The 56216-nt window shown below is 72.5% G+C and carries 54 protein-coding genes and 1 tRNA gene (1 of these 55 running past the window's edge); 33 read left to right on the top strand and 22 right to left on the bottom strand.

The window, feature by feature from the left end; translation table 11 throughout:
- The 4 genes from ASF78_RS21265 to ASF78_RS21250 all read left to right on the top strand — a co-directional run.
- Positions 1-665: the 3' portion of a hypothetical protein gene (locus tag ASF78_RS21265; RefSeq protein WP_056594513.1), read on the top strand. The gene continues 226 nt to the left of window position 1, outside the view; 665 of the gene's 891 nt are visible here — the last part of the coding sequence; the start codon falls outside the window, past its left edge; the stop codon is at positions 663-665.
- On the top strand, positions 662-2341 hold the full coding sequence (gene murJ / locus ASF78_RS21260) for a murein biosynthesis integral membrane protein MurJ (RefSeq protein ID WP_056594510.1): 1680 nt from the start codon (positions 662-664) through the stop codon (positions 2339-2341). The genes ASF78_RS21265 and murJ overlap by 4 nt, the downstream gene beginning before the upstream one ends.
- A 71-nt stretch (positions 2342-2412) precedes the next feature.
- Positions 2413-4083, top strand: a complete 1671-nt coding sequence (locus ASF78_RS21255; RefSeq protein WP_056594507.1) for a CTP synthase — start codon at positions 2413-2415, stop codon at positions 4081-4083.
- Positions 4083-4670 (top strand): NUDIX domain-containing protein, encoded by a 588-nt coding sequence (locus ASF78_RS21250; RefSeq protein WP_056594505.1) that lies wholly within the window; start codon positions 4083-4085, stop codon positions 4668-4670. The genes ASF78_RS21255 and ASF78_RS21250 overlap by 1 nt, the downstream gene beginning before the upstream one ends.
- Positions 4671-4710: 40 nt before the next feature.
- On the opposite strand, the gene ASF78_RS21245 is transcribed toward ASF78_RS21250, so the two are convergent.
- Genes ASF78_RS21245 through ASF78_RS21220 form a run of 6 tightly spaced genes read right to left on the bottom strand, consistent with a single transcriptional unit; the run spans position 4711 to position 9814 of the window.
- Positions 4711-5523 carry an ABC transporter permease gene (locus tag ASF78_RS21245; protein WP_056594500.1) on the bottom strand — a complete coding sequence of 271 codons (813 nt, stop codon included), beginning with the start codon at positions 5521-5523 and terminating at the stop codon, positions 4711-4713.
- Complete coding sequence (locus tag ASF78_RS21240; protein ID WP_056594498.1) at positions 5523-6554, bottom strand: ATP-binding cassette domain-containing protein; 1032 nt, start codon at positions 6552-6554, stop codon at positions 5523-5525. Before ASF78_RS21240 ends, ASF78_RS21245 begins: the two co-directional genes overlap by 1 nt.
- A gap of 56 nt (positions 6555-6610) precedes the next feature.
- Positions 6611-7540, bottom strand: a complete 930-nt coding sequence (locus tag ASF78_RS21235) for a heme A synthase (RefSeq protein ID WP_056594497.1) — start codon at positions 7538-7540, stop codon at positions 6611-6613.
- 57 nt (positions 7541-7597) lie between these two features.
- A complete protein-coding gene (locus tag ASF78_RS21230) occupies positions 7598-8137 on the bottom strand; it encodes a hypothetical protein (protein WP_056594496.1) in 540 nt (179 codons plus the stop codon).
- 16 nt (positions 8138-8153) lie between these two features.
- Entirely contained in the window at positions 8154-8903 is a 750-nt protein-coding gene (locus tag ASF78_RS21225) for an ABC transporter permease (RefSeq protein ID WP_056594493.1), read from the bottom strand.
- Positions 8900-9814: an ABC transporter ATP-binding protein gene (locus tag ASF78_RS21220; protein ID WP_056594492.1), complete on the bottom strand. Its 915-nt coding sequence runs from the start codon at positions 9812-9814 to the stop codon at positions 8900-8902. Before ASF78_RS21220 ends, ASF78_RS21225 begins: the two co-directional genes overlap by 4 nt.
- 185 nt (positions 9815-9999) lie before the next feature.
- Between ASF78_RS21220 and ASF78_RS21215 the strand changes: the two genes are divergently transcribed.
- From ASF78_RS21215 to ASF78_RS21180, 8 genes are read left to right on the top strand one after another with little or no spacing between them, the layout of a single operon-like run.
- Positions 10000-10755, top strand: a complete 756-nt coding sequence (locus ASF78_RS21215; RefSeq protein ID WP_056594489.1) for a metalloregulator ArsR/SmtB family transcription factor — start codon at positions 10000-10002, stop codon at positions 10753-10755.
- Positions 10752-12200, top strand: a complete 1449-nt coding sequence (sufB, locus tag ASF78_RS21210) for a Fe-S cluster assembly protein SufB (protein WP_056594486.1) — start codon at positions 10752-10754, stop codon at positions 12198-12200. The genes ASF78_RS21215 and sufB overlap by 4 nt, the downstream gene beginning before the upstream one ends.
- Positions 12200-13495: a Fe-S cluster assembly protein SufD gene (sufD, locus tag ASF78_RS21205; protein WP_056594482.1), complete on the top strand. Its 1296-nt coding sequence runs from the start codon at positions 12200-12202 to the stop codon at positions 13493-13495. Before sufB ends, sufD begins: the two co-directional genes overlap by 1 nt.
- Positions 13492-13824: a non-heme iron oxygenase ferredoxin subunit gene (locus tag ASF78_RS21200; RefSeq protein WP_056594479.1), complete on the top strand. Its 333-nt coding sequence runs from the start codon at positions 13492-13494 to the stop codon at positions 13822-13824. The genes sufD and ASF78_RS21200 overlap by 4 nt, the downstream gene beginning before the upstream one ends.
- Positions 13825-13844: 20 nt before the next feature.
- The gene (gene sufC, locus ASF78_RS21195; protein ID WP_056594476.1) at positions 13845-14612 is read left to right on the top strand and encodes a Fe-S cluster assembly ATPase SufC; all 768 of its coding nucleotides are present in this window, start codon (positions 13845-13847) and stop codon (positions 14610-14612) included.
- Positions 14613-14629: 17 nt separating this feature from the next.
- Positions 14630-15940 (top strand): SufS family cysteine desulfurase, encoded by a 1311-nt coding sequence (locus ASF78_RS21190; RefSeq protein WP_056594470.1) that lies wholly within the window; start codon positions 14630-14632, stop codon positions 15938-15940.
- Positions 15937-16428: a Fe-S cluster assembly sulfur transfer protein SufU gene (gene sufU / locus ASF78_RS21185; protein WP_056594469.1), complete on the top strand. Its 492-nt coding sequence runs from the start codon at positions 15937-15939 to the stop codon at positions 16426-16428. The genes ASF78_RS21190 and sufU overlap by 4 nt, the downstream gene beginning before the upstream one ends.
- Complete coding sequence (locus ASF78_RS21180; RefSeq protein ID WP_056594466.1) at positions 16425-16754, top strand: metal-sulfur cluster assembly factor; 330 nt, start codon at positions 16425-16427, stop codon at positions 16752-16754. The genes sufU and ASF78_RS21180 overlap by 4 nt, the downstream gene beginning before the upstream one ends.
- A gap of 51 nt (positions 16755-16805) precedes the next feature.
- Here ASF78_RS21180 and ASF78_RS21175 read toward each other — a convergent pair whose 3' ends face one another.
- The 4 genes from ASF78_RS21175 to ASF78_RS21160 are packed head-to-tail and all read right to left on the bottom strand — an operon-like array spanning position 16806 to position 19770.
- On the bottom strand, positions 16806-17672 hold the full coding sequence (locus ASF78_RS21175) for a neutral zinc metallopeptidase (RefSeq protein ID WP_056594463.1): 867 nt from the start codon (positions 17670-17672) through the stop codon (positions 16806-16808).
- A gap of 43 nt (positions 17673-17715) precedes the next feature.
- The gene (locus tag ASF78_RS21170) at positions 17716-18348 is read right to left on the bottom strand and encodes an energy-coupling factor transporter transmembrane protein EcfT (protein WP_056594460.1); all 633 of its coding nucleotides are present in this window, start codon (positions 18346-18348) and stop codon (positions 17716-17718) included.
- The gene (locus tag ASF78_RS21165) at positions 18345-19058 is read right to left on the bottom strand and encodes an energy-coupling factor ABC transporter ATP-binding protein (RefSeq protein ID WP_056594456.1); all 714 of its coding nucleotides are present in this window, start codon (positions 19056-19058) and stop codon (positions 18345-18347) included. Before ASF78_RS21165 ends, ASF78_RS21170 begins: the two co-directional genes overlap by 4 nt.
- A 10-nt stretch (positions 19059-19068) precedes the next feature.
- On the bottom strand, positions 19069-19770 hold the full coding sequence (locus ASF78_RS21160) for a biotin transporter BioY (RefSeq protein ID WP_056594454.1): 702 nt from the start codon (positions 19768-19770) through the stop codon (positions 19069-19071).
- A gap of 157 nt (positions 19771-19927) precedes the next feature.
- Between ASF78_RS21160 and abc-f the strand changes: the two genes are divergently transcribed.
- Complete coding sequence (gene abc-f / locus ASF78_RS21155) at positions 19928-21526, top strand: ribosomal protection-like ABC-F family protein (protein ID WP_056594452.1); 1599 nt, start codon at positions 19928-19930, stop codon at positions 21524-21526.
- A gap of 70 nt (positions 21527-21596) precedes the next feature.
- The gene (locus ASF78_RS21150) at positions 21597-22913 is read left to right on the top strand and encodes a hypothetical protein (protein WP_056594448.1); all 1317 of its coding nucleotides are present in this window, start codon (positions 21597-21599) and stop codon (positions 22911-22913) included.
- Here the strand turns inward: ASF78_RS21150 and ASF78_RS21145 are convergent.
- Genes ASF78_RS21145 through ASF78_RS21135 form a run of 3 tightly spaced genes read right to left on the bottom strand, consistent with a single transcriptional unit; the run spans position 22910 to position 24470 of the window.
- Positions 22910-23875, bottom strand: a complete 966-nt coding sequence (locus tag ASF78_RS21145) for an SURF1 family protein (protein WP_056594445.1) — start codon at positions 23873-23875, stop codon at positions 22910-22912. The two genes, ASF78_RS21150 and ASF78_RS21145, sit on opposite strands and share 4 nt — an antisense overlap.
- The gene (locus tag ASF78_RS21140) at positions 23872-24114 is read right to left on the bottom strand and encodes a hypothetical protein (RefSeq protein WP_056594442.1); all 243 of its coding nucleotides are present in this window, start codon (positions 24112-24114) and stop codon (positions 23872-23874) included. Before ASF78_RS21140 ends, ASF78_RS21145 begins: the two co-directional genes overlap by 4 nt.
- Positions 24111-24470, bottom strand: coding sequence for a DUF3099 domain-containing protein (locus ASF78_RS21135; protein WP_235518755.1), 360 nt, complete (start codon positions 24468-24470; stop codon positions 24111-24113). The genes ASF78_RS21140 and ASF78_RS21135 overlap by 4 nt, the downstream gene beginning before the upstream one ends.
- 133 nt (positions 24471-24603) lie before the next feature.
- Between ASF78_RS21135 and fabG the strand changes: the two genes are divergently transcribed.
- Genes fabG through ASF78_RS21120 form a run of 3 tightly spaced genes read left to right on the top strand, consistent with a single transcriptional unit; the run spans position 24604 to position 26711 of the window.
- The gene (fabG, locus tag ASF78_RS21130; protein WP_056594440.1) at positions 24604-25335 is read left to right on the top strand and encodes a 3-oxoacyl-ACP reductase FabG; all 732 of its coding nucleotides are present in this window, start codon (positions 24604-24606) and stop codon (positions 25333-25335) included.
- A gap of 43 nt (positions 25336-25378) precedes the next feature.
- Positions 25379-26149 carry an enoyl-ACP reductase FabI gene (gene fabI, locus ASF78_RS21125; RefSeq protein ID WP_056594438.1) on the top strand — a complete coding sequence of 257 codons (771 nt, stop codon included), beginning with the start codon at positions 25379-25381 and terminating at the stop codon, positions 26147-26149.
- 46 nt (positions 26150-26195) lie between these two features.
- Positions 26196-26711, top strand: a complete 516-nt coding sequence (locus tag ASF78_RS21120) for a histidine phosphatase family protein (protein WP_056594435.1) — start codon at positions 26196-26198, stop codon at positions 26709-26711.
- Here the strand turns inward: ASF78_RS21120 and ASF78_RS21115 are convergent.
- Genes ASF78_RS21115 through glgC form a run of 3 tightly spaced genes read right to left on the bottom strand, consistent with a single transcriptional unit; the run spans position 26705 to position 29709 of the window.
- Entirely contained in the window at positions 26705-27781 is a 1077-nt protein-coding gene (locus ASF78_RS21115; protein ID WP_056594432.1) for a DUF4037 domain-containing protein, read from the bottom strand. The genes ASF78_RS21120 and ASF78_RS21115 overlap by 7 nt on opposite strands.
- On the bottom strand, positions 27778-28422 hold the full coding sequence (serB, locus tag ASF78_RS21110) for a phosphoserine phosphatase SerB (RefSeq protein ID WP_255354846.1): 645 nt from the start codon (positions 28420-28422) through the stop codon (positions 27778-27780). The genes ASF78_RS21115 and serB overlap by 4 nt, the downstream gene beginning before the upstream one ends.
- 45 nt (positions 28423-28467) lie before the next feature.
- On the bottom strand, positions 28468-29709 hold the full coding sequence (gene glgC, locus ASF78_RS21105; protein ID WP_056594430.1) for a glucose-1-phosphate adenylyltransferase: 1242 nt from the start codon (positions 29707-29709) through the stop codon (positions 28468-28470).
- Between the two features lie 111 nt (positions 29710-29820).
- Here glgC and glgA point away from each other — a divergent pair, with 111 nt between their 5' ends.
- Complete coding sequence (gene glgA, locus ASF78_RS21100; protein WP_056594540.1) at positions 29821-31047, top strand: glycogen synthase; 1227 nt, start codon at positions 29821-29823, stop codon at positions 31045-31047.
- A 3-nt stretch (positions 31048-31050) separates the two neighbouring features.
- On the opposite strand, the gene ASF78_RS21095 is transcribed toward glgA, so the two are convergent.
- Complete coding sequence (locus ASF78_RS21095; RefSeq protein ID WP_056594537.1) at positions 31051-31839, bottom strand: hypothetical protein; 789 nt, start codon at positions 31837-31839, stop codon at positions 31051-31053.
- A gap of 77 nt (positions 31840-31916) precedes the next feature.
- Between ASF78_RS21095 and ASF78_RS21090 the strand changes: the two genes are divergently transcribed.
- The 9 genes from ASF78_RS21090 (at position 31917) to ASF78_RS21050 (ending at position 42325) form a co-directional block, all read left to right on the top strand.
- A complete protein-coding gene (locus ASF78_RS21090) occupies positions 31917-32711 on the top strand; it encodes an ABC transporter ATP-binding protein (protein WP_056594534.1) in 795 nt (264 codons plus the stop codon).
- Positions 32712-32803: 92 nt separating this feature from the next.
- On the top strand, positions 32804-33238 hold the full coding sequence (locus ASF78_RS21085) for an NfeD family protein (RefSeq protein ID WP_056594427.1): 435 nt from the start codon (positions 32804-32806) through the stop codon (positions 33236-33238).
- 54 nt (positions 33239-33292) lie between these two features.
- Complete coding sequence (locus ASF78_RS21080; RefSeq protein ID WP_056594425.1) at positions 33293-34453, top strand: SPFH domain-containing protein; 1161 nt, start codon at positions 33293-33295, stop codon at positions 34451-34453.
- Between the two features lie 102 nt (positions 34454-34555).
- On the top strand, positions 34556-35230 hold the full coding sequence (locus ASF78_RS21075; RefSeq protein WP_235518754.1) for a TetR/AcrR family transcriptional regulator: 675 nt from the start codon (positions 34556-34558) through the stop codon (positions 35228-35230).
- Positions 35230-36975 carry an ABC transporter ATP-binding protein gene (locus ASF78_RS21070; protein WP_056594423.1) on the top strand — a complete coding sequence of 582 codons (1746 nt, stop codon included), beginning with the start codon at positions 35230-35232 and terminating at the stop codon, positions 36973-36975. Before ASF78_RS21075 ends, ASF78_RS21070 begins: the two co-directional genes overlap by 1 nt.
- Positions 36972-38945: an ABC transporter ATP-binding protein gene (locus ASF78_RS21065; RefSeq protein WP_056594421.1), complete on the top strand. Its 1974-nt coding sequence runs from the start codon at positions 36972-36974 to the stop codon at positions 38943-38945. Before ASF78_RS21070 ends, ASF78_RS21065 begins: the two co-directional genes overlap by 4 nt.
- Before the next feature lie 55 nt (positions 38946-39000).
- Positions 39001-40239, top strand: coding sequence for a sugar MFS transporter (locus ASF78_RS21060; RefSeq protein ID WP_056594419.1), 1239 nt, complete (start codon positions 39001-39003; stop codon positions 40237-40239).
- 18 nt (positions 40240-40257) lie between these two features.
- Positions 40258-41499: an endo-1,4-beta-xylanase gene (locus ASF78_RS21055; protein WP_056594415.1), complete on the top strand. Its 1242-nt coding sequence runs from the start codon at positions 40258-40260 to the stop codon at positions 41497-41499.
- Between the two features lie 4 nt (positions 41500-41503).
- Complete coding sequence (locus ASF78_RS21050; RefSeq protein ID WP_056594412.1) at positions 41504-42325, top strand: RNA methyltransferase; 822 nt, start codon at positions 41504-41506, stop codon at positions 42323-42325.
- Positions 42326-42557: 232 nt separating this feature from the next.
- On the opposite strand, the gene ASF78_RS21045 is transcribed toward ASF78_RS21050, so the two are convergent.
- Genes ASF78_RS21045 through ASF78_RS21030 form a run of 4 tightly spaced genes read right to left on the bottom strand, consistent with a single transcriptional unit; the run spans position 42558 to position 45291 of the window.
- Positions 42558-43496 carry an acyl-CoA thioester hydrolase/BAAT C-terminal domain-containing protein gene (locus ASF78_RS21045; RefSeq protein ID WP_056594409.1) on the bottom strand — a complete coding sequence of 313 codons (939 nt, stop codon included), beginning with the start codon at positions 43494-43496 and terminating at the stop codon, positions 42558-42560.
- Positions 43497-43527: 31 nt separating this feature from the next.
- Entirely contained in the window at positions 43528-44094 is a 567-nt protein-coding gene (locus ASF78_RS21040; protein ID WP_056594407.1) for a YbaK/EbsC family protein, read from the bottom strand.
- Complete coding sequence (locus ASF78_RS21035) at positions 44091-44615, bottom strand: YbhB/YbcL family Raf kinase inhibitor-like protein (protein ID WP_056594405.1); 525 nt, start codon at positions 44613-44615, stop codon at positions 44091-44093. The genes ASF78_RS21040 and ASF78_RS21035 overlap by 4 nt, the downstream gene beginning before the upstream one ends.
- A 7-nt stretch (positions 44616-44622) precedes the next feature.
- Positions 44623-45291, bottom strand: a complete 669-nt coding sequence (locus tag ASF78_RS21030) for a Pr6Pr family membrane protein (RefSeq protein ID WP_056594402.1) — start codon at positions 45289-45291, stop codon at positions 44623-44625.
- A 215-nt stretch (positions 45292-45506) separates the two neighbouring features.
- Here ASF78_RS21030 and ASF78_RS21025 point away from each other — a divergent pair, with 215 nt between their 5' ends.
- From ASF78_RS21025 to ASF78_RS21015, 3 genes are read left to right on the top strand one after another with little or no spacing between them, the layout of a single operon-like run.
- Positions 45507-46373 carry a hypothetical protein gene (locus tag ASF78_RS21025; protein WP_056594399.1) on the top strand — a complete coding sequence of 289 codons (867 nt, stop codon included), beginning with the start codon at positions 45507-45509 and terminating at the stop codon, positions 46371-46373.
- Positions 46370-48241 carry a DNA polymerase Y family protein gene (locus ASF78_RS21020; protein WP_056594396.1) on the top strand — a complete coding sequence of 624 codons (1872 nt, stop codon included), beginning with the start codon at positions 46370-46372 and terminating at the stop codon, positions 48239-48241. Before ASF78_RS21025 ends, ASF78_RS21020 begins: the two co-directional genes overlap by 4 nt.
- Entirely contained in the window at positions 48234-51830 is a 3597-nt protein-coding gene (locus ASF78_RS21015; RefSeq protein WP_056594393.1) for an error-prone DNA polymerase, read from the top strand. The genes ASF78_RS21020 and ASF78_RS21015 overlap by 8 nt, the downstream gene beginning before the upstream one ends.
- Positions 51831-51833: 3 nt before the next feature.
- On the opposite strand, the gene ASF78_RS21010 is transcribed toward ASF78_RS21015, so the two are convergent.
- Complete coding sequence (locus ASF78_RS21010; RefSeq protein WP_056594390.1) at positions 51834-53060, bottom strand: AI-2E family transporter; 1227 nt, start codon at positions 53058-53060, stop codon at positions 51834-51836.
- Between the two features lie 146 nt (positions 53061-53206).
- Here ASF78_RS21010 and ASF78_RS21005 point away from each other — a divergent pair.
- The 3 genes from ASF78_RS21005 to ASF78_RS20995 all read left to right on the top strand — a co-directional run bounded on the left by ASF78_RS21005 (position 53207) and on the right by ASF78_RS20995 (position 56121).
- A tRNA-Leu gene (locus ASF78_RS21005) sits at positions 53207-53289 on the top strand.
- Between the two features lie 160 nt (positions 53290-53449).
- Entirely contained in the window at positions 53450-55384 is a 1935-nt protein-coding gene (locus ASF78_RS21000; protein WP_082495288.1) for a glycosyltransferase, read from the top strand.
- Entirely contained in the window at positions 55381-56121 is a 741-nt protein-coding gene (locus ASF78_RS20995) for an SDR family NAD(P)-dependent oxidoreductase (RefSeq protein ID WP_056594388.1), read from the top strand. The genes ASF78_RS21000 and ASF78_RS20995 overlap by 4 nt, the downstream gene beginning before the upstream one ends.
- Positions 56122-56216: the final 95 nt, after the last annotated feature.

Genomic DNA, 56216 nt, shown 5'->3' with positions numbered 1-56216 from the left:
TCAGCGTCGCGACCGCGTCGGGTGCTGCCTTCGGTCTGGTGGACGACCTCGGCGAGGACACCACGACGCGACGCAAGGGGCTGCGCGGTCACCTCGGCGCGCTCGCGCGCGGGGAGCTCACCACGGGTGGCCTGAAGGTGCTGGGCATAGGTGCCGGCGCGCTCGTCGCCGCCGCCGCCGCGACGCCCCTGCACCGGGCCGACGGCACCCGTCGTCCGACGGTCGGTTGGCTGGCCGACGTCGCCGCGTCGGGTGCGCTCGTCGCGTCGAGCGCCAACCTGCTGAACCTCCTCGACCTGCGGCCCGGTCGCGCCCTCAAGGCAGCGACGCTCGTCGCGGCCCCGCTCGGTCTGGGCGCGGGTGACGGTGCCGGTGCCGGAGCTGCCGTGCTCGGCGTCGTGGGTGCCGCGATGGACCAGGACCTGGCGGAGGCCGACATGCTCGGCGACGGCGGCGCCAACGCGCTCGGCGCGACCCTGGGCGCGGCGGTGGTGCTGAGCGCCCCCCGACCCGTCCGGCTGGCAGCGCTCGGCGTGGTCGTCGCGCTGACCGTCGCGAGCGAGAAGGTCAGCTTCACGCGCGTGATCGAGCGCACCCCCGTGCTGCGCGAGGTCGACAGCTGGGGTCGGCGGCCCGTCGACGCGCCGGTGGACCGGTCCGCGTGAGCCCCGCAGCACGGCGCCTGCTCGCCGGGCTCGGTGGCGCCGCGGTCATGATCGCGGCCGTGACGGTCCTGAGCCGCGTCCTCGGGTTCGGCCGGTACCTCGTCCAGGCGCTCGCGTTCGGCGAGGGGAGCATCGGCGGGGTCTACAACGCCGCGAACACGCTGCCCAACGTCCTGTTCGAGGTCGCGGCCGGCGGCGCGCTCGCCGGTGCGCTCATCCCGGTGCTGGCGCTGCCGGTGTCCCGTGCACTGCGCAAGGACGTCGACGCGATCACGTCGGCGACGTTCGGCTGGACGCTGCTGGTCCTGGTCCCGCTCGGCGCGGCGCTCGCGGCCGCCAGCGGGCTGATCGCGTCGGTGTGGCCGAAGCTCGACGACGCCGAGCGCGGGCTCCTGCAGTTCTTCATCGCCGTGTTCGCCGTCCAGGTCCCGATGTACGGCGTCGCGGTGCTGCTGTACGCGGTGCTGCAGGCGCACAAGAAGTTCTTCTGGCCGGCGTTCGCCCCCGTGCTCTCGTCGGTGGTCGTGATCACCACGTACCTGGTCTACGCGGTGCTGTCCGACGGTGAGCTCGACGATCCCGCCGCCGTCACGGACGGTGCGCTCGCCGTCCTGGGGTGGGGGACCACGCTCGGCGTCGCGGCGATGTGCTTCCCGATGTTCGTGCCGGTCCACCGGCTCGGCGTGCGGATCCGGCCGACGCTGCGGTTCCCGCCCGGGGTGGGCAGGCGGCTGGCTGCGCTGGCGTTCGCCGGCGTCGGCTCGCTCGTGGCGCAGCAGCTCTCGGTGCTGGTCGCGCTGTGGGTGGCCAGCGAACGCGGCAGCGTCGGCACGTGGTCGGTCTACCTCTGGTCGCAGCAGGTGTACCTCCTGCCGTACGCCGTGCTCGTCGTCCCGCTGGCCACGTCGACGTTCCCCCGCCTCGCCCAGCGGGCTGCGTCCGGGGAGCACGACGCGTTCGCCCGGATGGCGTCCGGCACCCTGCGTGCCGTCCTGGCGGCGGCGGCTCTGGGTGCGGCCGTGCTGGTGGCGGTCGCACCGGCCGTCACCGACATCTTCGCCGTCCTCACGGGCGGTGGTCCGGCCCTGGACGCGATGACCACCGCGATCACCTGGATGGCCCCCGGGCTGCTGGGGTTCGCGCTGATGTTCCACGCGTCCCGCGCGCTGTACGCGCTCGAGCGCGGACGGTCGGCGATCACCGCCAACGTCGTGGGCTGGGGCTCCGTCGTCGTCGCGACGCCGGTGCTCGCGGCCGTGCTCGCACCGGCGGGCGACGACCCCGCAGCAACCCTCCTGGCGCTCGCGCAGGCAGGCTCCCTCGGCATGCTCCTCGGCGGCCTCCTCGCCGTGGTCCTGCTGCGTCGCGCCGCGGGGCGTCCCGCCACCCGAGGCCTCGTCCGCTCGGCGGTCGTGCTCGTCCTCGGCGCCGGCGTGGCCGCGCTCGCCGGACGGTGGGTCGTCGACGCCGTCGCGGAGCTCGCCGGTCACGGCCCGGTCACCGCGGTCGGCGCAGCAGCGGGTGGCGCCGTCATCGCGGCGTTCGTCGTCGCGGGCGCGGTGCTCGCCGGTGACCGCGCCACGGTGCGGGACTTCCGGACCATCGAGGCGCAGCCGCGGCCTCCGGAGCAGGTGCCCGTCACGGATCCTGCGAACCCCGGTGCGCCGCTGTCCTGACGGGCGACGTGTCCGGACTCACCCCGTCCGGCACTCCGGCTTCCGGCGTTCGTCGGGTAGGTTGGAATCCCGTGACAGAGCGCGCGCATCGACTCTCCGGGCGGTCGGAATCCACGACCCGGCACATCTTCGTCACCGGGGGTGTCGCCTCCTCCCTCGGCAAGGGTCTGACGGCGAGCAGCCTCGGCCGACTCCTTCGCTCCCGTGGCCTCCGCGTCACGATGCAGAAGCTCGACCCGTACCTGAACGTGGACCCGGGCACCATGAACCCGTTCCAGCACGGTGAGGTCTTCGTCACCGAGGACGGTGCCGAGACGGACCTGGACGTCGGCCACTACGAGCGATTCCTCGACGTGGACCTCGTGGGCTCGGCCAACGTGACGACCGGTCAGGTCTACTCGCAGGTCATCGCGAAGGAACGTCGCGGCGAGTACCTGGGCGACACCGTCCAGGTGATCCCGCACATCACCGACGAGATCAAGACCCGCATGCGCCAGCAGGCGCACGAGGACATCGACGTGATCATCACGGAGATCGGCGGGACGGTCGGTGACATCGAGTCGCTGCCGTTCCTCGAGGCTGCCCGCCAGGTGCGGCACGACCTCGGGCGGGACAACTGCTTCTTCCTGCACGTCTCCCTGGTGCCGTACATCGGCCCGTCGGGCGAGCTCAAGACGAAGCCGACGCAGCACTCCGTCGCCGCCCTGCGCAGCATCGGCATCCAGCCGGACGCGATCGTCCTGCGCGCCGACCGCGACGTCCCCGAGGCCACCAAGCGCAAGATCGCGCTGATGTGCGACGTGGACGTCGAGGGCGTCGTCACCGCCAAGGACGCCCCGAGCATCTACGACATCCCGCGCGTGCTGCACTCCGAGGGTCTGGACGCGTACGTCGTCCAGCGGCTCAGCCTCCCGTTCCGCGACGTCGTCTGGAAGGGCTGGGACGAGCTGCTGCACCGCGTGCACCAGCCCGCCCACCGCGTCGAGGTCGCACTCGTCGGCAAGTACATCGACCTGCCCGACGCGTATTTGTCCGTCACAGAAGCACTGCGCGCCGGCGGGTTCCACCACGACACCAAGGTCGTCATCCGCTGGGTGACCTCCGACGACTGCCAGACCCCCGAGGGTGCGCGGCTCGCGCTCGAGGGTGTGGACGCCGTGCTGGTGCCCGGTGGCTTCGGTGTCCGCGGCATCGAGGGCAAGCTCGGTGCGCTGCGGTGGGCCCGCGAGAACCTGGTCCCGACTCTCGGCATCTGCCTCGGGCTGCAGTGCATGGTGATCGAGTACTCGCGCACGCTCCTCGGCCTCGACGGTGCGTCGTCGTCCGAGTTCGACGCCGACCCCGCGCACCCGGTCATCGCCACGATGGCCGAGCAGCTCGCGATCGTGGGCGGCGACGGCGACCTCGGCGGCACCATGCGGCTGGGTGCCTACGAGGCGGTCCTGACGCCCGGGTCGGTCGTCGCCGAGGCGTACGGCGCGACCCGCGTCTCCGAGCGCCACCGGCACCGCTACGAGGTGAACAACGCCTACCGGGACAAGCTCGAGGAGGCCGGCCTGGTCATCTCGGGCGTCTCGCCCGACACGTCGCTCGTGGAGTTCGTCGAGCTGCCGCGCGACGTGCACCCGTACTACGTGGCCACGCAGGCGCACCCCGAGTTCAAGTCGCGTCCCACGCGTGCGCACCCGCTGTTCGCCGGCCTGATCGAGGCCGCGCTGGCCCAGCGGGGCGACGAGTCCTGATGCTGCGCGACGTCGAGGCGGTCCGTCCGGTCGTCTCGCACGAGGTGATCCACGCGGGCAGGATCTTCGACCTCATCGGGGACGTGGTGGATCTCGGCGACACGCAGGTGCTCCGCGAGTACGTCGCGCACCCGGGTGCCGTCGCGGTCATCGCGCTCGACGACGACGACCGCGTGCTGCTGCTCTCGCAGTACCGGCACCCGGTGCGCTCCGTCCTGTGGGAGCCACCCGCCGGCCTGCGGGACGTGCCGGACGAGGAGCTGGTCCTGGCGGCCGCGCGCGAGCTCGCCGAGGAGGCCGACCTCGTCGCCGGCTCCTGGTGGCGCCTCGTGGACTTCTACACGACGCCGGGCGGCTCGGACGAGCGGATCCGCGTCTTCCTGGCGCGTGACCTGCGGCCCGTCGCCGATGCCGACCGCTTCACGCGGACGGACGAGGAAGCGACCATGGTGCCGCGGTGGGTGCCGCTCGACGACGCCGTCGACGCGGTGCTGGCCGGACACCTGCACAGTCCGAGCGCGGTCACCGGCGTGCTCGCCGCCGCGGCGGCGCGTGCCCGAGGCTGGTCGACGCTGGAGCCCATCTGACGGAACCGCCCTCTCCGACGGGAGAGGGCGGCACCCGTCGTCAGCGGCTCGTCGAGCGGCGGTACTGGTAGTTCGCCAGCGGGACGAACACGATGATGAAGATCGCCGACCAGATCAGCGTGTAGAGCACGGGGTTCTGCAGCGGCCACACGTCCGGGGCGGGCACCCCCTCGGGGATGTTGCCGAACAGCTCGCGGGACGCCTGGGTCACGGCGGAGACCGGGTTCCATTCGGCGAACGTCTGCAATGCCGGCGGGAGCGTCTCCAGAGGGACGAAGGTGTTGGCCACGAACGTCAGCGGAAAGATCACGATGAACGTGGCGTTGTTGAACACCTCGACGCTGGGCACCAGCATGCCGAGCCACGCCATGATCCACGAGACCGAGTAGGCGAAGATCAGCAGCAGGAGGAAGCCGAGAGCTGCCTCGGCCGGCGAGCTGTGGATGGCCCAGCCGACCAGGAGCCCGGTCAGCGACATGACGATGAGCACCAGGATGTTGTTTGCCACGTCGGAGACCGTCCGGCCGGTCAGGACCGCCGACGGGGCCATCGGCAGTGACCGGAACCGGTCGATGATCCCCTTCTTGATGTCCTCGGCCAGGCCGGCGCCGGTGATCGTGGCGCCGAAGATGACGGTCTGCGCGAAGATCCCCGCCATGAGGAACTCGCGGTAGGCGTCGGGGTCGGTCCCGCCCGGCACCGCGATCGCGCCGCCGAAGACGAACGCGAACAGCAGGACGAACATGATCGGCGACAGCGTGGTGAACACCAGCAGGTCGGGGACGCGCTTGATCTTGATGATGTTCCGCTTGGCGACGACGTAGGAGTCCGAGAAGACGGTGGGCGCGGCCATCAGGCACCTCCGGTCGAGGAGCTGTCGGCGGCGGCGTGCCGACCGGGATGGGGTGGCTCCCCGGTGGGAGCGTCCGGCGGCACGGGCTCCTCCTCGCTCGCGTGCCCGGTCAACGACAGGAACACGTCGTCGAGGGTCGGCCGGCGCAGCCCGACGTCGTCGATGCCGATCTGCGCGTCGTCGAGGACGCGCAGCGCCTCGGTGAGCACCTGCGCGCCCCCGCTGATCGGCATGAGCAGCGTCCGTCGCCCTTCGTCCAGCGCCGGCTTGCCGACCCCGAGCGGTTCGAGCAGGTCGCGGGCGGCGAGAAGCGTGCCCGGGTCCCGGACGGTGAGCTCCAGACGCTCCCCGCCGACCTGCGTCTTGAGCTGGTCAGCGGTGCCCTGGGCGATGATCTTGCCGTGGTCGATGACCACGATGTCGTCGGCCAGCAGGTCGGCCTCCTCCAGGTACTGGGTGGTCAGCAGGAGGGTGGTGCCGCCGGCGACGAGACCCTGGATCACCTCCCACATCTCGGTGCGCCCCCGCGGGTCCAGGCCGGTGGTGGGCTCGTCGAGGAAGATGATCGGCGGGTCCGCCACGAGTGCGCCCGCGAGGTCGAGGCGGCGGCGCATCCCGCCGGAGTAGGTCTTGGACGGCCGGTCCGCGGCGTCCTCGAGCCGGAACGACGCGAGCAGCTCACGTGCCCGCTCCCGGGACCGCTTGACCCCCAGGTGGTACAGCCGACCGATCATGTCGAGGTTCTCGAAGCCGGTGAGGTACTCGTCGACAGCGGCGTACTGCCCGGACAGGCCGATGCGCCGGCGCACGTCCCGCGGCTTGGCCAGGACGTCGACCCCGGCGACGGTCGCGGAGCCCTCGTCGGGTTTCAGGAGGGTGGTGAGGATGCGGACGATGGTCGTCTTGCCGGCGCCGTTGGGTCCGAGCAGGCCCAGCACGGAGCCGGTCGGGACGGCCAGGTCGACCCCGTCCAGGGCCGTGACGGTCTTGTATCGCTTGACGAGTCCCGTTGCGGTGATCGCGTCTGCCATGGGTCGAGGCTAGGAGAGACCTCTGACACTCGACCAGGTCATACCCGGAGGATTCGCTACACCACGGCTCGTGTGCGCAGGCTCCCGACGAAGAACGTGACCGTGGACGCGAGGACCGCAGCGCCGAGCATGTGCAGGTTGACCAGGCCGATCGGCAGGCCGGTGAACAGCTGTAGGTACCCGATGGCGCCCTGGGCGAGCGTGACGGCGAGCAGCGTGTACCCCATCGCCTCGGGGCGACCTGCGACGCCGCGACGGCGCAGGAGGGCGAGGACGGCGACGAGCACGGCGGTGAAGGCCCAGACCGAGGCCGCGTGCAGCTTCGACATGGCCCACGGGTCGACGGCGAACCGGTAGCCGACCTCCTCGTCGCCCGAGTGGGGTCCAGCGCCCGTGACGACGACCCCGAGCACCAGGACCACGACGGTGAGTGCGGTGAGCACGCGGACGAGGGACCGGGTGGTCCGATCCACGAGCAGCACCGCAGGGCCGTCGCCCTCGCTCGTGCGGACGACCAGCCACGTGGAGAACGCGACGAGGGCCATCGAGATGAGCAGGTGGCCGCCGACGATCGCGGGGTGCAGGTCCACGAGGACCGTGATCCCGCCGATGACGGCCTGGATCAGGACACCCACCACGGGGACGAGCCCCAGGCGGCGGTACGACCACGGACGGCGGCGGTCGAGGACCACCAGCACCGCGACGACCGTGGCGACGGCGACGAGCAGGCCGCTGACGGTCCGGTTGCCGAACTCGATGAAGGGGTGGATCGACGTCGCGTCGTGGAAGCGGGGAGTGAACTCGCCCGGCTCGCACTCGGGCCACGTCGAGCACCCCAGGCCGGAGCCCGTGAGCCGCACGGCGCCGCCGGTGACGATGATGAGGACCTGCCCGACGAGGTTCGCGACGACGGCGGTCCAGGTCCACCGGTCGCGGAACCGGTCCAGGGTCGACGGGGCGGCGTCGAGGGCGGGGGTCGAGCTCACGTCGTCCAGCCTACGGTCCGGTCCGTCGGCGTCCGACCGGTCCGCGCGCGAGGCTCGTCACAGCGGGAGGTCGAGGACCCCGGTCGCCGCGAGCACCGTGAGGACCAGCCCCAGGACGACGGCGAACGCGCTCGGCATGAAGACGTGGGGGAGCCACGCGACCTGCCGGCGCATCCGGCGGATCTCGCGACTGTCCATCTCCCGTGGCGGTGCGGCGAGAGCGGCCGCAGGATCGGCCCGCCCGGCGGCGGTCCACGCGGCGTCGATGCGGGGCGCCGAGACCGGGACGTCCCCGAGCCGCAGGTCGCTCCAGGCGGCGGACCAGGCTTCGATCTGGCGCATCCGGGGGTAGTACCGCACCTGGTGGCGCTTCGTCATGGCCTCGATCAGCCAGAACGCCGCACCGGTCACGGCGGCGAGCGCGAAGAGCGCGTAGTGCTGCTGTTGGAAGCCGAGACCGATGCCCGCCAGGCTCAACGTCACCGACCAGCTCTTGACGGTGAGCAGGCGGCCGTCGAACTCGGCGACGGTGCGCACGAGCGCGGCGTACTCGGCGGTCAGCGCCGCCTGGAACGTGGCGTCCTGCGCGGCGTCCATCGGCCCACGGTAGCGGTCAGTGCCAGCGGAACAGGCGGCTCGCGCCCCACCCGAGCGCGGCGGCCCACGCGACGAGGACCACGACGGACCAGGCGGGCAGGACGCCGTGCAGCAGGGTCTCGCGCATCGCCTCGCCGAGCGCGCCCGACGGCAGCAGCAACGCGACGTGGGCCATCGGCCCAGGCAGCTGGCTCGCCGGGATGACGACTCCTCCGGCGACGGCCAGGACGAGCAGCAGCAGGTTGGCGACGGCGAGCACCGCCTCGGCGCGCAGCGTCCCCGCGACGAGCAGCGCGAGCGAGGTGAACGCGGCGGTGCCGAGCACGATCGCGAGGACGGCCAGCGGGATCCCCGCCGGATCCGGCCGCCACCCGAGGAGCACGGCGACGAGACCGATGACGACCACCTGGACGAGCTCGACGACGAGCACGCCCAGCACCTTGCCCGCAAGCAGCCCGCCGCGACCCAGCGGGGTGGTCGACAGGAGCCGCAGGACGCCGTTGCGCCGGTCGAACGACGACGCGATCGCCTGCGACGTGAACGACGTCGTCATGACGGCCAGGGCGAGGATCCCCGGGGTCAGGAAGTCGATCCGGCTGGCGCCGCCGGTGTCGAGGTCGATCCCGGTGACCTTCGTCAGCCCGACGAGGACCAGCACCGGGACGATGATCGTGACCAGCAGCTGCTCGCCGTTGCGCAGGATCGCGCGAGCCTCGAACGAGGTCTGCGCGACGACACGCTGCAGGGTGGGGGCCGCCGTGCTCATCGCAGGTTCCGTCCGGTCAGGTCGAGGAAGACGTCCTCGAGGGTGCGGCGACCGACGGTCAGCCGCGTGGCCAGGGCGCCGTTCGTCGCCAGCCAGGCGGTGACCGCGGCGACCGCGTCGGGGTCGACGGCGCCCGTGACGGTGTAGGACCCGTCGCGCGGCTCGCTGACGACGAAGTCGGCGCCGAGCGCGGCGTGCAGGTCGAGGCCCGGCTCGGTCTCGAGCCGCAGCGTGCGGTCCTCGGCCTCCGAGACGAGCGACGGCACGGAGCCCTGCGCGATGACGCGGCCGTGGTCGACGACGACGACCTGGTCGGCGAGGTCCTCGGCCTCGTCCATGAGGTGCGTCGTGAGCACGACGGCGACGCCCTCGTCGCGCAGCTCGCGGACCAGGTCCCAGACCGCGTGCCGCGTCTGCGGGTCCATCCCGGCGCTGGGCTCGTCGAGGAAGACGACCTCCGGCCGACCGACGACCGCCGCCGCGAGCGCGAGCCGCTGCCGCTGGCCACCGGAGAGCCGTCGGACCGTGGTGCGGGCGAACGAGCCCAGCCCGAGGCGCTCCGTGAGCTCGCCGAGGTCCCGCGGGTCGGCGTACATCCTGGCCACGTGCGCGAGCATCTCGTGCGCCCTGACGCCCGTCGGCAGCCCGCCGTCCTGGAGCATGACGCCGACGCGGGGACGCAGGTCGCGGGCCTGCGTCACGGGGTCGAGGCCGAGCACGCGCACGCTGCCACCGTCGGGCTCCCGCAGGCCCTCGCAGCACTCGATCGTCGTCGTCTTGCCCGCGCCGTTCGGTCCGAGCACCGCGGTGACCTGGCCGTGGTGGGCGACGAGGTCGAGCCCGTCGACGACGGCTCGGCCGCTGTAGCGCTTGACGAGCCCGGAGATCTCGAGCGCGGGGGAGTCGGGCACGAGAGGGAAGTCTAGGGCGCCCACGACGGTCGCCCGTGTGAGGGACGTGACGCTGAGCGAAGGCTCTCCTTGCTTGCAGGGATGGATATTGGCAACAAGGATGTTGTCAATATCGCGGCCCCGTTCCTCGCACTTCCCGTGCGCCTGCCGCTGATCATCCGGACCCAGACCCGACGGAGGTGTGCATGAACGCGACGCTGCCTGCGGTCGAGCACACCCTCGCGGACACCACGACGTCGGACTCCGACGCCGGGACGCGCCAGCGTCTGCTGCAGATCGTCGCGGCCGCCGGTCCGGTGTCGGCCGCCGAGCTCGCCGCGCAGCTCGACCTCGCACCCGCCGGCATCCGTCGTCACCTCGGGGTGCTCGAGGCCACGGACCAGATCGCCGTGCACGACGGGCTCAGCGCTCCGAAGGGGCGCGGACGTCCCGCCCGGCGGTACGTCGTGACGAGCCGCGGTCAGGCCGCGCTGTCCCACCGCTACTCCGAGCTCGCCAGCCAGGCGCTGCGCTTCCTCGCGGAGACCGCCGGCCCGCAGGCCGTGCAGGGCTTCGCGGAGCAGCGCGTCCGTGACCTGGAGGAGCGGCACTCGGCAGCGGTCGCCGCGGCGGGGGACGACGTCGCCGAGCGCGTGCGTGTCCTGGCCGACGGGCTCACCGCGGACGGGTACGCCGCGTCCGCGCGGCCGGTCCCCGGCGGCCTGGCCATGCAGCTCTGCCAGGGCCACTGCCCGGTCCAGGACGTCGCGCACGAGTTCCCGCAGCTGTGCGAGGCCGAGGCGCGCGCATTCTCGCGGCTCCTCGGCGTGCACGTGCAGCGCCTCGCGACGCTGGCCGGTGGCGGCCACGTGTGTACCACCAGCATCCCGCTCACCACCTCACAGACCACCTCGTCGCACGCCCCCCACCCCGTGCTCTCCGTGGAAGGACATTCAGCATGAGCGCACAGACCGACAGCACTGCGGCCGCGACGCCGCAGATGACCCAGGACGAGGCCATCGCCTCCATCGGGAACTACAACTACGGCTGGCACGACGCCGACACCGCCGGGTCCGTCGCGACCCGTGGGCTGTCGGAGGCGAAGGTCCGCGAGATCTCCGCGCTCAAGAACGAGCCCGAGTGGATGCTCAAGACGCGCCTGAAGTCGCTGCGCCTGTTCGACAAGAAGCCCATGCCCTGGTGGGGCTCGGACCTGTCGGGCATCGACTTCGACAACATCAAGTACTTCGTGCGGTCGACGGAGAAGCAGGCCACGAGCTGGGAGGACCTGCCCGACGACATCAAGAACACGTACGACCGGCTCGGCATCCCGGAGGCGGAGAAGCAGCGCCTCGTCGCGGGCGTCGCCGCGCAGTACGAGTCCGAGGTGGTCTACCACCAGATCCAGGAGTCGCTCGAGGAGCAGGGCGTCATCTTCCTCGACACCGACACCGCACTGCGTGAGCACCCGGAGATCTTCGAGCAGTACTTCGGCTCGGTGATCCCGCCCGGGGACAACAAGTTCGCGTCGCTCAACACGGCCGTCTGGTCGGGCGGCTCGTTCGTCTACGTCCCGCCGGGCGTGCACGTCGAGATCCCGCTGCAGGCCTACTTCCGGATCAACACCGAGAACATGGGTCAGTTCGAGCGGACGCTGATCATCGCCGACGAGGGTTCGTACGTGCACTACGTCGAGGGTTGTACAGCTCCGGTGTACTCGAGCGACTCGCTGCACTCCGCGGTCGTCGAGATCATCGTCAAGAAGAACGCGCGCGTCCGGTACACGACCATCCAGAACTGGTCGAACAACGTGTACAACCTCGTCACCAAGCGGGCGACCGCGGCCGAGGGCGCCACCATGGAGTGGGTCGACGGCAACATCGGCTCCAAGGTGACCATGAAGTACCCGGCCATCTACCTGCTGGGCGAGCACGCGCGCGGCGAGACGCTGTCCATCGCGTTCGCCGGTGCGGGCCAGCACCAGGACGCCGGCGCCAAGATGGTGCACGCCGCGCCGCACACCTCCAGCTCGATCGTCTCGAAGTCGGTCGCGCGCGGTGGTGGGCGCACGTCCTACCGCGGGCTGGTGCAGGTGCTCGAGGGCGCCCACCACTCCGCCTCGAACGTGCTCTGCGACGCCCTCCTGGTCGACCAGATCTCCCGCTCCGACACGTACCCGTACGTGGACGTCCGCGAGGACGACGTGTCGATGGGCCACGAGGCGACCGTGTCGCGCGTGAGCGAGGACCAGCTGTTCTACCTGATGTCCCGAGGCATGGCCGAGACCGAGGCCATGGCGATGATCGTGCGCGGGTTCGTCGAGCCCATCGCGCGTGAGCTGCCCATGGAGTACGCCCTCGAGCTCAACCGCCTCATCGAGCTCCAGATGGAAGGTTCCGTCGGCTGATGACGACCACTGACACCCTGTCGACCGACCACTCGCGGGCGACTGCCGACGGCAGCCACTCGCACGGTGTCGGGCCGCTCCCCGAGGCCTCGCGTGGATCGCGCCCCACGTCGTTCGACGTCGCCGACTTCCCTGTGCCGAACGGGCGCGAGGAGGAGTGGCGCTTCGCGCCGGTCGCCCGGCTCGCGCCTCTGTTCGCCGCGGACACCGACGGTGTCCTGAGCGGCCACGGCGTGCTGACGACCGTGGTCGAGGCGCCCGAGGTCCAGGTCGAGATCGTCGACCGCGACGACGCGCGGCTGGGACGGGCAGGTGAGCCTGGTGACCGGGCCGCCGCCGTGGCGTGGGCGTCGTTCCCGCGCGCCACGATCGTCACGATCCCGAAGGAGGCCGTCGCCTCCGCGGTGACGTCCATCCGCATCGAGGGCGTCGAGGGCGCCGGCACGCACGAGGCGTCGCTCGAGCCGAGCGCCACGCACCTGCTCGTGCACGCCGAGGCGCTGTCGCAGGCCGTCGTCGTCATCGACCACCTCGGTCACGCCGCGCTCACCGAGACGGTCGAGATCGTCGCCGACGAGGGTGCGCACCTGACCGTCGTCACGGTGCACGACTGGGCCGACGGCTCGGTGCACGCCTCGTCGCACCGGCTCCGCATCGGGCGCGACGCCACGGTCAAGCACATCGCGGTGACGCTCGGCGGCGACGTCGTCCGGATCACGCCCGACGCCGAGTTCGTCGGCGAGGGTGCGACCGTGAAGATGCTCGGGCTGTACTTCGCGGACGCGGGCCAGCACCAGGAGCAGCGCCTCTTCGTCGACCACGCGGTGCCCAACTGCATCTCGCGCGTCACGTACAAGGGCGCCCTGCAGGGCGAGGGTGCGCACACGGTGTGGGTCGGTGACGTGCTCATCCGCGCGGCAGCCGAGGGCACCGACACGTACGAGCTCAACCGCAACCTGGTCCTGTCCGACGGCGCCCGCGCCGACTCGGTGCCGAACCTCGAGATCGAGACCGGCCTCATCGAGGGCGCCGGGCACGCCAGCGCGACCGGCCGGTTCGACGACGAGCAGCTCTTCTACCTGCGCGCCCGCGGCATCCCGGAGTCCGACGCCCGTCGGCTCGTGGTGCGCGGCTTCTTCGCGGAGCTCATCCACGAGATCGGCGTGCCGGACATCGAGGAGCGCCTCATCGGGGCCATCGAGCGCGAGCTCGAGAAGTCGATGAGCGTGCTGGACTCCCTGTCCGAGGGCCACGTCGACGGTTCCGAGGTGTCCCTCACGACGGAGCGTGCATGACCGCCCAGCTGGCCTGCTACGACGAGGACGTGCCCGTCGAGGGCACGCTCCGCGTCGAGCTGGAGGCCGAGCACGGCACGGTCGAGGTCGCGCTGGTGCGCGACTCCGCCGGTGAGCTGCACGCCATCAGCGACATCTGCTCGCACGGCGCCGTCTCCCTGTCGGACGGCGAGGTGGAGGACTGCACGATCGAGTGCTGGCTCCACGGCTCGCGGTTCGACCTGCGCACCGGCAAGCCCACCGGCCCGCCCGCCGTCCAGCCCGTCCCCGTCTACCCCGTGACCGTCGACGGCCAGCGCGTGCTGGTCGACGTCGACGCCCCGCTCTGAGAAGTCTGGAAGGAACACGTATGTCCACCCTGGAGATCCGCGACCTGCACGTCAGCGTCGAGACGAAGGAGGGCGCCAAGCCCATCCTGCGCGGCGTCGACCTGACCGTCGCCAGCGGCGAGACCCACGCCATCATGGGCCCGAACGGCTCCGGCAAGTCGACGCTGGCGTACTCGCTGGCCGGCCACCCGAAGTACCAGATCACGTCGGGCACCGTGACGCTCGACGGCGAGGACGTCCTGGCGCTGTCGGTCGACGAGCGCGCCCGCGCCGGGCTGTTCCTCGCCATGCAGTACCCCGTCGAGGTCCCCGGCGTCAGCGTGTCGAACTTCCTGCGCACCGCCAAGACGGCGATCGACGGCACCGCGCCGCCGCTGCGCTCGTGGGTCAAGGACGTCCGCACGGCGATGGACAACCTGCGCATGGACCCGACGTTCGCCGAGCGCTCGGTCAACGAGGGCTTCTCCGGCGGTGAGAAGAAGCGCCACGAGATCCTCCAGATGGAGCTGCTCAAGCCGCGCTTCGCGATCCTCGACGAGACCGACTCCGGCCTGGACGTCGACGCGCTGCGCGTCGTGTCCGAGGGCGTGAACCGCGTCAAGGCCGGTGGCGACGTGGGCGTCCTGCTCATCACGCACTACACGCGGATCCTGCGCTACATCACGCCGGACTTCGTGCACGTCTTCGTCGACGGCAAGGTCGCCGAGGAGGGCGGGCCCGAGCTGGCCGAGCGCCTCGAGAACGAGGGCTACGACCGCTTCCTGACGACGAGCACGTCTGTTCTCTGAGAACCTCTGAGGCCACGATGACCAGCACCCTCGACGACGCAGCCCGGACGCTCGACGCGACCGAGCTCGCGGCCGTGCGCGCGGACTTCCCGCTGCTGTCGCGGACCCTGCGCGGCGGGCGGCCCCTGGTGTACCTCGACTCGGGGGCCACCTCGCAGAAGCCCGAGGTCGTCCTCGACGCCGAGCAGGACTTCTACGCACAGCGGAACGCCGCCGTGCACCGGGGGGCGCACCAGCTCGCCGAGGAGGCCACCGAGGCGTTCGAGGATGCCCGGGACCGGGTCGCGTCGTTCGTCGGGGTGTCGCCGGGGTCGCTGGTCTGGACGTCGAACGCGACGGCCGGGATCAACCTCGTCGCGTACGCGATGTCGAACGCGTCGCTGGGTCGCGGGGGAGCGGCCGCACGGCAACTCGCCCTCGGCCCCGGTGACGAGATCGTCGTCACGGAGGCCGAGCACCACGCGAACCTGGTGCCGTGGCAGGAGCTCGCGATCCGGACGGGTGCCTCGTTGCGGTGGCTCGGGGTCGACGACGACGGGCGCATCCGCGTCGACGAGCTCGACACCGTGGTCACCGACCGCACCAAGGTGCTGGCGTTCACGCACGCGTCGAACGTCACCGGTGCGATCACGCCGGTCGGGGCGTTCGTCGAGCGTGCCCGCGCAGTGGGCGCTCTGACGGTGCTGGACGCCTGCCAGTCGGTCCCGCACCTGCCGGTGGACCTCACGGCCCTGGGGGTCGACTTCGCGGCGTTCTCGGGCCACAAGATGCTCGGTCCCACCGGTGTCGGCGCGTTGTACGGGCGGCGTGAGCTGCTCGAGGCCATGCCTCCCGTGAACACAGGCGGGTCGATGGTCGAGGTCGTCACCATGGAGTCGACGACGTACGCGCCGCCGCCGCAGCGGTTCGAGGCCGGCACGCAGATGGTGTCGCAGGCCGTCGGGATGGGCGCCGCCGCGTCGTACCTGCACGAGCTGGGCATGGACGCCGTCGCCGCGCACGAGGCGCACCTGGCCGGGCTGCTGCTCGACGCAGTCGCCACCGTGCCCGGAGTGCGGGTGATCGGCCCGACCGACACGCGCGGCCGCCTGGCGACCGTCTCGTTCGTCGTCGACGGCGTGCACGCGCACGACGTCGGCCAGGTGCTCGACGACGCCGGGGTGGCCGTGCGGGTGGGCCACCACTGCGCGCAGCCCCTGCACCGCCGGTTCGGCGTAGCGTCGACCACGCGCGCGAGCGCCGCGGTCTACACGACCGACGAGGAGATCGAGGTCTTCCGGGAAGCACTGACGGGGGTCCGCGCGTTCTTCGGTCTGGAGGTGTCATGAGCACGGGATCGATGGAACAGCTGTACCAGCAGGTCATCCTCGACCACGCGAAGTTCCCGCACGGCAAGGGACTGGGCGCGGCGGGGGACCTGCACCTGCACACGGGCGAGTCGCACCAGGTGAACCCGACGTGCGGTGACGAGGTCACCTTGCAGGTGGACGTTGACAGCACAGCCGAGGGCGGTGTCATCATTCGCGACGTGCGCTGGGACGGGCAGGGCTGCAGCATCTCGCAGGCCTCCGTCTCCGTGCTGCACGACCTGGTGGTCGGCAACGACCTCGCCACGGTCGACCAGATCGGCGGCACCTTCCGCGCGCTCATGCAGACACGCGGCGCGGGTCTCGACGACGACGCCGAGGAGACCCTCGGCGACGCGACCGCCTTCACGGGCGTCGCCAAGTACCCCGCGCGGATCAAGTGCGCCCTGCTCGGCTGGGCGGCGCTGACCGACGCACTCATCAAGACCGGCGCACGGGAGAGCTCATGAGCACGGACACCCCCACCCCGACCACGGTGGCCGACGTCGAGGAGGCCCTCCGCGACGTCATCGACCCCGAGCTCGGCATCAACGTCGTCGACCTCGGCCTGATCTACGGCGTGGTCATCGACCAGACGAACACCGCCGTCATCGACATGACGCTCACGTCGGCGGCCTGCCCGCTCACGGACGTCATCGAGGACCAGTCGGCCTCCGCCCTCGACGGCATCGTCGACGGCTTCCGCATCAACTGGGTGTGGATGCCGCCGTGGGGCCCCGAGAAGATCACGCCCGACGGCCGCGAGCAGATGCGGGCCCTCGGCTTCAACATCTGAGCACGGTCGGGACGACGGCCCTCGGGGGATCCCCGAGGGCCGTCGCCCGTCTCAGAGCTGGTCGGTCGCGAACGTGTCGCAGGCCTCGAGGGTGCCCTGCTCGTAGCCGGTGGTGAACCAGCGCTCGCGCTGTTCGCTGGAGCCGTGCGTCCAGGCCTCGGGGTTCACGTCGCCGCCGGACTGCTCCTGGATGTTGTCGTCGCCGACGGCAGCGGCCGCGCCGAGCGCGTTCTGGAGCTGCTGCTGGGTGATCGGCTCGAGGTAGGCCACACCCGTGTCCGGGTCGACCGTGCTCGCGGCCACGCCGGCCCACAGGCCCGCGTAGCAGTCGGCCTGCAGCTCGACGCGCACCGAGTCGGACTCGGCGCCTGCGCCCTGCCGGTCCGCCTGGTCCATGACGCCGGTGATGTTCTGGATGTGGTGGCCGTACTCGTGGGCGATGACGTACTGCTCGGCCAGAGGGCCGTCCTCGGCACCGAGCTGTTCGAGCTGGTCGAAGAACGAGACGTCGACGTAGATCGTGGCGTCGGGCGGGCAGTAGAACGGACCGGTCGAGCTCGACGCGTTGCCGCAGCCGGTGGCGACGGCGGACGTGAACGTCACGGCGTCCGGCTGGCTGAACTGACCGCCCGCGGCGGCGAGGGTTGAGCTCCAGACCGTGTCGAGCGAGTCGAGGGTCGCGCTGTAGAGGCAGTTGCGATCGGTGTTCGCCTGCTCCGCGGAGCACTCGTCGACGAACTCGGTCGACTGGGGTCCGGGGTCCTGCGCGGCACCCGTGATGCCCGAGAGGTCGGCCCCGGTGAACAGGTAGATCACGAGGACCAGAAGTCCGACCGCGCCACCGCCGGCCACCGCCTTGCCGCCGCCGCCCTTGCGGACGCGGCCGCCACCGAAGCTGCCACCCTCCTGGAATGTCACCGGGGAACCGTAGCCGCGCGACGGCGTGCGCGCGCGTCGAACGTCAGCTTTCGCCCAGCCCGCGGGCCGCGAGCGCATCACCGGTGGCGCGGGCATGCGCGACCATCCGTACGGCGGCGGGCACGAGGATCGCGCGGGGCTCGCGGTCGAGGCCGCGGGCGCGGGCGGCGTCGCGGGTCTCGAGCGACATCCGCGCGAGGACCGGGATGGTGCGCAGGAACAGGCCGACCGACAGCGCGAACACCTCGGGGGAGAGGCCGACGTGCCGCAGCGGCCGGGCCAGCCGGGCGAGGACGTCGAGCAGGGTGTCCGCGCGCGTCGTGGCCGTCACGACGGCGCCGAGCAGGACGAGGGCGACGAGGTCGACGGACACCTCGACGGCGGTCGCCCAGCCGCGCGCCCACCACTGGTAGGCGCCGATCAGCGCCGCGGTGACCAGGGCGGGGACCAGGCCGCGCGTGGTGCGGTGCCACGGGATGCGCGCGACGAGCTGCGCCAGCAGGGCCACGGCCAGGAACCCGAGCGCGGAGAGAGGGCCGCGGACGGCGACCACGGCGACCGCGAACACCGCCAGGAACGCGAGCTTGAGGCCGGCCGGTGCGCGGTGGATGACGGTCGTGCCGGGGTGGTAGAGGCCGAGCGGTCCCGCCCACGGCGGTCGGATCGGGCCGCTCACGCGCCCACCTGCATCAGGGCGCGGTAGTGGGCGACGGCTTCGACGGGGTCACCGTCGAACACGACCGTCCCGTCGTCGACGACGAGCACGCGGTCGGCCTGCAGGGCGGCGTCGAGGTCGTGCGTGACGACGACGACCTGCTGGGGCAGCTCGGCAAGGAGCGCGTCGACGACGCCGCGCCAGCGCAGGTCGAGGAGCGTCGTCGGCTCGTCGCACACGAGGACGGCGGGCTCGGTGGCCAGCACCGACGCGAGCGCGAGCAGCTGCCGCTGCCCCCCGGACAGGGCGTGCACGGGGACCTCGGCGCGGTCGGCGAGACCGAACCGGGCGAGCGCGGTGCGTGCGGCGACGTCCCGCTCCGTCGTCGACATCGGCAGGCGGCGCAGCGACAGCGCGACGTCCTCGACGGGCGTCGGCATGACCAACTGCGCATCGGGGTCGGTGAACATGAACCCGACCTTGCGCCGCACCGCGGCCCCGTCCCGCGCGGTGTCCAGCCCGTCCACGCGGACGGTGCCGGACGACGGCAGGACGAGGCCATTGAGCAGCCGGGCGAGCGTCGACTTGCCCGACCCGTTGGCGCCGACGATCGCGACCCGGTGCTCGACGAGCTCGAGGGTCACCGGCCCGAGCAGCCGGACGACGCGGTCGGCACCGCCGGCCGGGTCAGGGCTGTAGGCGGTGACGAGGACGTCGTCGAGCGCGATCATCGGGTGGGGCTCAGCGGCGCGAGCGCAGCATGTCGGGGAAGGCCTTGAAGATCGCGACGGCGACCGCGGCGGCGGCGAGGTTCTTCAGGACGTCGCCCGTCCAGTACACGACGTCGATGGCGAAGGCCTCGGGCAGGGTGATGCCGAGCCGCACCATGAGCCCGACGATGCCGGCCGGGTGGATCGTCAGGAAGCTGGCACCCAGTCCGGCCACGACGAGCAGCGGGTACCGCCAGGCCGACGGGGCGCGACCGACCCCGTCGCCGAACCGGGCAGCGAGCCTGTCGGCGAGCGACGACGACCGCAGGCGCTCGGCGGCACGCAGGGCCCATCCGGCCAGGACCCCGGCGAGCGCGGCGGCGAACGGGAACGCGAGGAGGTAGCCGACCGACGGCCCGGCGAGCACGGCGACCCCGCCGACGCCGCCGGAGAAGATCGGGAGCCCGGCCAGGCCGACGACCACGTAGAGCAGTGCGGCCAGGCCGCCGCGGCGCCAGCCGAGGACCAGGCCGGCCAGGATCACGGCGAACGTCTGCAGGGTGATCGGCACGCCCGACGGCGTCGGGATGCCGGGCAGGATCGCGCACACCGCAATGAACGCGGAGAACGTCGAGATCAGCGCGACGTCGGTGCTGACCGACGAGCGGGCGATCGGTGCGGGCAGTGCGACGACGGGTGCTGCGGCGGTCTCGTTCTCAGGTGCACTGGTCATGGCTACCCCTTGATCGTCAGGCGAGTGCGGGCGATCGCTCGTGTAGGGGTGCGTCGTCGGACCCTTGCGACCGGACGCCACGCTAGCCGGAAGTAGACTTGCTGGCGTTTGTGCCCCTGGCCAACGCCAGCGCGGCGAACTCGGAGGAAACCGTCAAGTGATCACTGCCCAGGCTGTCGAGCTGCGCATCGGCGCACGCGTGCTGCTCGAGGAGTCGTCGTTCCGCATCGCGGCCGGCGACCGTATCGGTCTGGTCGGTCGCAACGGCGCCGGCAAGACCACCCTCACCAAGACCCTGTCGGGGGAGACGCAGCCCACGGGCGGTCAGATCGTCCGCTCGGGAGACGTCGGCTACCTGCCGCAGGACCCACGCACGGGTGACCTGGAGCAGCTCGCCATGGACCGGGTGCTGTCGGCCCGTGGCCTCGACGAGGTCGTGCGTGCGATGCGCGCCACCGAGACGGCGATGGCCAGCGAGGACGACGCCGTCCGCGAGAAGGCGATGGACCGCTACTCCCGGCTCGACTCCCGGTTCAACGCCGCCGGCGGGTACGCCGCCGAGAGCGAGGCGCACCGCATCGCATCGAACCTCGGCCTCGACGAGCGCGTCCTCGGCCAGACGATCGGGACGCTCTCCGGTGGCCAGCGCCGTCGCGTCGAGCTGGCCCGCATCCTGTTCTCCGGTGTGGAGACCCTGCTGCTCGACGAGCCCACCAACCACCTCGACGCCGACTCGATCATGTGGCTGCGCGACTACCTGAAGACGTACTCGGGCGGTCTGATCGTGATCTCGCACGACGCCGACCTGCTGCGCGCCGTCGTGAACAAGGTCTTCCACCTGGACGCCAACCGCTCGCAGCTCGACCAGTACGCCCTCGGCTGGGACGCCTACCTGCAGCAGCGGGAGACCGACGAGAAGCGTCGCCGCCGCGAGCGGGCCAACGCCGAGAAGAAGGCCTCCGCCTTGATGGCGCAGGCTGACAAGATGCGCGCCAAGGCCACCAAGACGGTCGCCGCACAGAACATGGCGCGCCGCGCCGAGCGTCTGCTGTCCGGGCTCGAAGAGGTCCGGGCGTCCGACAAGGTCGCGCGCCTGCGGTTCCCGGAGCCCGCCGCCTGCGGCAAGACCCCGCTCACCGCCGCGGGGCTGTCCAAGACGTACGGGTCGCAGGAGGTCTTCACCGACGTCGACCTGGCGATCGACCGGGGGAGCAAGGTCGTCGTGCTCGGCCTCAACGGTGCCGGGAAGACCACGCTGCTGCGCATCCTGGGCGGCGTCGAGAAGTCCGACACCGGCGAGGTCCGTCCCGGTCACGGCCTGAAGCTCGGGTACTACGCGCAGGAGCACGAGACGCTCGACATGGACCGCACGGTCGTCGAGAACCTCAAGTCGTCGGCGCCCGACCTCACCGAGACCCAGGTGCGGTCCGTCCTGGGCTCGTTCCTGTTCTCGGGCGACGACGCCGACAAGCCTGCCCGTGTGCTGTCCGGCGGCGAGAAGACCCGGCTGGCGCTCGCGGCCCTGGTCGTCTCCAGCGCCAACGTGCTGCTGCTCGACGAGCCGACGAACAACCTCGACCCGGCGTCGCGCGAGGAGATCCTCGCGGCCCTGCGCGGGTACGCCGGGGCCGTGGTCCTGGTGTCGCACGACGAGGGTGCGGTCGCGGCCCTCGACCCCGAGCGGGTGCTGCTGCTGCCGGACGGCGACGAGGACCTGTGGAGCCCGGCGTACCTGGATCTCATCGCGCTGGCCTGATTCTGGACGTTTGTCCAGGTACGGCTCCACCATTCTTGGTGGATCGGCTCGGACGTGCCACCATCCGCCGGTGAACTTCGACTCTCCTGCCGGGACGGTGGCCATCGGCGCCGCCGTCTTCGCGCTCATCGGCCTGCTCGTCCTCTGGGTCGCGGGCACCCGCGCCGCCCCCCTCCTGGGCATGCACGCCGACGGCATCTGGTGGTTCTCGCCGCGCGGCGGCCGGACCCAGGGCCTCGTCGTCGCCTACCTCGCGGGGATCGTCGCCGTCGCCGCCACCGTGTTCGTCGCGGTCGACGCGGTCGCTCCGACGAGGCTCGCGTGGACGTGCTGCTGGGCGAGCGCGGCAGTCGTGGTCTGGGCGACGGTGACCCGCGTCGGCCGGTACACCGTCCACGTGGCCACGGGTGGCCGTGCCACGTGGGACGACCCGATCGAGGCCGACTTCGTCGAGCCCGACGACGCGCTCGACGACGTCGACCTCCGGTCCGCGCGCACCGCGGCGCTCGCGGGTGACTGGCAGCCCGCCGCCCACCTGCTCGGCGCGACCGTCGACCCGGACACGCGCTTCGCCCGCGTCGAGGTCCTCGCGCACGCCGCTGTGCGCCGCGGACGCTGGCTGGAGAACTGGCTCACGGCCCACCCGGGCGACCCCCAGGCACTCGTCGTGCGCGGGCAGGCGGGGGTCGTCCGCGCGTGGGAGATCCGCGGCGGCGACTGGACCCCCCGCGACGCGGACCGCTTCCTCGACGCGCTCCAGGACGCCGAGGAGGACATCACGCGCGCGGTGGAGGCTGCTCCGTCGGACCCGTCGCCGCTCGTGAGCAGGCTGATGACCGCACGCGGTCTCGAGCTCGGGGTCGAGGAGCACGAGGCCCGGCTCGACGCGTTGCGCGGGCTCGCCCCGTTCCACCGCGAAGGGCTGTGCCAGGCGTTGCAGTTCAAGGCCGCGAAGTGGTTCGGCAGCACCGACGAGATGTTCGGGTTCGCCCGTGAGGTCTCCGCGCAGGCTCCCGCCGGGAGCGCGGCGACGCTCCTCGTGGTGGCCGCGCACGTGGAGCAGTACGTGGCGCTCACCAGCAGGTCCGCCGTGCTCGCCGACAAGCACATGACCAGCGAGGCCACCCGGTCCGAGATCGCGGCGGCCGAGCAGCGCTGGCTCGACGGCGAATCCGGTCCGTCGCCGGTGGACAAGGCGTGGGCGCACAACCTGCTCGGGTTCACGTACTGGCTCACGGAGCAGCCGGAGCGCGCCGCCGTCCACCTCGCCGAGACACGGCAGCACCTGTCGGAGTGGCCGTGGCAGTACGCCGACGACCCCACGACGGTGCACGCGCGGGTGCAGGCCTGGCTCCGCCAGCGTCAGCCCGCCGAGCAGCCGGCCTAGCGGTCGTCGCGGGGCGTCGAGTCGGCCAGCTGCGCGTCGATCAGCGCGTCCTCGGCGTCCTCGTCGCGACCTCCGCGCCGGCGCGGGACGTCGGGAGCCGCCGCACGGCGCGGGCGCGGGGTGTCCCGGGTGGGCCAGAGCTCGACACCGCCGGACGTCACGGGTGCCACGGTCGGCGCAGGTCCCTCCGCGTCCAGCGCAGCGCGCTCGTCCTGCAGCTCGCGGCGCGCACCCAGGCAGAACGCGACGAGACCGCCGAGCGCGAAGGTCCACCACTGGAACGCGTACGACAGGTGCGACCCGGGGTCCGTGCTGGGCGCGGCGAGCGTGCCGGGGACCGGGTCGACGGACGGGTCCTCCGCAGTCATCGCGACGTAGGCGTCGTACGTCTCGCCCCCGACGCCGCCGGCCGCGAGGACCTGCCCGGCAGAGATCGCCTGGACCTGGCCCGTGGGCGCGTCGCGGTCCGTGGCCGGCTCGTCGTGGCGCAGCCGCGCGGTGAGCGTGATCGTGCCCTCCGGCGCGGCCGGCGGTGTGACGTCGACGCTCCCGTCCGACCCGGGCGGGACCCAGCCCCGGTCGACGACGAGCACGGTGCCCGCCTGCGTCGGGTCGGCGGCCGTCCCGGCTGACGCGTCCTCGACGACGAACGGCACGAGCACGTGGTACGCCGGGGTGCCGTCGACCGGCCGGTTGCGCAGCAGGACGGTGCCGTCGGTCGCGTAGTGCCCGACGACGGTCACGCGCTGCCACACGTCGGCGTCCGTGAGCGGGGCGTCGGTGGACGGCAGGACCGTGTCGAGCGGTACCGGATCGGCCGTCCAGTTGGTCTCCACCACCGCGATCGCTCCGTCGCGCCAGACGTGCCGGTCCCACTGCCAGCGGCCGAGGAACGTGCACACGACTGCGAGCACGACCCCGACGAGGACCAGGACCGTCGCGCGGCGAGCCGCTGGACTCATGACCGGGGAGCGGACTCGAGATCCGCCGCGGGGACCACGCTCTGCAGGAACCCGCGTACGTCGAGGAACTGGCTCAGGTGCTCACGGTGTTCGTCGCACGCCAGCCACACCTTGCGGCGGTCCGGGGTGTGCAGCTTCGGGTTGTTCCAGAGCAGCCCCCAGGTCGCCTCCGCCCGGCAGCCGCGACTGCTGCAGACCAGGTCGTCGACGGCGTCCGGGACGGGGCCGAACAGGCTCACTCGCGGCCGTCCGAGCCGTCGGACGAGCCGATTCCCCCAGCGCTGCCGCTGCCCGGACCGATCTCGCGCGGCGTCATGAACGTCCCGTCCGAGTCGCGGCGCTCGCGGCCCGCGTTGGCGAACAGCACGGCGGAGTACGGCAGCACGACCGCCGCGATGATCAGCAGGAGCGACGCCCACATCGGGATCCGGCCCCAGGACAGCACCGCCCCGGCGAAGCAGACGATGCGGACGCCCATCTGCAGGAGGTAGCGCTTCTGCCGGCGGGCCAGGTCGTCGGCGAGCGGCTCGGGTGCGTTGGTGATGCTGTGGACCTCCTCCGAGGGGAGGTCCGGGCGCCGACGGATGCTGCTCACCACGTGATTCTAGTCCGGCTCGGCTGTGGGGGTGCTGAGGGCCGGAGTTGTCCAGGTCCCACAACGCGGCGCGACGAACATGGGCGCGGCCCTTGCCGCGACGCACGGGGGACGTCGGATAGCGTCGTGTCCCGTGCCTGAGACTTCCGACAACACAGTCCAACCCCGCAGCGTCCTCGTGACGGGTGCCAACCGCGGCATCGGCCGGGCCATCGCGGAGCGCTTCGTGGCGAACGGGGACAAGGTTGCGACCATCTTCCGCGCCGGTGACCTGCCCCACGGTGTCCTCGGCGTCGTCGGTGACGTGCGCGACACGGCGAGCGTCGACGCGGCGTTCGCGAAGATCGAGGCCGAGCACGGCCCCGTCGAGGTGCTCGTCGCCAACGCCGGTGTCACGCGCGACCAGCTGCTCATGCGGATGACCGACGAGGAGTTCTCCGACGTCCTCGACGTCAACCTCACGGGCGCTTTCCGCTGCGCGCGCCGTGCCAGCAAGGGCATGATCCGCCTGCGCCGCGGCCGGATCATCTTCATCTCCTCGGTCGTCGGGCTGTACGGGTCGGCCGGCCAGGTCAACTACGCGGCGTCCAAGTCGGCGCTCGTCGGCATGGCCCGCTCGATCACCCGTGAGCTGGGCGGCCGCGCGATCACCGCGAACGTCGTCGCACCGGGGTTCATCGACACCGACATGACGCGTGCCCTCCCCGAGGACAAGCAGAAGGCGTACCGCGACTCCATCCCGCTGGGCCGGTTCGCGCTGCCCGACGAAGTGGCCGGCGTCGTCGAGTTCGTCGCGTCGGACGCGGCGGGCTACATCTCCGGGGCGGTCATCCCCGTCGACGGCGGCCTCGGCATGGGCCACTGACACTCTTCTCCCAGCACGGCGACGAAACGAGAACGGAACGCACATGGGTCTGCTCGACGGCAAGAAGCTCCTGGTCACCGGTGTCCTCACGGACGGCTCCATCGCCTTCCACGTGGCGCGGTTGGCCCAGCAGGAGGGCGCCGAGGTGCTCCTCACCTCGTTCGGTCGGCAGTTCCGGCTGACCCAGGCGATCTCGCGACGCCTCCCGAAGCCGGCGACGGTGCTCCAGCTCGACGTCACCGACGGTGACGACCTCGCGGCGCTCGCCGACCGGGTGCGCGAGGCGGGCTTCGACTCGCTCGACGGGGTCGTGCACTCCATCGGCTTCGCACCGCAGTCCGTCATGGGCGGGAACTTCCTGGCCGGGGAGTGGGACGACGTCGCGACCGCGCTGCAGGTCAGCGCCTACTCGCTGAAGTCGCTCGCGGTCGCCACGCAGCCGCTGCTGAGCTCGGGCGGGTCGATCGTCGGCCTCACGTTCGACGCCCGCTACGCGTGGCCCGTCTACGACTGGATGGGTGTCGCCAAGGCTGCCTTCGAGTCGACCTCGCGCTACCTGGCCCGGGACCTCGGTCCGCAGGGCATCCGCGTGAACCTGGTCTCCGCCGGCCCGATCCGCACGACGGCCGCCAAGTCGATCCCCGGCTTCGAGGCGATGGAGGGCGGCTGGCCGGAGCGCGCCCCGCTCGGCTGGGACGCGTTCGACCCGGAGCCGACGGCCCGCGCGGTCGCGGCACTGCTGTCGGACTGGTTCCCGGCGACGACGGGCGAGATCGTGCACGTGGACGGCGGCTACCACGCGATGGGGCTGTGAGGCGCGCGCCTGGGCGAAGCGTTCGGGGTAGTGGGACGCTGAGCCGGTGACGTCCGTGACCGGCCCTCGGCGACTCGTGCTCCTGCGCCATGCCAAGGCCGAGCACCCGGACGTCCCCGACATCCAGCGCCCCCTCTCTCTCGTCGGTCGCAAGCAGTCCACCCGGGTCGGCACCGCCCTCGCGGCCGACGACGTCGTCCCCGACCTCGTGCTCTGCTCGAGCAGCGTGCGGACCCGGCAGACGTGGGACCTCGTCCGCTCGACGCTCGGCGCCGAACCCGACGTCCGGTATCTCGACGACCTGTACTACGCCGGGTCGAGCGCCCTCGTCGAGCTCGTGCGGACGGTCGCGGCCGACGTGCGGACGGTGCTCGTCGTCGGGCACGAGCCGACGATGTCGCAGGCCGCCGTCCTGATGGCCGGAGCGGACTCGGACCCCGCGACGCTCGAACGCGTCCGGGTCGGTGTGCCGACCGCCAGCTGGTCGCTGCTGGAGGTCGACGCGTGGGACACGCTCGCAGCCGGGACGGCTTCTCTGCGGAGGCTCGCCGTCCCTCAGTAGAGGCGGCGCAGGGCCTCGGTCCGGGTGGTGTCGACCGCGAGGTCGGTGCTGGCGCTGAGCAGGTCGATCCCGCCGACGAGGGGTCGCGCCACCAGGCCGCGGACCTCGGGGTCGGTGACGGTCTCCACGAGGCGACCGGCGATCGCCGCACCGTCGATCACCTCGAACGGGCGGCCGTGGAACGCGGTCGTCGTCTCGGGCACCGGCGCCGTGAGGCCGAGCGCGTTGTGCCGACGGACGAGCTCCACGAGGGCCTCGCCGAGCGCGTGCTGGCGGTCCGACCACGTCGGTGCCGCGAGGGTGGTCGCCAGGGCGGCCCGCAACGGTGCGGTCGACGCGATCCGCGCGAGGGCCGTCCCGAGCCACTTGTCGTAGGGCGCGTACCGGCGCTCCTGCAGGAACGCGAGCTGCGCCGCGGTGCGGCACACCCGTGCGGTCACGAGGCGGGACCCGAGGTCGTCGCCCGCCATCCCCGCCCGCGGGGCCAGGTGCTCGTCCTGGCCGATCGCCGACCAGGCTGCCGCCTGCTGGTACAGCCAGACGTCGTGCGGGTAGTAGCGCAGCCGGTCGCGCACCGCGTCGAGGCCGAGGTCGTCGTGGAAGACGGCGCCCGCGGTGAGCGAGAGAAGACGTTGCTGCGGGACGACGAGCCAGTCGGCGGCCGTCCTCGGGTCCACCGGGCCGAGCAGCCGACGCACCAGCGCGTCGAGGGTGAGGATCTCGACCCGGTGGTCGACCGGACCGGTCGCGGCTGCGTCGCCGAGCCCGCGCGTGCCGTCCGACGCCGCCGGGGCGACCCGGGTGGTCCAGCCGCCGATCTGCGACGGCACCCGGTGGCGCAGCTCCTCGTGCAGGGCGGGGGCGTGCGCGGCGTGGTCGGTGGGGGACAGCAGCACCTGCAGGCGCGGTCCCCAGTCGTGGTCGGTCGACGTCGCGTCGTCGAGACCCAGCACGTCCGAGCCGGGGCCGACGAGGGCGGTGGTGTGCGCGAGCCCGCGCTCGGCCAGGACCGGGCGGACCTCGTCGGAGAGCATCCGTGCCAGCTCGAGGCCGGGCACGAACGCGGTCACGGCCGGAAGGCCGGCAGGTCGAGGACGGCGTCCAGCCGCTCGCGCACGACGGCGTCGGCGGCCTCGCACAGCAGCGGCTTGGCGTTGAAGGCGATGCCGAACCCGGCCGCCACGACCATGTCGATGTCGTTGGCACCGTCCCCGATGGCGATCGTCCGCTCCATCGGGATCCCGACCGCCGCGGCGTACTCGCGGAGCACCACGGCCTTGGCCGCCCGGTCGATCACCGGGCCGCTGACCTTGCCCGTGAGCCGCCCGTCGACGACCTCGAGCGCGTTCGCGCGGGTCAGGGTGATGCCGAACGACGCGGCCAGGGGCCGCACGATCTCGATGAAGCCGCCCGACACGAGCCCGACTGGCCACCCCCGGGCGTCCAGCTCGTCGACCAGCTCCCGGGCGCCCGGCGTGGGCTCCACGGCGGCGAGCACGTCGGCCAGCACGGACTCGGGCAGGCCGGCGAGCGTCGCGACGCGCTCGTGCAGGGAGGCTGCGAAGTCGATCTCGCCGCGCATCGCCCGCTCGGTGATCTCGGTGACGAGCACCTCGGAACCGGCGTGCGCCGCGAGCAGCTCGACGACCTCCCCGGTGATGAACGTCGAGTCGACGTCCATGACGACGAGGTGGGGCTCGTAGGTGGTCACGAGACGGGAGGGTAGTGCCGCACGCAGGGCGCGCGTCACGCCCGCTCACTCCGCGATGACGGTCCCCTTCGGGACGACGGTGATGCCGGACTCCGTGACGGTGAACCCACGGGCGCGGTCATGGTCGTGGTCGAGCCCGATGCGGACGCGTTCCGGGACGCTGACGTTCTTGTCGATGATCGCGCGGTGGACCTGCGCGTAGCGGCCGATGTGCACGTCGTCGAAGAGCACCGAGTCCGTGACCTGCGCCCACGAGTGCAGCCGGACGCCCGGCGAGAGGACCGACCCGGACACCGTGGCACCCGAGACGAGCACGCCCGGCGAGACGACCGAGTCCACCGCGTGGCCGAGCCTGCCTGCGCCCGCGTGGATGAACTTGGCGGGAGCGAGGCTGGTGTACCCGCTGTAGAGCGGCCACTCGTCGTTGTACAGGTTGAACACCGGCTCGATGGAGATGAGGTCGATGTTCGCCTCGTAGAACGCGTCGATCGTCCCGACGTCGCGCCAGTAGTCGCGGTCGCGGGGGGTGGAGCCGGGCACGTCGTTGCGCAGGAAGTCGTAGACGCCCGCGGTGCCCCGCTCGACGAAGTACGGGGCGATGTCGCCGCCCATGTCATGGCGCGAGCCCACGTTCTCGGCATCGGCGGTCACGGCGGCGACGAGAGCGTCCGCGTTCGCCACGTAGTTGCCCATCGACGCGAGGATCTCGCCGGGGGAGTCGGCCAGGCCCACCGGGTCCGTCGGCTTCTCGAGGAACGCCTTGATGCGGGTCGGGTCCGTCGGGTCGACCTCGATGACGCCGAACTGGTCGGCCTCCTCGATCGGCTGCCGGATCGCGGCGACGGTGAACTCGGCACCGGAGGCGATGTGCGCCTCGACCATCTGCGAGAAGTCCATGCGGTACACGTGGTCGGCGCCGACCACGACGACGATGTCGGGGCGCTCGTCCTCGATGATGTTCAGGCACTGGTAGATCGCGTCGGCGCTGCCCAGGTACCAGTGCTTGCCGACGCGCTGCTGCGCCGGGACGGCCGCGACGTAGTTGCCCAGCAGCGGCGACATGCGCCACGTCTTGGACACGTGCCGGTCGAGGCTGTGCGACTTGTACTGGGTCAGCACGATGACGTGCAGGTACCGCGAGTTGATGACGTTCGACAGGGCGAAGTCGATCAGCCGGTACAGCCCACCGAAGGGCACCGCCGGCTTGGCACGGTCGGCGGTGAGGGGCATCAGACGTTTGCCCTCCCCACCTGCGAGGACGATAGCGAGGACGCGCGGCGCTGCCATGGCTACGACCCTAGGCCCACCGGGCGGTCCCAGCGAGGCGTGACGTCGCTCACGCGCTAGCGTGTCGAGAGGAGACCGGTCGCCCGAGCTGGTCGCGAGGGGATGGATCACGTGCGCGTCGACCTGCTGACCCGGGAGTACCCGCCGCACGTGTACGGCGGGGCGGGCGTCCACGTCGCGGGGCTGACCCGCGTGCTCGAACGCACCCTCGACGTGCGTGTGCACTGCTTCGACGGTCCGCGTGACGCCCCGGGCGTGCTCGGGTACACGGTGCCCACCGAGCTGGCCGGTGCGAACGCCGCGCTGCAGACGTTCGGCATCGACCTCGAGATGGCCGACGCGGTGGGTGCGGTCGGGGCGGACGGTGTCGCGTCGGACCTCGTGCACTCGCACACCTGGTACGCGAACCTCGGCGGGCACCTCGCGGGTCTGCTGCACGGGCTGCCGCACGTGGTGAGCGCCCACAGCCTCGAACCCCTGCGTCCGTGGAAGGCCGAGCAGCTCGGCGGCGGCTACGCGCTGTCGAGCTGGGCCGAGAAGACGGCCTACGAGGGCGCGGCGGCGGTCATCGCGGTCAGCGGCGGCATGCGCGAGGACATCCTGCGGGCCTACCCGAAGGTCGACCCGGCGCTGGTCAAGGTCGTCCACAACGGGATCGACCTCGACCAGTGGCAGCGCCCGACCAGCGACGAGGCCGTGGCCGCGGCGGGAGCAACCGTGCGCCGGCTCGGGATCGACCCGTCGCGGCCGAGCGTCGTGTTCGTCGGTCGGATCACCCGGCAGAAGGGTCTGCCCTACTTCCTGCGCGCGGTCGAGCTCCTCCCGCCCGACGTCCAGGTGGTGCTCTGCGCGGGCGCGCCCGACACGCCGCAGATCATGGCCGAGGTCTCCGGGCTGGTGGAGCAGCTGCGCACCAAGCGGTCCGGCATCGTCTGGATCGAGCAGATGCTCCCGCGCGACGAGCTCATCGCGGTCCTCATGCACGGCACGGTCTTCGCGTGCCCGTCGGTCTACGAGCCGCTCGGCATCGTCAACCTCGAGGCCATGGCGGTGGGGCTGCCGGTCGTGGGGACCGCCACGGGCGGCATCCCGGAGGTCATCGACGACGGCGTCACCGGTCGGCTCGTGCCGATCGACCAGCTGCAGGACGGGACCGGCACCCCGGTGGACCCGCAGCTGTTCGTCCACGACCTGGCCGACGCGCTGACCGACGTGGTCGGCAGCACGGCGCGGACGGCCGAGTGGGGCCTTGCCTCCCGGCGACGCGTCGAGGACCACTTCACGTGGGAGGCGATCGCCGACCGCACGATCGAGGTGTACCGGGGGGCGCTCGCCTGACGCTCAGGCGGTCAGCCGGGACGCCGCGGCAGCCATCGCGCGGCGGGCCATCCGGTCGACCTCGCGCAGCGCGGTGGACCGCTGGTCGGCCTGCCACAGGTTGACCGCGGCGCCGTCGTCCTGTGTGGCCAGCGCGACGATCGCGCGCAGCCGGGCCGCGCTGGCCAGCACGCGCACACGGCGGCCGTCGAGCCCGTCGGGCAGGCGCCACGCCGGCAGCTCCAGGTCGCGCAGGGCGGCGACGGTCTCGGCCGCGTCGGGTCGCCACCGGGCGATGTCGAGCTTCACGAGGGCCTCCGTCGCCTGCAGCAGACCCTGGCGCAGCTCGCGCTCGGCATCCTGCAGCGTGCCGGTCTGGGCGTGCACGGCGTGCCGCCAGTCGGGGACGTCCGACAGCTCCCAGGTCACCAGGTGCCCCGGCTCCAGCGCGGACCCGAACCGCTGCACCACGGGCACCGCGACGAGGCACGCCTGCGGCGTCCGCACCAGGACCGCTTCGCCGGCGTCGGTGGCGGCCGAGCTGACCGACGCGGGTGTCGCCCCGGGGTCGCCCGGGACGGGCAGGACCGTCGCGACGTCCCGGGGTGAGCCGTCGCACGCGTCGAGGAGGGTGCTCAGCGGTTCGTCGGACACGTCGTCGCGCAGCGGTTCGTCTGCCGCGGGCCGGCGCTGCACGGAGTGCGGCTCGTCGTCGGACTGCACGGCGCCGACCAGCACCGAGCGGTCACTGCTGTCGTCCGCCAGCCAGAGGGCGAGCAGGACCGAGCGCGGCAGCTCCAGGGTCAGGTCCATCGGACCACGGTAGGACGTGACCCAGCCCACCGGCGACCGGCCCGCCCACCTCCGGCGCGACGGTTAGGGTCATGCCCATGACCGACGTGCTCGACCTGCAGGCCGTGACGATCCGCCGGGGAACGACGACGATCCTCGACGAGGTGACGTGGACGGTCCGTGACGGCGAGCGGTGGGTGGTGCTCGGCCGCAACGGGGCCGGCAAGACGACGCTGCTGCAGGTCGCGGCCGGTCGGATGCACCCGACGGCCGGCACCGCCGACCTCCTGGGATCGCGCCTGGGGCGGGTCGACGTCTTCGAGCTGCGCCCGCGCATCGGGCTGTCCAGCGCGTCCCTGGCGGACCGGATCCCGGCGGGGGAGACGGTGCGCGACGTCGTGCTCACGGCGGCCTACGGCGTCACCGGTCGCTGGCGGGAGGCGTACGAGACGCTCGACGAGTCGCGGGCGGCCGACCTCCTGGCGGCGTTCGGCGTCGCCCACCTGTCCGACCGTTACTTCGGCACCCTCAGCGAGGGGGAGCGCAAGCGCGTCCAGATCGCCCGGTCGCTCATGACGGACCCGGAGCTGCTGCTGCTCGACGAGCCCGCTGCGGGGCTGGACCTCGGCGGGCGCGAGGAGCTGGTCGCGGCGCTGTCGGAGCTGGCCGGCGACCACAAGTCGCCGGTCCTGGTGCTGGTCACGCACCACGTCGAGGAGATCCCGCCCGGTTTCACGCACATCCTCCTGCTGCGCCAGGGCAAGGCCTTCGCGGCGGGTCCGATCGACGAGGTGCTCACTGCCGAGACGCTCTCCGGGGCGTTCGACCTCCCGCTGACGGTGGACCACACCGACGGTCGGTGGTCCGCGCGGGCGGCGTCCGCCCAGGGCTGAGTCGAATCCCACAGATTCGCAAAGAGATCGTCTAGGATCGGTTGAACCGCAGGGTCCGTCGTCGGAACCTGCTCGACCGAGGGAGTGGCCCGATGGGGTGGCTGTGGTGGATCGGTGCGGCGCTCGCTCTGGGCATCCTCGAGATGCTCTCGCTCGACCTCGTGCTCGCGATGTTCGCCGGTGGAGCCATTGCCGGCGCGATCGCCTACCTGTTCGGTGCCACGGTGCCCGTGCAGTTCGTCGTCGCGGCCCTGACCTCTGTCCTGCTGCTCTTCACGCTGCGTCCGTGGTTGCTGCGGCACCTGCGGGCGCGCATGCCGCTCGTGGAGACCAACGCCGCGGCGCTGGTCGGCCGCGAGGCCGTGGTCGTGTCGACCGTCACGGGTGAGGGTGGCCGCGTCAAGCTCGCCGGCGAGGTGTGGAGCGCTCGGGTGGACGCCGCCCAGACCATCCCGCCGGGGACCGAGGTCCGGGTGACTCGGATCGACGGCGCCACCGCTGTCATCGCCCCGGTGGCGGGTCTCTGAGCCCGTGAACGTCGCGCGGGCAGCTCGTCCGCGCCTGACCCTCCTGGAGGATCCATGGACGACCCGAACGGTGGGCAGATCGCCCTCTTCATCGTGCTGGGCCTGGTGCTGCTCTTCGTCGTCATCGCGCTCGTGCGGGCGGTCAAGATCGTCCCGCAGGCCGTCGCGATCATCGTCGAGCGGCTCGGGCGCTACTCCCGCACGCTGGACGCAGGACTGCACCTGCTGATCCCGTTCGTCGACCGCGTGCGGGCCGGCGTCGACCTGCGCGAGCAGGTCGTCTCGTTCCCGCCGCAGCCGGTGATCACGTCCGACAACCTCGTGGTGAGCATCGACACGGTCATCTACTTCCAGGTGACCGAGCCGAAGTCGGCGGTGTACGAGATCGCCAACTACATCCAGGGCATCGAGCAGCTGACGGTCACCACCCTGCGTAACGTCGTCGGGTCGATGGACCTCGAGCAGACGCTGACCAGCCGTGACCAGATCAACGGCCAGCTGCGTGGCGTCCTCGACGAGGCGACCGGGCGCTGGGGCGTGCGCGTGAACCGCGTGGAGCTCAAGTCGATCGACCCGCCGGACAGCATCAAGGGCTCGATGGAGCAGCAGATGCGCGCCGAGCGTGACCGTCGTGCGGCGATCCTCACGGCCGAGGGCTTCAAGCAGTCGCAGATCCTGACCGCCGAGGGCGAGAAGCAGGCGGCGATCCTGCGGGCCGAGGGTGGCGCCCAGGCGGCGATCCTCACGGCCGAAGGTGAGGCGCGCGCGATCCTGCAGGTCTTCGACGCGGTGCACCGTGGCGACGCCGACCCGAAGCTGCTGGCGTACCAGTACCTGCAGACGCTGCCGAAGATCGCGGCGAGCCCGTCGAACAAGATGTGGTTCCTGCCGTCGGAGCTGACCAGCGCCCTGGGCGTCTTCGCCAAGGGGTTCGGCGGACCGGTCACCGACGAAGGCGGTCTGCCGGACTCGGGCCGTGCCGCGGGCACGTCGCCGCTGGGCGACGACCTGCCGCCGACCACGCTGACGGACCCGGCGGAGGCGCTGGCCGAGGCGCGTCGGGAGTCGGCGGCGGCGACCGCGGACGCGACGGCGTCGGGCACCTTGAGCGGTCTGCCGTTCGACCCGTCCGTGGAGCAGGGGCAGCGGCCCGGTGGGGCGGCGGTGCCGCCGCGGGCGCCCGAACCCCCGCCGCAGGACGCACCGCCCGCCTGAGCTGAAGGGCCGGATCCGACAGGATCCGGCCCTTCGCCATGTTCGCCCACAGCGAACGCAGTGAGGTGCCGGAGTGAGTACTCACTCAGTTAGCATCGCGGCGTGGAGACGATCACCGGACCCGGGCGAGGGCGTGCCAACCCGCTGCCGCCCGACGAGCGGCGCGCGGCCATCCTGCTGGCCGTGCGGCCGGTGATCCTGGCGCGCGGCGCCGGGGTGACGTCCCGCGAGCTCGCCGAGGCCGCCGGGGTGGCGGAGGGCACGCTCTTCCGGGTGTTCACCGACAAGGTCACGCTCGTCCGCGAGGCCGTGCTGGCCGCGGTCGACCCGGCGGACGCGATCCCGGAGATCCAGGCGATCGACCGGACCCTGCCGCTGCGGGACAAGCTCCTGCTCCTCCTGACGCAGGCCCAGGCGCACGTGGGCGAGTCGATGCGCTGGATGAGCCTGCTGCACGAGGTCGGTCGCCTCGAGCCGGCCGGACCGACCGGGGAGCAGCGCGACGCGGCGATGCGCCAGTGGGGCCTCCGCCAGCAGGCCGGGACCGCCGCCGTGACCGTCGCGGTGTCGCAGCTGCTCGACCTCGACGCGCACCAGCTGCGGCTGCCCCTGGCGGACGTCATCGAGCTGTTCAACACCGTGCTCCTGGGCGCGACCATCCGGACCGTCGACGCGGCGCGCCGCGGACTCGACACCGGGCCTCCGGCTCCCGAGCAGCTGGTCGACCTCATCCTCCACGGCGTCCTCGCCCCCACCTCGTCCGACAGGAGCTCATGATGCTGATCACCCTGCTCAAGGAGCACCTCAAGCCCTACCAGGGCGCGGTCCTCGCGGTGATCGTGCTCCAGCTGGTGCAGACGATCGCGACGCTCTTCCTGCCCAGCCTCAACGCGCGGATCATCGACGACGGGGTCGCGCAGGGCGACACGGCGGAGATCATGCGACTCGGCGGCATCATGCTCGGCGTCAGCCTGGTGCAGGTCCTCGCGGCAGTGGTCGCCGTCTACTTCGGCGCGAAGACGGCCATGGCGTTCGGGCGAGACGTGCGCAAGCGGTTGTTCGGGCACGTGCAGACGTTCTCCGCGCAGGAGGTCGCCACGTTCGGCGCACCGACGCTCATCACGCGCACGACGAACGACGTGCAGCAGGTGCAGATGGTGGTGCTGCTGACGTTCACGATGATGCTCATGGCACCGATCCTGCTGGTCGGCGGCGTCATCATGGCGATGCGCGAGGACGTCGGGCTGTCCGCGGTGCTGCTGGTCTCGGTCCCGGTGCTCGCGATCGTCATCGCGCTGATCGTCACGCGGATGATCCCGTACTTCCGGTCCATGCAGAAGCGGATCGACGCCATCAACCGGGTGCTGCGCGAGCAGATCGCCGGTGTCCGGGTGGTGCGGGCGTTCGTGCGCGAGCGCCGCGAGTCCGAGCGGTTCGCGGCGACCAACACCGACCTGTACGACACCTCGTTGCGCGTCGGCAAGCTCATGGCGCTGATGTTCCCGATGGTCATGCTGGTGCTCAACGCGACGACCGTGGCCGTCCTGTGGTTCGGTGCCGAGCGCATCGACGCAGGTGCCCTGATGATCGGGCAGCTCACCGCGTTCCTGTCGTACATCGCCTACATCCTCATGGGCGTGATGATGTCGACGATGATGTTCGTCATGGTCCCGCGGGCCGTCGTGTCCGCGGAGCGGATCGGCGAGGTGCTGGACACCCGGACCTCCGTCGTCCCGCCCGCCGAGCCCGCGCAGCTGCGCACCGGCGCCGACTCGCGCCCCGGGCTGCTCGAGCTGCGGGGGGTCGAGTTCCGTTACCCGGGCGCCGAGCGCGCGGTCCTGCACGGCGTCGACCTCGTCGCCGAACCGGGGAAGACCACCGCGATCATCGGCTCCACGGGTGCGGGCAAGACCACCCTGCTCAACCTCGTCCCGCGGCTGTTCGACGTGACCGGCGGCGAGGTCCTCATCGACGGCGTCGACGTGCGCGCGCTCAGCCCCGACCAGCTGTGGGGCCAGATCGGGCTCATCCCGCAGAAGCCCTACCTCTTCGCCGGCACGGTGCGGTCCAACCTCGAGTACGGCCGGACGGGCGCGACCGACGAGGAGCTCTGGCACGCGCTGGAGGTCGCCCAGGCACGCGACTTCGTCGAGGCGCTCGAGGAGGGACTCGACGCGCCGATCGCGCAGGGCGGCACGAACGTGTCCGGCGGGCAGCGGCAACGCCTCGCCATCGCGAGAGCCCTGGTCAGACGCCCGAACATCTACCTGTTCGACGACTCGTTCTCGGCGCTCGACTACGCGACCGACTCCCGGCTGCGCGCCGCGCTGGCCCCGGAGACGCGCGAGGCGACCGTGCTGGTGATCGCGCAGCGGGTGGCCACCATCCGGCAGGCCGACAGCATCGTCGTCATGGAGGACGGGCTGGTGGTCGGCGTCGGGACGCACGCCGAGCTGTTGGAGTCCTCGGAGACGTACCAGGAGATCGTGTACTCGCAGGTCAGCGTGGAGGAGGCGGCATGAGCACCGAGACGAAGCGCCTCCCGCCGCAGGCCCGTCGCGGCCCCGGTCCCATGATGAACATGGGCATGCCGGGGGAGAAGTCGATGAACTTCCGCGGGTCCGCGATGCGGTTCCTGCGGGAGATGCGGTCCGAGCGGGCGCCGATGGCCCTCATCATCGTGCTCGCCGTCGCGTCGGTCGTGCTCGCCGTCATCGGTCCCAAGCTGCTGGGTGACGCGACGAACATCATCTTCGACGGCGTCATCGGCACCCAGCTGGGCGAGGCGTTCCCCGCGGGCACCACCACGGAGCAGGCCGTCACGGCGCTGCGTGCCCAGGGACAGGACACCTTCGCGGACGTCGTCGCCGGCAGCGGGGCGGTGCCCGGCGAGGGGATCGACTTCGACCGGCTGTGGCAGCTGCTCATGATCGTGCTCGCGATCTACGTCGGGTCGTTCCTGTTCGGCTGGCTGCAGGGGCGGCTGACCGCCGTCGTCGTGCAGCGGACCGTCTACACGATGCGGCAGGACGTCGAGGCGAAGCTGTCGCGGCTGCCGCTGCGGTACATCGACTCCCAGCCGCGCGGCGAGCTGCTCAGCCGCGTGACCAACGACATCGACAACGTCGCACAGACCCTCCAGCAGACGCTCTCGCAGCTCATCACCTCGGTGCTCACCGTCATCGGCGTGCTCGTGATGATGTTCTGGATCTCGCCGCTGCTCGCCGTCATCGCGCTCGTCACCGTGCCGCTGTCGATCGTGATCGCCGGGGCCATCGCCAAGCGGTCCCGTCCCCAGTTCATGGAGCAGTGGGCCTGGACCGGCAAGCTCAACGCCCACATCGAGGAGATGTACACCGGGCACTCGCTCGTGACCGTGTTCGGGCGGCAGGCCGAGGCGGCCGAGGTGTTCGCGGAGCGCAACGAGAAGCTCTACGACTCCAGCTTCCGCGCGCAGTTCATCTCCGGGATCATCCAGCCGGCGCTCGGCTTCGTCGCCAACCTCAACTACGTCATCGTCGCCGTCGTCGGCGGACTGCGCGTGGCGTCGGGGACGATGACGCTCGGCGACGTGCAGGCGTTCATCCAGTACAGCCGGCAGTTCACGCAGCCGATCACGCAGATCGCCTCCATGGCCAACCTGCTGCAGTCCGGGGTCGCGTCCGTGGAGCGCGTGTTCGAGCTCCTCGACGCCGACGAGCAGTCGCCCGACCCCGCGGACGCCACCCCGCCCGTGCAGCCCACCCGGGGACGCGTGGCGTTCGAGCACGTGGCGTTCAGCTACTCGCCCGACAAGCCGCTCATCCAGGACCTGTCGCTCGTGGCCGAGCCCGGCCAGACCATCGCGATCGTCGGACCCACCGGCGCCGGCAAGACGACCCTGGTGAACCTGCTCATGCGGTTCTACGAGGTCGACGGCGGGCGGATCACCCTCGACGGCATCGACACCCGGGACCTCACCCGGGACGCTCTGCGCTCGCAGATGGGGATGGTGCTCCAGGACACCTGGCTGTTCGGCGGCACCCTCGCGGAGAACATCGCCTACGGCGCCGACGGTGCGACGCAGGACGAGATCGTCGCCGCCGCGGAGGCCACGCACGTCGACCGGTTCGTGCGCACGCTGCCCGACGGGTACGCCACCGTGGTCGACGACGAGGGGGCCAACGTCTCGGCGGGGGAGAAGCAGCTGCTCACCATCGCCCGCGCATTCCTGGCCGACCCGCCGATCCTCATCCTCGACGAGGCGACGTCGTCCGTGGACACGCGCACGGAGGTGCTGGTCCAGCAGGCGATGAACGCGCTGCGCCACGGCCGGACGTCGTTCGTCATCGCCCACCGGCTGTCCACCATCCGTGACGCCGACGCGATCCTCGTCATGGAGGACGGCGCGATCGTGGAGCAGGGGTCGCACGAGGAGCTGCTCGCCGCCGGCGGCGCGTACGCGCGGCTGTACGCGAGCCAGTTCGCCGCGGCGGTGGCACCGGTGGACTGAGTTCCACCCGGTGCCCTGGCCGGGCCGTGACCTGCGGCGACGTACCCTCGGCAGCATGCCCAGCCCCACCCGCCCCGCGACCGGTGGGTTCCCGCGCGACCGGACGACGGTCGCGTTCTACGGGAGCTTCGTCGTGTGGGGCTGGCTGCTGTACAGCTTCAACCCGAGCGTGCCCCTGCTCGCGGACGAGCTCGGCATCAGCGACGCGCAGGCGGGGCTGCACGGGACCGCGATGGCCGTCGGCGGCATCCTGGCCGCGTTCACGACGCCACGGTTCGTGCGGAGCCGCGGCCGGCGCACGGCGCTCCTCGTCGCGTGCGCCCTGATCGCCGTCGGGGCGTCCGGCCTGGTCGCAGCCCCCTCGCTGGCCTGGAGCCTGCCCGCCATGGTGGTGCTGGCGCTCGGGGGGAACATCGCGATCAGCAGCGCACAGGCCGGTCTGGCGCTCCGGCACGGGAGCAAGGCGTCGGCCGCACTGACCGAGGGGAACGGGATCGGCTCGTCCATCGGGCTCGTCGGTCCGCTGGCCGTCGGTGTGTGCGTCGCGATCGGCTGGGGCTGGCGGCCCGCGGTCGCCGTGACGGTCGTCCTCGCGCTCGTCTCGGCGATCGTCGTGTCGCGGATCCCCGTCGGCGGAGCGATGACACCACCGCACGTCCCCGACCCTGCCGTGCCGGAGGTCGTCCGCGCACGCACCACGCTCCCGGGGTGGTGCTTCCTGGTGACGATGGTCGCCGCCGTCGCCATGGAGTTCGCCACCACGTACTGGGCGACCGGCCTGGTGCTCGAGCGGACGGGGGCCGGCCCCGGTATCGCGGCCGCGACGACCGCCGGGCTCGTGGCGGGGATGTCGGTGATCCGGTTCGTCGTCGGGCCGTTGTCGCTGCGCGTGGCACCGGTGCTGCTGCTCGCCGTGGCGTTCGTCGTCGCGATCGGTGGCTGGGCGGTGCTGTGGACCGCGACCACCCCGACCGTGGCGATCGTCGGTCTGTTCGTCGCCGGGCTCGGCTACGGCGCGCAGTACCCGTTGTCCGTCGCGCTGCTGCTCGCTACCGCACCCGGACGCACGGACGCGACGCAGGCGCGCGCGACGTTCGCGGGCGGGCTCGCGATCGGCGTCGCCCCGTTCGCCCTCGGGGCCCTGTCCGACGCCGTCGGGACGCACCAGGCGTTCCTCGTCGTGCCCGTCGTCGCGCTCGTGGGCGCGGGGGTGGCCGTCCTCGGCGGCCGAGCCGCACGACGAGCCGCGGTGCCCGTAGGTGACGAGGGGTTAGGCGTCAGGTTGGATCGATAAAAGACCTACGCTTGCCCGATGTCCACCCTGCCCCACCGGCGCGCCGACGCCGTCGTCACCGTCCTCGGCGCGGACGGCCGCCCCCTCGCCGACGCCGACGTCGTCGTCGCCCAGGAACGCCACGCGTTCCTGTTCGGCAACATCGGGTTCGACTTCATCGCGCTCGCCAACCAGGAGGGCGAGGCGGCCGAGCTGCCCGCGTTCGGCGGCGCCACCGCCGCCTCCGCCACGGGGCTCGCGGACCTCTGGCTCGACGTGTTCAACTCCGCGACGCTGCCGTTCTACTGGGGCGGGTTCGAACGGGTGCGGGGCCGTCCCGACACGGCCCGGCTGCTGACGGCGGCGCGCTGGTTCGCCGACCGCGGCGTCGCCGTCAAGGGTCACCCGCTCGCCTGGCACACGGTCGGCGCGCCCTGGCTGCTCGACCTGAGCACCGACGAGATCGCCGACGTGCAGGACGCGCGAATCCGGCGCGAGGTGGCCGACTTCGCCGGGGTCGTCGACACGTGGGACGTGATCAACGAGGTCGTCATCATGCCGGTGTTCGACAAGGAGCCCAACGGTCTGACCCGGCTCGCCTGGGAGCGCGGGCGCATCCCGACCATCCGGCTCGCGTTCGACGCCGCCCGCCAGACCAACCCGTCGGCCACCCTGCTGCTGAACGACTTCGACATGTCCACCGCCTACGAGTGCCTCATCGAGGGCGTGCTCGAAGCCGGGGTCCAGCTCGACGCGATCGGGCTGCAGAGCCACATGCACCAGGGTTACTGGGGCGAGGAGAAGACCCTCGCCATCCTCGACCGGTTCGCGCGCTTCGGGCTGCCTCTGCACCTGACCGAGACGACCCTGTTGTCCGGCGACCTCATGCCCCCGCACATCGAGGACCTCAACGACCACCGGGTGTCGTCCTGGCCGTCGACCCTCGAGGGCGAGACCCGGCAGGGCGACGAGTTGGAACGCCACTACCGGACCCTGCTGGGGCACCCGGCCGTGCAGGCGGCGACCTACTGGGGGATCACCGACGAAGGTGCGTGGCTCGGCGCTCCGGCCGGGCTGGTCCGTGTCGACGGCACCCCCAAGCCCGCGTACGACGCGCTGCGCCGGCTGGTGAAGGACGAGTGGTGGCTGGCGCCGACGACCCTGCGGACCTCGTCGGACGGACGCGTGCCCGTCAGCGGGTTCCTCGGCACCTACTCCGTGGCCGGGACGCCGTTCGAGCTGGCGCACGACGGGGAGGTCGTCGTCCGGCTGGAAGGATGACCGGGTGCCCGTCGCCTCCCTGCAGCCCGTCACCGACCCCGCCGACGAACGGCTCGCCGACTACGTCGCCCTGACCGACGTGGCGCTGCGCTCGCGGCAGGAGCCCGCCAAGGGCCTCTACATCGCGGAGAGCTCGACCGTGCTGGGCCGGGCGCTCGCCGCCGGCCACCGACCGCGCTCGGTGCTGCTGTCGCCGCGCTGGCTGCCGGACCTGGAACGGCTGCTGGCCGGGCTGCCCGCCGACGACACGGTCGTCCCCGTGTACGTCGCCGAGGAACCCGTGCTCGAAGCGATCACCGGGTTCCACGTCCACCGTGGCGCGCTGGCCGCGATGCACCGACCGGCACTCGCGCCCGTGGCCTCGCTGCTCGCCGGGGCTCGTCGGGTCGCCGTGCTGGAGGACATCGTCGACCACACGAACGTCGGCGCGATCATGCGCGCGTGCGCGGCGATGGGCATGGACGCCGTCCTCGTCACGCCGCGCTGCGCCGACCCGCTCTACAGGCGGTCGGTCCGGGTCTCCATGGGCACCGTGTTCCAGGTGCCGTGGACCCGCATCGACCCGTGGCCCGCCGGCATCGACGTGCTGCGGCAGCACGGGTTCGTCACCGCGGCGCTGGCCCTCACCGACGACGCGGTCGACCTGGACGAGCTGGAGCGGGACACTCCTGAGCGGCTCGCGCTGGTCCTCGGGTCGGAGGGGCACGGGTTGAAGGCCGAGACGATCGCGGCGGCGGACGTCGTCGTCCGCATCCCGATGCGCGGGGGAGTCGACTCGCTCAACGTCGCGTCGGCCGCCGCGGTCGCCTTCTGGGCGACGCGCTGACGCGGCCGGTCCGCGAGCCGGTCACCGGGGACTGCCGGGAGGCTTGCCGCCTCGACCGTCGACCTGCCCTCCGCGACCGCTGCGCACCGCGCGTACAGGAAACCGTCGGCGCTGATGCCCGGGACCCTGGGGAGCCACCACGGCTCGTCGCTCGCTCGCCACCGCTGCCTCGCGATCGACCTCAGGTCCAGCCGGTGGAGGACCTCGCCGAGGCGGTCGTGGAACGACGCGATCACGTCGCTGCGGCGTCGTCGCGAGGCAGGGTGTAGCGCAGGAATCCGATGCTCCGCGACCACGTCTCCACCCGTCCCTGCGCGGTGATGACCGGGTCGCCGCCGAACCGGAACGTCACCCCGGGACCCGGACCCTCGCTGGCGGTCACGCCCCCGGGCGGTCCCGCGATCAGGTGTCCGACGGAGTCGAGGACGACGTTCGCCCACGGGTACGGGTGGTCGGTGAGACGGTCGGCGGCGACCCGGTGGTACGCGGGTGAGTCCCACGTCAGGTCGTGGCTCCCCGAGACGAGCAGGACCCCGCCGCGGATGCGCTCCACCGGGATGCTGACACGGTCCAGCTCGGCAGCATCGGTCGGCAGGGCGGCGAAGGCGTCGCGCAGCTCGACCGGTTCGTTGCGCTCGATGGTCCCCAGGAGCTCGGGGCCGACCTCGTAGGGCAGGAACGGCAGCGGGTCGCCGCCGACGGTCCAGGCCGGCCCGGACGACTGCAGGATCGCGTCCAGCCGGCCGGCCCCGTAGTCGATGCCCTGCGTGACCACACCGCTGCCGACGATGCTGACCACGGACCCGACCCGCTCGTCGCGGCTGCCCACCAGCAGCGCCGCCTCCCCGCCCCGCGACCCGCCGAGCAGCCCGATCGAGCCCGGTGCGAACCCCTCCGCCTCCAGCAGGTCGAGCGCTCGCGTGAAGTACTCGAGGGGCACGTCGACGAGCACGGGCGGGACCCCGGGCGCACCGAAGTAGGCCAGTGCGAGGGCAGCGAACCCGGCCTCGGCGAGCGCGACGGCGTCCCGCTCGTGCATCCCGCCCTCGGACCCGCCGATGACGACGACCGCGCGCTCGGCACCCGACACGGGCCGGACCAGCACGCCCGTGACCCCGTGGGCACGGCAGACCGCGCGGTCCCTGGTGACGCGATGGGTCGTTCGGCTCATGCCGCGACACCCTAGCGACGGGCACCCACGCTCAGTCGAGCGCGAGCCCGTCGACGACCTCGACGCCGGGCGCCCGGGCGAGGAGCGCTCCGGGCAGGGCGATCTTCGAGCGGCGCACGCCGCTGCCGATGATCACGGTCGGCCCGGCCTCGGGGTCGTCCACCGCGATGCGACCGTCGACCAGCACGCGGTAGCGCGCAGGCAGGCCGAGCGGGGTGATGCCGCCGTACTCCATGCCCGACTCCTCGACGGCGCGGTCCATGGGCAGGAACGACGCCTTGCGGACGTCGAGCAGCCGTTTGACCGTGGCGTTGACGTCGGCGCGCGTGGTGGCGCGCACGACGGCCGCGGCCACGCGCTCCTCGCCCTCACGGCGGCCCGCGACGAGCACGCAGTTGGCGGACGCCGCGGGCGGCAGACGGTACGCCTCGGTGAGCGCGGCCGTGTCGGCCAGGTCGGGGTCGATCTCGGTCACCAGGACGGCGTCGGCCACCGTCGGGTCCTGTGCGACCCAGGCCTCGATCGTGGCGTGGGTGGAGACGGCGAGCAGGTCGGGGCGGTCGAGCGCGCGGACCCACGTGAGCGTGCCGAGCGTCACCGCTGGTAGGTCCCGACGAGCACCGCGCGGGCGAGCGTGTGGAACAGCACAGCCGTGTTCGCGGCGCCCGGCATCGTGTCCGGTCCGAGCCCGAGCGAGGGCACGTCGAGGGCGTGCACGACGAAGATGTACCGGTGCACCTGGTCGCCGGGCGGGGGAGCGGCGCCCACGTAGCGCGCCTCGCCGTCGTCGCCGCGCAGCGCGAACGCGCCCGCGGGCAGGTCGGCACCCGTGGCCAGCGCGGTGGTGGTCGCGGGGACGTCGACCACGGTCCAGTGCCACCAGCCCGCGGGGCCGGGGGCGTCCGGGTCGAAGCAGCTCACGAGGAACGACTGCGTGGCGTCGGGGAAGCCCGTCCACGACAGCTGCGGCGAGGTGTTGCTGCCGGCGTCGGTGTTGGTGTGCACGTCCGGGAGGCGCTCGCCGTGCCCGAAGTCCTCGCTCGTCAGGGTGAAGTCGGGGACCGGCGGGAGCAGCGAGTAGGGGTCGGGGGCGACGGGACGGGTGAGGTTCACGGCCATGCCGACATCATGGCGCGGGGACCAGGGGTCCGCGCGGGGTCGGCTCGGGTGCACGTCGTCCGAGGAGCGCCCGCGCGGGCAGGAGCCGGTCGAGGCCGACGAGGGCGAGACCGAGGACGAAGAAGCCGACGCCGTAGATCAGGACGTTGAGCAGCAGCCCGCCGTAGCCCAGCTCGGAGACGTCGACGAACCCGTACGGGTACTCGCTGTCAGGGCTCAGCACGCCGCGGACCGTGGAGAACGCGCAGTACGCCACCGGGTAGAGCAGCCAGTACGCGGCGTTCCGGATGCGCAGGCTGCGGTGCGGGACCATCAGCACGAAGTGCACGAACGCCGCGATCGGGGTCAGCCGGTGCACGATCTGGTCCCGGGTCAGGCCGAGCGCGACGATCTCCTCTCCGGGGGGCGCCGGGTCGAGGATGAGGTACGAGACCAGGCCGGTGATGAGGATGAAGAGCGTCACCGCGCCGAACAGCCAGGGTGCCGGTCCCTCGCGACGGGCGAGCACGGCGACTCCGCCCCAGAGCATCACGACGGCCAGCAGCAGGTTCGACTGGTTGGTGAAGTAGACGTAGTCCTCGAGGTCGAACGCCAGCCCGGTGCTGGGCGCCCAGAACAGCGCGAGGAACGTGATCGCCGCCAGCGCGAGGCGGTAGATCCCGACGACGACTCCCATGGCGTGCCTCTCTGCTGACGCCGGCGCCGCTGCCGGGCGACGAGAACATAGCCGAGACCTGCGTGGTTGCGTCTCGGGCACGCCGTCGCGGGGCCGTCCGGGCGACGTCGGATTGACAGCGTCCGGAGTGTCAGCGTGTACTGAGATACTTCGAACAGATGTTCGATGAGGTCTCCGGGAGCACCCTCTCATCGGCTGATCGGGAGGAGGGTCGTATGGCCGTCGGCACCATGTCGCGCGAGGACCGGGCCGCTCTCGCCCGGGCCGCTCTCGCGCGCGCCGAGCAGCGCACGGGGGCGCGCAGCGTGCTGCCGCTGGGTGGTCCGGCGGCGACGACAGAGCCGGCCGGCCTGCTCGGACACCACCACGCCGAGGCCGGCACCGACCCGGAGACGGTCGCCGCGCCCGCGCCCGCGCTCGTGGTCCTGCCGCACCCGCCCGAGGTCCCCGTCGAGCAGCCGACCACCGGGATCATCACCAGCGAGCGCCCGCCGATGGCGGTCCCACCCCCGCTGGCCCCGATCCTGCCCGAGGGGCTGCGCCGCGGCGGCACCACCGTGGTCACCGGGTCGACGTCGCTGGTGCTGGCGATGCTCGCGCACGCGTGCGCCGGCGGGGCGTGGGCGAGCGTCGTCGGCCAGCCGACCATCGGCCTGCTCGCGGCTGCCCAGGCCGGGGTGTCGCTCGACCGGCTGGCTGTGGTCCCGCACCCGGGGCTGGAGGCGCCGACCGTGGTGGCCGCGCTGCTCGACGGCGTGGACGTCGTGGTCGTCGGGCCGCAGGCCGCCCTGACCGACGCCGAGCGCCGCAAGCTGTCCGCGCGCGCCCGGGACCGCGGGTCCGTGCTGCTCTCGACCGTCGACTGGCCCGGTGCGGGGGTGGTGCTCACGGTCGAGTCGGGCCGGTGGACGGGGATCGACGCGGGCGAGGGGCGGTTGCGCACGCACGAGATCCGGCTGGTCCGCACCGGCCGGGGCAGCGCCGCGGTGCCGCGCTCGCTCGACCTGACCCTGCCCATCGGGTCTGCGCCTGTGCCCGTCCCGGCGCAGGAGAAGACACCCGGTCTGAGGCTCGTCGGATGAGCACCCGCACGACCGTCCTGTGGGTCCCGGACTGGCCGGTGGTGGCCGCCGCGACCTCCGAGGAGGTGCCGCCGCACGTCCCCACCGCGGTGCACGACGGCCGTCAGCTCACCGCCGTGTCCGCCCTCGCCCGGGCGGAGGGCGTGCGTCGGGGGATGCGACGTCGCCAGGCGCAGGGGGTCTGCCCCGAGCTGGTGCTGCTGCCCGCCGACGACGCCCGGGACGTCCGGCTGTTCGAGCCGGTCGCGGCGGCGGCCGAGACGGTGGTGGCCGGCATCGAGGTCGTCCGCGCCGGGCTGCTGCTGCTGCCCGCGGGGGGCGCCAGCCGGTACCACGGCTCCGAGGACGCACTGGCGGAGAGGCTCATCGACGCGGTCGCGGGCGGCTCCGGCCACGAGTGCGCGGTCGGCACCGCCGACGGGCTGCTGGCGGCGGTGCTGGCCGCCCGGACCGGTGCGGTGGTGCCACCGGGGTCGTCGGCCGCGTACCTGGCGCCGCGCGCGATGAGCGAGCTGGTGCACGCCGCCGTCACCGACGAGGCCGCGTCGGCGGTGGCGGAGCTGGTGGACCTGCTGCACCGCCTGGGGCTGCGGCAGCTCGGCCACCTCGCTGCGCTGCCTCCCACGGACGTGCACGCCCGCTTCGGGCGGCTCGGCGCGTGGGCGCAGCTGCTCGCGCGCGGCGACGACGAGCGCCCGCCCGCCCGTCGTCGGCCCGAGGCGGACCTCGAGGTGGCCGCCGACCTCGACCCGCCGCTCGACCGGGTCGACTCGGCGACGTTCGCCGGGCGGCGGCTGGCCGAGGAGCTGCACGCGCTGCTCGTGCAGCACGCGGTGACCTGCGGGCGCCTGCAGATCTCCGCGCGCACCGACGACGGCACCGACCTGGTCCGGACGTGGCGCACGGACCTGGGCGGCTGGGGCGGGTTGACCCCCGCGCGCATCACCGACCGGATCCGCTGGCAGCTGGAGGGGTGGCTCGCCTCCAGCGCGGTCGAGACGGCCCGTGCGCGCGCAGCCGACGACCCCGCCGCCCGCGCGCGCTCGCGGGCGGCCCGGGACGCGGTCGCGTCGGGCCGGGACCCCTGGGCGCACGACGACCTGCCGACCGACCCCTGGCCCGACGAGGACTCGCGGGCGGTCACCCTGGTCCACCTCGCGGTCACCGCCCTCGACGTCGCCCCGGCCGGTGCCGAGCAGGGGCGGTTGTGGGGTGGGCCGTCCGGCGGTGACCTGCGCGCGCACCGGGCGCTGGACCGGGTGCAGGGGATCGTCGGCGGGGCGGGGATCCTCGTCGCGACCCTGCAGGGTGGGCGCGACGTGCGCGACCAGGTGCACCTGCAGCCGTGGGGTGAGCAGATCGAACCGGCACGGCCCGTGGACCGGCCGTGGCCAGGTCGGCTGCCCGACCCCGCTCCGGCGACGGTGCTGGACCCGCCCGAACGGGTCGACGTGCGGGACGCGTCGGGGGCGCCGGTGGTCCTCGACGTGCGCAGCGGGATGCGCGGGGAGCCCGCCTGGGTGCGGTGGCTGCCGCGAGGAGCCGACGAGGCCGTGGGGGAGCCCGCCGGGCAGCCCGCCGTCGCACGACGCGGGCGCGAGACGCGCCGGACACCCGGTCATGCGGTGCGCGGGCGCCGTCGGGCCGAGGCGTGGGACGTCGCCGTCGCGCGGCTGCGCACGCCCGACGACGAACCCCGCGCCGTCGTCGGGTGGGCCGGGCCGTGGCTGCTGAGCGAGCGCTGGTGGGTGGCGGCCGACGACCGTCCCGGCCTGCGGGCGCACCTGCAGGTCACGTTCGACGACGGCCGCGCGGTGCTCCTGGCGTGCACGGCGGGCGGCTGGACGTGCGAGGCGACGTATGACTGAGCGGTCCGCACCCTTTCCCCCGCGGTACGCCGAGCTGCACGCCCACTCCGCGTTCAGCTTCCTCGACGGCGCCAGCCAGCCCGAGGAGCTCGCCGCGGAGGCGTCCCGGCTGGGGCTGCGCGCGCTCGGGCTCACCGACCACGACGGGCTCTACGGCGTGGTGCGGTTCGCGCAGGCCGCCAAGGCGGTCGGGCTGCCGACCGTGTTCGGGGCGGAGCTGCACCTGCCCGCACCGGACGGTCGTCGCCACCCCCGCGAGAAGGCCCGGGTCACCCCGGGACCGCCCGTCCTGGACCTGCCGACGGGCATCCCGGACCCGCGGGCGTCCCACCTGCTCGTGCTCGCCCGCGGGCCGGACGGCTACCGGGCCTTGTCGCGAGCGATCGCGGAGGCGCACCTGCGCACCGGTCGGAAGGGAGCGGCGGACTACCGGCTGGAGGAGCTGGCGGCGACGGCCGCCGGGCAGTGGCTGGTGCTCACCGGCTGTCGCAAGGGCTCGGTGCGGCGGGCGCTCGCGGGCGGGGACCCGTCCGGGGTGGCAGGTGTGACCGCGACCGGGGTCGAGGCTGCCAGGACCGAGCTCGACCGGCTCGTCGCCCTGTTCGGCCGCGACAACGTGGCCGTCGAGGTCACAGCGGCGGGCGGCCCCGACGACACCGACCGTGCCGACGCCCTCGCACACCTCGCGGCCGACGCCGGGCTCCCGCTCGTCGCCACCGGGAACGTGCACTACGCCACCCCCCGCGACGCCGACCTGGCCGCCGCGCTCGCCGCGGTCCGCGCCCGGTCGTCGCTGGAGGACCTGGACGGCTGGCTGCCCGGCGGCCCGATGGCGCACCTGCGGTCGGCCACCGAGATGCTCGCGCTGCACCGCCGGCACCCGTCGGCCGTGGTCACCGCGGCGGACCTGGCCGACGAGTGCGCGTTCGACCTGTCCCTCGTCGCCCCCCGGCTCCCGCCCTACCCGGTGCCGCCCGGCCACACGGAGGCCACGTGGCTGCGCGAGCTGGTCCGGCGTGGCGCGCTGGAGCTGTACGGGCCGCCGGGGTCGGAGAAGGTGCCCGGTGCGTACGCGCAGCTGGCGCACGAGCTCGACGTCATCGAGGGCCTCGGGTTCCCGGGGTACTTCCTGGTGGTCTACGACCTCGTCGACTTCTGCCGGCGCAACGGGATCATGGCGCAGGGTCGCGGCTCGGCCGCGAACTCCGCGGTCTGCTACGCGCTGCGGGTCACCGCGGTGGACGCGGTGCGGCACGGGCTGCTGTTCGAGCGGTTCCTGGCGCCCGAGCGGGACGGGCCGCCGGACATCGACGTGGACATCGAGTCGGCGCGTCGCGAGGAGGTCATCCAGTACGTCTACGAGAAGCACGGCCGGACGCACGCCGCGCAGGTGGCCAACGTCATCTCCTACCGGCCGCGGTCGGCGGTGCGGGACGCCGCCCGGGCGCTCGGGTACGACGCGGGGCAGCAGGACGCGTGGGCGCAGTCGATCGAGCGGTGGGGGAGCCTGCGGCCGAACACACCGCCGCCACCGCCCGAGAAGCCGTCCTCCGGGCGCCGCCCGCGGCCGCACGTCGGGCACACCGGCCCGTCGCCCGAGCCTCCGGCGACCGCGCGGGACGAGCGTCGTCGCCACCAGGCGTCGATGTGGGGGAACACGTGGGAGCCAGCCTTGCCGAGCAGCACCGTGCTGCGGTCCGCCCGCGGCGTGGACACCCCCGGTCTGGTCACCGCGGACGGTCACGACGTCGTCCCGACGGTCCTGCCGCCGGCGGCCAGCGACCTCGACGAGATCCCCGAGCACGTCATCGACCTCGCGGACCGGTTCCTGCGCCTGCCCCGGCACCTCGGCATCCACTCGGGCGGCATGGTCATGTGCGACCGGCCGGTCATCGAGGTGTGCCCGGTGGAGTGGGCGCGGATGCCGGGACGCACGGTGCTGCAGTGGGACAAGGAGGACTGCGCGGACGCGGGGCTGGTCAAGTTCGACCTGCTGGGCCTCGGCATGCTCACCGCGCTGCGGATCGGGTTCGGGTTCGTGCACGAGCACGAGGGCGAGGAGCTGGACCTGCACGGCCTGCCCGCGGAGGACCCGCAGGTGTACGACCTGCTCAGCGCCGCGGACACCGTCGGGGTGTTCCAGGTGGAGTCACGCGCCCAGATGGGCACCCTGCCGCGCCTGCAGCCGCGGACGTTCTACGACATCGTCATCGAGGTCGCGCTCATCCGCCCCGGCCCCATCCAGGGCGGCTCCGTCCACCCGTACATCGAGCGCGCGCACGGCCGCCAACCCGTCACGTACCTGCACCCGCTGCTGGAGAAGTCGCTGGCCAAGACCAAGGGGGTGCCGCTGTTCCAGGAGCAGCTCATGCAGATGGCCATCGACGTCGCCGACTTCACGCCGGCGGAGGCGGACCAGCTGCGCCGGGCGATGGGCTCGAAGCGGTCGACCGAGCGGATGGAGGCGATGCGGGGGCGGCTGATGTCCGGCATGGCCGGGCACGGGATCGACGAGAGGACCGGGCAGGAGATCTTCGACAAGCTCAAGGCGTTCGCCGACTTCGGGTTCCCCGAGTCGCACGCGTACTCGTTCGCGTTCCTGGTGTACGCCAGCGCGTGGCTGAAGGTGTACCACCCGGCAGCGTTCTACGCGGGGCTGCTCGCGGCGCAGCCGATGGGCTTCTACTCGCCGCAGAGCCTCGCCGCCGACGCCCGCCGGCACGGTCTGGAGGTGCTGCGCCCGGACGTGCAGGCGTCCGACGTGCTGGCGTGCGTCGAACGCCTGGGCCCGGCGCCGGCGGGCGGTGAGCCGCCGCTGGTGCCGACACCGAGCGGCACCGGTCCGGCCGTCCCCGCGGGCGTCCGCACCGGGGACGGCGGACGGTCTCTCGCCGTCCGGCTCGGGCTCTCGTCGGTCCGGTCGGTCGGGGAGGACGTCGCGCAGCGGGTGGTCGACGAACGCTGTGCGCACGGGCCGTTCACCGACCTGCGCCAGCTGGTGCGGCGGGTGCAGCTGTCGACGACGCAGCTCGAGGCGCTCGCCACCGCCGGGGCGCTCGACAGCCTGGGGGTCACGCGTCGCGAGGCGCTGTGGGCGGCCGGAGCGCTCGCGCAGGAGGGACCGGACACCCTGCCCGGGGTCTCCGTCGGGGTCACCGCACCGATGCTCCCGGGCCTGGACGACGTCGAGGTCGCGACCGCGGACGTGTGGGCGACGGGCGTGTCCGTGGACTCCTACCCGACGCAGTTCGTCCGTGACGGGCTCGACGCCGCCGGGGTGCTGCGGGTCGAGCAGGCGTTCCGCCACGAGATCGGGCGACGGGTGGCCGTCGCGGGGGTCGTCACGCACCGGCAGCGACCCGGCACCGCGGGCGGGACCACGTTCCTGTCCCTCGAGGACGAGACCGGGCTGCTCAACGTCATCTGCTCGGCGGGACTGTGGCAGAAGTTCCGCAAGGTTGCCCGCACGTCACGCGCCCTGGTGGTGCGCGGTCGGCTGGAACGGGCGGACGGTGCGACCAACCTCGTCGCGGAGCACCTGACGCCGATGTCGCTGAAGGTCAGGTCGGCGTCGCGGGACTTCCGGTGAGGTTCAGGGCTGCTTGACGACCTCGTCGTCGTCGATCTCCTCGACGTTCTCGACGGGTTCGACGTCGTCGTCCGACTCGTCCTCCTCCATCGGGGGGTCCAGGGTGCGCAGCCGGGAGAAGATCGCCCAGCACACCGCGACCAGCGGCACGGAGATCACGGCGCCGAGGATGCCCGCGGTCAGCGTTCCGGCGGTGACCGCCAACGCGATGACCACCGGATGGATCGACACCTGCTTGCCCATCACGATCGGCTGCAGGATGTGCCCCTCGAACTGGCCGATCAGCGCGATGCCGATGCCGACGATCGCCGCGGAGATCAGGCCGTTCGCGGCGAGCGCCACGATCATCGCGATGACCATCGCCGCCGGGGCGCCGATCAGTGGGATGAACGCGCCGATGAACACGAGCACCGCGAGCGGCGCGGACAGCGGGACGCGCAGGACGCTCAGGAGGATGAAGGCCAGGATGCCGTCGGTGACCGCGATGATCACCGTGCCGCGCGTGTACCCGGAGAACGTGTACCAGCCGGCCCCGCCGGCGGTCTGCCAGGTCTCCCGCAGGCGCGTGGGGAGCTGGTTGAGGAACCAGGTCCACATCTCGCGTCCGCGAGCCAGGAAGAACACCGTGCAGAAGATCGCCAGCGCCAGCGCCGTGAACACCTCGACCACCGAGCCCGCACCGGCGGCGGCCTGACCGGCCAGGTCACCGGCGTGCTCCTGCACCCACTTCTGGCCGTTGCTGATCCACTCGGCGATCTGGTCGTTGGTGATGCTGAACGGCAGCGGCCCGTTCTCCAGGAAGTCCGTGATCTGGCCGATGCCGTCGCTGAACTGCTTGGTGAGGTCCGTCCACTGGTTGGCGATCGAGTAGCCGACGTACGTGAGCAGCCCGAGGAAGAAGACGATGCCCCCGAGGATCGCGAGGGCCGTCGACAGCCCCCGCGGCAGCCAGCGCGCGAGGTAGTCGACCGCGGGACGCAGGACGGCGGTGAACACGAACGCGAGGAACACCGCGACGAACAGCAGCTGCACGCGCGACGTGGCGTAGAAGATCAGGGCGACCATCGCGATGACGACGAGCAGCCGCCACGAGACACCCGCGGCGCCGCGCAACCAGCGCGGGGCGGTGTGCTCCGTGCCGTAGACGCTCGGGTTGCGCCGTGCACCCGCGACCTTGCGGGCCGTCGGGCTGGAAGGCGAGCGGCCCGTCGAGCTGCTGGCGTCGGTCATCGGGCTCCCTGCATCACGGCCGAAGGCGCCTGGTCACGACGCCTGCCGCCAGTGTGCCCCGGGTGGCCGATGCGTGCCCGCCCGCCGCGCCGTGCTATCTTTTCTGCCGCACCTGAGGGCGCCTCCGGGTGCCCTGCGGTCCACCTGTCCGGGTGGCGGAATGGCAGACGCGCTAGCTTGAGGTGCTAGTGCCCGAAAGGGCGTGGGGGTTCAAGTCCCCCTCCGGACACTCGTTGAGACAGCGAACACACGGGCCCTGACCTGCGGAGACGCGGGCCGGGGCCTTTGTGTTCCTCCGGCCGATGCGTGGTGGCCCTGGAAGTGTTGCGGCCCCTTGTCACTACGCTTGGCGGTGAGTCGCCTCACCCGCCGCCGCGAGGACGTGCCCGATGCCCCTGTGGATCATCCTGGTGCTGGTGGGAGCTGCGCTCTCGGTGCTCGGGTTCGCCGGGTTGGGCGCCATCACGCTGTGGGTCGGCGCGTACGTCGTCCTGAGCGGGCTCGTGCTCACGATCATCAGCATCCGGACGCGTCACGGGCGCGCCGCCCAGACCGTGCCGTCACCCAGCACGACGACGTGGCAACGCCGAGCAGCCCGGCTCGGCTGGGTCTCGCTCAGCCTGACCGCACTGGCCCTGGGACTGCTCGGCGGGGCGATCTGGCTCCTGGCCACGGCGCGCCCACCGATCGTCCCGGACTCGCCGGATCCCGTCCTCGACGTGGTCATGGCCGCCCTGCCCGTCGACCTGGACCTCGGTGCGCCGCGGCCGGGCGTGCTGCTCGGGATCGGGTTCGCGCTCGCTGCCCTGATCGTCACGTTCGCGGCCCTGCAGACGGCGAACGCCCTACGGGTCCTGTCCAGCCGCCGACAGGTCACCGAGCCGCTCCCCGGGTCGACGTCCAACGTGGGGCGCCGGGTCCTGGGCGCGGCCGCGATGCGCAGGCTGGAGCTCGACGTGCCACCGGCGTGGCCGGCGTCCGCCCTGCCCGCGATCCCGCCCACCGTGGTCCGGTGCACCGTGCTGCTGCCGGCGCACGACGAGGCCGCGATCATCGGGGCGTCGATCGACTCGCTGCTGAGCCAGACCCGCCCCGCGGACCGGATCCTCGTGGTCGCCGACAACTGCACGGACGCGACCGTCGAGATCGCGCTGGCGCGCGGCGTGGAGGTGTTCGAGACGGTCGGCAACACCCAGGCGAAGGCAGGGGGGCTCAACCAGGCCCTGGCCAGGCTGCTGCCGGGCGCCGCGGTCGAGGACGTCTACCTGATCATGGACGCCGACTCGACGATCACCCCGGACTTCCTGGAGGTCGCGCTGGGGCTGCTGGAGGCCGACCCGGAGCTGATGGCCGTCGGCGGGCTGTTCTCCGGCGAGGACGGCTCCGGGGTGCTGGGCCAGCTGCAGCGCAACGAGTTCACGCGGTACCAGCGGGTCATCGGCCGGCGCGAGGGGCATCTCTTCGTGCTGACCGGCACCGCGTCGGTCTTCCGGGGGTACGCCCTGGCGACGGTCGCCCAGGTCCGCGAGTCCCTGATCCCCGGGCACCAGGGCGGGGTCTACGACACCCTCGCGATGACCGAGGACAACGAGATCACGCTGGCGTTGAAGTCGCTCGGCGCGGCGATGACCTCCCCGCCGCAGTGCCGGGTCACCACCGAGGTGATGCCGACGTGGCGTGACCTGCGCAAGCAGCGGCTGCGGTGGCAGCGCGGGGCGCTCGAGAACGTCGGCGTCTACGGCTTCACGCGCACCACGGCGACCTACTGGGCGCAGCAGCTCGGGCTCGCGTACGGAGCCATCGCCCTGCACAGCTACCTCGCGCTCATGGCGATCGGCATCCTGTCCGTGAACGGGTTGCGGTGGTCACCGTTCTGGGTCGCGATCGGCGTCGTCTTCCTGGCGGAGCGGGTCGTCACCGCGTGGGGAGCCGGCTGGCGGGGCAGGGCCGTCGCCGTGGTGATCTTCTTCGAGCTGTACTACTCGGTGTTCCTGCAGTGGGCGTTCGTGACGGCCCTCGCGCACATCGTCACCCGACGCGGGAAGGGCTGGAACGACGTGCCCCGGCCGGCCCTCGCCGCGGTCGGGTTCGCCGCCCCGGTGGTCGCCGCGCTCGGCACGCAGTGGAACCCGATCTCCGCCGAGACGATGCAGTCGAGTTGGGTCGAGGCGCTCGCGCTCTTCGTCGGGGTCAACACCCTGATCTTCGCGACGTTGAGCGTGTTCCAGATGCTCCCGCCGATCGTCAAGACCTTCCACGACAGGCGCGCCCGTCGTGCCGGGTCACACCCCCCGGCCGTGCCCGACGAACGGACCGTCGCGTGACGGGACGCTCGTACGTGGTGACGGGTGGCAGCGGCGGCGTCGGCCGCGCGATCGCGGGCAGGCTGGCGCGGCGAGGGCACGTCGTCGTCCTGGACGTCGTCGACTCGCTCGACTGGGACGACCCGCACGTCGAGCTGGTCGTCGGAGACGCGCGCGAGGCGCAGGCGGCGCGACGAGCCGCTGCGCACGCGGAGTCGCAGGCCCCGCTGGTCGGCTGGGTGAACAACGCGGCGGTCTTCGAGGACGCCACGCTCGACGGCGCGACGAGCGACGAGGTCCTCGCGATGATCACGGCGAACCTGGCGCTCGCGGTCACGGGCTGCCACACGGCCGTGAACCACTTCCTGGCTCGCGCCCGCCCCGGCGCGATCGTGAACGTGTCCTCGCACCAGGCCCAGAGGCCCGTTCGTGGCGCGCTGCCGTACGCGACGGCGAAGGCGGCCGTCGGGGGCCTGACCCGGGCCGTCGCCGTCGACCACGGCCCGGCGGGGATCCGCACCAACGCCGTCGCCCTCGGGTCGATCAGCACGACGCGCTACGAGGCCTACCGCGAGCAGCACCCGCAGGTCGATGCGCAGATGGCGGCGCTGCACCCGCTCGGCCGGAGCGGCCTGGCACAGGAGGTGGCGGCTGCGGTCGCCTACCTGCTGTCCGACGACGCGGGCTTCGTCAACGGCGCCGTGCTGCCCGTCGACGGCGGACGGGCAGCGCAGGGTGGCGACCCCGAAGCCGGCTAGCTTTCACGTCTTCGGTCAAGTCCTCGCTTGAGCGTGGCTGATCGCGCCCGGGCTGCGTGGCGTGGGCGTGGTGGTGCGCATGGGTCGTCTCGGCG

It is taken from the genome of Cellulomonas sp. Leaf334 (assembly GCF_001424195.1).
Lineage (GTDB): Bacteria > Actinomycetota > Actinomycetes > Actinomycetales > Cellulomonadaceae > Cellulomonas.
The sequence above is the reverse complement of the archived record's forward strand: the minus strand, read 5'-3'. Positions and strand labels throughout refer to the sequence as shown.

Coding starts and splice junctions, on each gene's coding strand:
- ASF78_RS21250 (WP_056594505.1), top strand. CDS start 4,083: ATGCTGCGCGACGTCGAGGCGGTCCGTCCGGTCGTCTCGCACGAGGTG.
- ASF78_RS21245 (WP_056594500.1), bottom strand. CDS start 5,523: ATGGCCGCGCCCACCGTCTTCTCGGACTCCTACGTCGTCGCCAAGCGG.
- ASF78_RS21240 (WP_056594498.1), bottom strand. CDS start 6,554: ATGGCAGACGCGATCACCGCAACGGGACTCGTCAAGCGATACAAGACC.
- ASF78_RS21230 (WP_056594496.1), bottom strand. CDS start 8,137: ATGGACGCCGCGCAGGACGCCACGTTCCAGGCGGCGCTGACCGCCGAG.
- ASF78_RS21225 (WP_056594493.1), bottom strand. CDS start 8,903: ATGAGCACGGCGGCCCCCACCCTGCAGCGTGTCGTCGCGCAGACCTCG.
- ASF78_RS21215 (WP_056594489.1), top strand. CDS start 10,000: ATGAACGCGACGCTGCCTGCGGTCGAGCACACCCTCGCGGACACCACG.
- sufB (WP_056594486.1), top strand. CDS start 10,752: ATGAGCGCACAGACCGACAGCACTGCGGCCGCGACGCCGCAGATGACC.
- sufD (WP_056594482.1), top strand. CDS start 12,200: ATGACGACCACTGACACCCTGTCGACCGACCACTCGCGGGCGACTGCC.
- ASF78_RS21200 (WP_056594479.1), top strand. CDS start 13,492: ATGACCGCCCAGCTGGCCTGCTACGACGAGGACGTGCCCGTCGAGGGC.
- sufC (WP_056594476.1), top strand. CDS start 13,845: ATGTCCACCCTGGAGATCCGCGACCTGCACGTCAGCGTCGAGACGAAG.
- ASF78_RS21190 (WP_056594470.1), top strand. CDS start 14,630: ATGACCAGCACCCTCGACGACGCAGCCCGGACGCTCGACGCGACCGAG.
- sufU (WP_056594469.1), top strand. CDS start 15,937: ATGAGCACGGGATCGATGGAACAGCTGTACCAGCAGGTCATCCTCGAC.
- ASF78_RS21180 (WP_056594466.1), top strand. CDS start 16,425: ATGAGCACGGACACCCCCACCCCGACCACGGTGGCCGACGTCGAGGAG.
- ASF78_RS21165 (WP_056594456.1), bottom strand. CDS start 19,058: ATGATCGCGCTCGACGACGTCCTCGTCACCGCCTACAGCCCTGACCCG.
- ASF78_RS21160 (WP_056594454.1), bottom strand. CDS start 19,770: ATGACCAGTGCACCTGAGAACGAGACCGCCGCAGCACCCGTCGTCGCA.
- ASF78_RS21145 (WP_056594445.1), bottom strand. CDS start 23,875: ATGAGTCCAGCGGCTCGCCGCGCGACGGTCCTGGTCCTCGTCGGGGTC.
- fabI (WP_056594438.1), top strand. CDS start 25,379: ATGGGTCTGCTCGACGGCAAGAAGCTCCTGGTCACCGGTGTCCTCACG.
- glgC (WP_056594430.1), bottom strand. CDS start 29,709: ATGGCAGCGCCGCGCGTCCTCGCTATCGTCCTCGCAGGTGGGGAGGGC.
- ASF78_RS21095 (WP_056594537.1), bottom strand. CDS start 31,839: ATGGACCTGACCCTGGAGCTGCCGCGCTCGGTCCTGCTCGCCCTCTGG.
- ASF78_RS21090 (WP_056594534.1), top strand. CDS start 31,917: ATGACCGACGTGCTCGACCTGCAGGCCGTGACGATCCGCCGGGGAACG.
- ASF78_RS21085 (WP_056594427.1), top strand. CDS start 32,804: ATGGGGTGGCTGTGGTGGATCGGTGCGGCGCTCGCTCTGGGCATCCTC.
- ASF78_RS21080 (WP_056594425.1), top strand. CDS start 33,293: ATGGACGACCCGAACGGTGGGCAGATCGCCCTCTTCATCGTGCTGGGC.
- ASF78_RS21070 (WP_056594423.1), top strand. CDS start 35,230: ATGCTGATCACCCTGCTCAAGGAGCACCTCAAGCCCTACCAGGGCGCG.
- ASF78_RS21065 (WP_056594421.1), top strand. CDS start 36,972: ATGAGCACCGAGACGAAGCGCCTCCCGCCGCAGGCCCGTCGCGGCCCC.
- ASF78_RS21060 (WP_056594419.1), top strand. CDS start 39,001: ATGCCCAGCCCCACCCGCCCCGCGACCGGTGGGTTCCCGCGCGACCGG.
- ASF78_RS21055 (WP_056594415.1), top strand. CDS start 40,258: ATGTCCACCCTGCCCCACCGGCGCGCCGACGCCGTCGTCACCGTCCTC.
- ASF78_RS21045 (WP_056594409.1), bottom strand. CDS start 43,496: ATGAGCCGAACGACCCATCGCGTCACCAGGGACCGCGCGGTCTGCCGT.
- ASF78_RS21035 (WP_056594405.1), bottom strand. CDS start 44,615: ATGGCCGTGAACCTCACCCGTCCCGTCGCCCCCGACCCCTACTCGCTG.
- ASF78_RS21030 (WP_056594402.1), bottom strand. CDS start 45,291: ATGGGAGTCGTCGTCGGGATCTACCGCCTCGCGCTGGCGGCGATCACG.
- ASF78_RS21025 (WP_056594399.1), top strand. CDS start 45,507: ATGGCCGTCGGCACCATGTCGCGCGAGGACCGGGCCGCTCTCGCCCGG.
- ASF78_RS21020 (WP_056594396.1), top strand. CDS start 46,370: ATGAGCACCCGCACGACCGTCCTGTGGGTCCCGGACTGGCCGGTGGTG.
- ASF78_RS21015 (WP_056594393.1), top strand. CDS start 48,234: ATGACTGAGCGGTCCGCACCCTTTCCCCCGCGGTACGCCGAGCTGCAC.
- ASF78_RS21010 (WP_056594390.1), bottom strand. CDS start 53,060: ATGACCGACGCCAGCAGCTCGACGGGCCGCTCGCCTTCCAGCCCGACG.
- ASF78_RS21000 (WP_082495288.1), top strand. CDS start 53,450: ATGCCCCTGTGGATCATCCTGGTGCTGGTGGGAGCTGCGCTCTCGGTG.